The 57,671-nt window shown below is 55.8% G+C and carries 53 protein-coding genes (2 of these 53 running past the window's edge); 20 read left to right on the top strand and 33 right to left on the bottom strand.

The window, feature by feature from the left end:
- The 12 genes from SOM82_RS02415 to pmbA form a co-directional block, all read right to left on the bottom strand.
- Positions 1-377 carry the 5' portion of a BglG family transcription antiterminator gene (locus SOM82_RS02415; protein ID WP_320460789.1) on the bottom strand. It extends 1,534 nt beyond the left edge of the window, so only the first 377 of its 1,911 coding nucleotides appear in the window; its start codon is at positions 375-377; its stop codon lies off the left edge, out of view.
- Positions 378-396: 19 nt separating this feature from the next.
- Positions 397-1,542, bottom strand: a complete 1,146-nt coding sequence (locus tag SOM82_RS02410) for a lactonase family protein (RefSeq protein ID WP_320460788.1) — start codon at positions 1,540-1,542, stop codon at positions 397-399.
- A 504-nt stretch (positions 1,543-2,046) separates the two neighbouring features.
- Positions 2,047-2,787 carry a 2-dehydro-3-deoxy-phosphogluconate aldolase gene (dagF, locus tag SOM82_RS02405; protein ID WP_320460787.1) on the bottom strand — a complete coding sequence of 247 codons (741 nt, stop codon included), beginning with the start codon at positions 2,785-2,787 and terminating at the stop codon, positions 2,047-2,049.
- Positions 2,784-3,902: a DgaE family pyridoxal phosphate-dependent ammonia lyase gene (locus SOM82_RS02400; RefSeq protein ID WP_320460786.1), complete on the bottom strand. Its 1,119-nt coding sequence runs from the start codon at positions 3,900-3,902 to the stop codon at positions 2,784-2,786. The genes dagF and SOM82_RS02400 overlap by 4 nt, the downstream gene beginning before the upstream one ends.
- Positions 3,886-5,019 (bottom strand): amidohydrolase/deacetylase family metallohydrolase, encoded by a 1,134-nt coding sequence (locus SOM82_RS02395; RefSeq protein WP_320460785.1) that lies wholly within the window; start codon positions 5,017-5,019, stop codon positions 3,886-3,888. The genes SOM82_RS02400 and SOM82_RS02395 overlap by 17 nt, the downstream gene beginning before the upstream one ends.
- 42 nt (positions 5,020-5,061) lie before the next feature.
- Entirely contained in the window at positions 5,062-5,703 is a 642-nt protein-coding gene (locus SOM82_RS02390) for a DUF4310 family protein (protein ID WP_154127008.1), read from the bottom strand.
- A 13-nt stretch (positions 5,704-5,716) separates the two neighbouring features.
- The gene (locus SOM82_RS02385; RefSeq protein ID WP_154127007.1) at positions 5,717-6,493 is read right to left on the bottom strand and encodes a DUF4311 domain-containing protein; all 777 of its coding nucleotides are present in this window, start codon (positions 6,491-6,493) and stop codon (positions 5,717-5,719) included.
- A gap of 22 nt (positions 6,494-6,515) precedes the next feature.
- On the bottom strand, positions 6,516-6,815 hold the full coding sequence (locus tag SOM82_RS02380) for a DUF4312 family protein (protein ID WP_320460784.1): 300 nt from the start codon (positions 6,813-6,815) through the stop codon (positions 6,516-6,518).
- 2 nt (positions 6,816-6,817) lie between these two features.
- Positions 6,818-7,180 carry an SFCGS family glycine-rich protein gene (locus SOM82_RS02375; RefSeq protein WP_100777835.1) on the bottom strand — a complete coding sequence of 121 codons (363 nt, stop codon included), beginning with the start codon at positions 7,178-7,180 and terminating at the stop codon, positions 6,818-6,820.
- Between the two features lie 11 nt (positions 7,181-7,191).
- Entirely contained in the window at positions 7,192-7,530 is a 339-nt protein-coding gene (locus SOM82_RS02370) for a glycine dehydrogenase (protein WP_320460783.1), read from the bottom strand.
- A gap of 331 nt (positions 7,531-7,861) precedes the next feature.
- Complete coding sequence (cybC, locus tag SOM82_RS02365; RefSeq protein ID WP_154127004.1) at positions 7,862-8,248, bottom strand: cytochrome b562; 387 nt, start codon at positions 8,246-8,248, stop codon at positions 7,862-7,864.
- Positions 8,249-8,354: 106 nt separating this feature from the next.
- The gene (pmbA, locus tag SOM82_RS02360) at positions 8,355-9,707 is read right to left on the bottom strand and encodes a metalloprotease PmbA (protein ID WP_320460782.1); all 1,353 of its coding nucleotides are present in this window, start codon (positions 9,705-9,707) and stop codon (positions 8,355-8,357) included.
- A gap of 94 nt (positions 9,708-9,801) precedes the next feature.
- Here pmbA and yjgA point away from each other — a divergent pair, with 94 nt between their 5' ends.
- A complete protein-coding gene (gene yjgA, locus SOM82_RS02355; protein ID WP_154127002.1) occupies positions 9,802-10,353 on the top strand; it encodes a ribosome biogenesis factor YjgA in 552 nt (183 codons plus the stop codon).
- Between the two features lie 375 nt (positions 10,354-10,728).
- On the opposite strand, the gene mpl is transcribed toward yjgA, so the two are convergent.
- On the bottom strand, positions 10,729-12,102 hold the full coding sequence (gene mpl, locus SOM82_RS02350; protein ID WP_320460781.1) for a UDP-N-acetylmuramate:L-alanyl-gamma-D-glutamyl-meso-diaminopimelate ligase: 1,374 nt from the start codon (positions 12,100-12,102) through the stop codon (positions 10,729-10,731).
- Between the two features lie 199 nt (positions 12,103-12,301).
- Here mpl and fbp point away from each other — a divergent pair, with 199 nt between their 5' ends.
- Entirely contained in the window at positions 12,302-13,300 is a 999-nt protein-coding gene (gene fbp, locus SOM82_RS02345) for a class 1 fructose-bisphosphatase (protein WP_154127000.1), read from the top strand.
- Between the two features lie 145 nt (positions 13,301-13,445).
- The gene (locus SOM82_RS02340) at positions 13,446-13,739 is read left to right on the top strand and encodes a helix-turn-helix domain-containing protein (RefSeq protein WP_154126999.1); all 294 of its coding nucleotides are present in this window, start codon (positions 13,446-13,448) and stop codon (positions 13,737-13,739) included.
- 33 nt (positions 13,740-13,772) lie between these two features.
- On the opposite strand, the gene SOM82_RS02335 is transcribed toward SOM82_RS02340, so the two are convergent.
- From SOM82_RS02335 to ytfQ, 5 genes are all read right to left on the bottom strand, one after another.
- Positions 13,773-15,341, bottom strand: a complete 1,569-nt coding sequence (locus tag SOM82_RS02335; protein ID WP_154126998.1) for a methyl-accepting chemotaxis protein — start codon at positions 15,339-15,341, stop codon at positions 13,773-13,775.
- Positions 15,342-15,434: 93 nt separating this feature from the next.
- Positions 15,435-16,436: a galactofuranose ABC transporter, permease protein YjfF gene (yjfF, locus tag SOM82_RS02330; protein WP_320460780.1), complete on the bottom strand. Its 1,002-nt coding sequence runs from the start codon at positions 16,434-16,436 to the stop codon at positions 15,435-15,437.
- Positions 16,423-17,448, bottom strand: coding sequence for a galactofuranose ABC transporter, ATP-binding protein YtfT (ytfT, locus tag SOM82_RS02325; RefSeq protein ID WP_320460779.1), 1,026 nt, complete (start codon positions 17,446-17,448; stop codon positions 16,423-16,425). The genes yjfF and ytfT overlap by 14 nt, the downstream gene beginning before the upstream one ends.
- 10 nt (positions 17,449-17,458) lie before the next feature.
- The gene (ytfR, locus tag SOM82_RS02320) at positions 17,459-18,961 is read right to left on the bottom strand and encodes a galactofuranose ABC transporter, ATP-binding protein YtfR (RefSeq protein WP_320460778.1); all 1,503 of its coding nucleotides are present in this window, start codon (positions 18,959-18,961) and stop codon (positions 17,459-17,461) included.
- 726 nt (positions 18,962-19,687) lie between these two features.
- Complete coding sequence (gene ytfQ, locus SOM82_RS02315; protein ID WP_154127052.1) at positions 19,688-20,644, bottom strand: galactofuranose ABC transporter substrate-binding protein YtfQ; 957 nt, start codon at positions 20,642-20,644, stop codon at positions 19,688-19,690.
- A gap of 308 nt (positions 20,645-20,952) precedes the next feature.
- On the opposite strand from ytfQ, the gene ppa reads away from it, so the two are divergent.
- From ppa to SOM82_RS02300, 3 genes are all read left to right on the top strand, one after another.
- Positions 20,953-21,483, top strand: a complete 531-nt coding sequence (gene ppa / locus SOM82_RS02310; RefSeq protein ID WP_064324598.1) for an inorganic diphosphatase — start codon at positions 20,953-20,955, stop codon at positions 21,481-21,483.
- Between the two features lie 185 nt (positions 21,484-21,668).
- Positions 21,669-22,739 carry a 7-bladed beta-propeller protein YncE gene (yncE, locus tag SOM82_RS02305; protein ID WP_320460777.1) on the top strand — a complete coding sequence of 357 codons (1,071 nt, stop codon included), beginning with the start codon at positions 21,669-21,671 and terminating at the stop codon, positions 22,737-22,739.
- 73 nt (positions 22,740-22,812) lie between these two features.
- On the top strand, positions 22,813-24,795 hold the full coding sequence (locus SOM82_RS02300; RefSeq protein ID WP_414672119.1) for a TonB-dependent receptor domain-containing protein: 1,983 nt from the start codon (positions 22,813-22,815) through the stop codon (positions 24,793-24,795).
- 42 nt (positions 24,796-24,837) lie between these two features.
- Here the strand turns inward: SOM82_RS02300 and SOM82_RS02295 are convergent, their stop codons facing one another.
- Genes SOM82_RS02295 through tamA form a run of 3 tightly spaced genes read right to left on the bottom strand, consistent with a single transcriptional unit; the run spans position 24,838 to position 30,691 of the window.
- On the bottom strand, positions 24,838-25,182 hold the full coding sequence (locus SOM82_RS02295) for a gamma-glutamylcyclotransferase family protein (protein WP_154126993.1): 345 nt from the start codon (positions 25,180-25,182) through the stop codon (positions 24,838-24,840).
- A gap of 2 nt (positions 25,183-25,184) precedes the next feature.
- Positions 25,185-28,961, bottom strand: coding sequence for an autotransporter assembly complex protein TamB (gene tamB, locus SOM82_RS02290; RefSeq protein WP_320460775.1), 3,777 nt, complete (start codon positions 28,959-28,961; stop codon positions 25,185-25,187).
- Complete coding sequence (gene tamA / locus SOM82_RS02285) at positions 28,958-30,691, bottom strand: autotransporter assembly complex protein TamA (protein ID WP_320460774.1); 1,734 nt, start codon at positions 30,689-30,691, stop codon at positions 28,958-28,960. Before tamA ends, tamB begins: the two co-directional genes overlap by 4 nt.
- 223 nt (positions 30,692-30,914) lie before the next feature.
- On the opposite strand from tamA, the gene msrA reads away from it, so the two are divergent.
- Complete coding sequence (msrA, locus tag SOM82_RS02280; protein WP_320460773.1) at positions 30,915-31,556, top strand: peptide-methionine (S)-S-oxide reductase MsrA; 642 nt, start codon at positions 30,915-30,917, stop codon at positions 31,554-31,556.
- Here the strand turns inward: msrA and SOM82_RS02275 are convergent, their stop codons facing one another.
- Positions 31,557-32,615 carry a LacI family DNA-binding transcriptional regulator gene (locus tag SOM82_RS02275; protein WP_154127051.1) on the bottom strand — a complete coding sequence of 353 codons (1,059 nt, stop codon included), beginning with the start codon at positions 32,613-32,615 and terminating at the stop codon, positions 31,557-31,559.
- Between the two features lie 190 nt (positions 32,616-32,805).
- Between SOM82_RS02275 and SOM82_RS02270 the strand changes: the two genes are divergently transcribed.
- The 6 genes from SOM82_RS02270 to paeA all read left to right on the top strand — a co-directional run bounded on the left by SOM82_RS02270 (position 32,806) and on the right by paeA (position 40,426).
- The gene (locus SOM82_RS02270) at positions 32,806-33,960 is read left to right on the top strand and encodes a Gfo/Idh/MocA family protein (RefSeq protein WP_320460772.1); all 1,155 of its coding nucleotides are present in this window, start codon (positions 32,806-32,808) and stop codon (positions 33,958-33,960) included.
- Positions 33,961-33,976: 16 nt separating this feature from the next.
- Entirely contained in the window at positions 33,977-35,155 is a 1,179-nt protein-coding gene (locus SOM82_RS02265) for a Gfo/Idh/MocA family protein (RefSeq protein ID WP_320460771.1), read from the top strand.
- 1 nt (position 35,156) lies between these two features.
- A complete protein-coding gene (locus SOM82_RS02260; protein ID WP_320460770.1) occupies positions 35,157-36,224 on the top strand; it encodes a Gfo/Idh/MocA family protein in 1,068 nt (355 codons plus the stop codon).
- 12 nt (positions 36,225-36,236) lie between these two features.
- Positions 36,237-37,259 (top strand): Gfo/Idh/MocA family protein, encoded by a 1,023-nt coding sequence (locus tag SOM82_RS02255; protein WP_320460769.1) that lies wholly within the window; start codon positions 36,237-36,239, stop codon positions 37,257-37,259.
- 82 nt (positions 37,260-37,341) lie between these two features.
- The gene (locus tag SOM82_RS02250) at positions 37,342-38,880 is read left to right on the top strand and encodes an MFS transporter (RefSeq protein ID WP_320460768.1); all 1,539 of its coding nucleotides are present in this window, start codon (positions 37,342-37,344) and stop codon (positions 38,878-38,880) included.
- Positions 38,881-39,088: 208 nt separating this feature from the next.
- A complete protein-coding gene (gene paeA, locus SOM82_RS02245; protein ID WP_154126976.1) occupies positions 39,089-40,426 on the top strand; it encodes a polyamine export protein PaeA in 1,338 nt (445 codons plus the stop codon).
- A 73-nt stretch (positions 40,427-40,499) separates the two neighbouring features.
- Here paeA and SOM82_RS02240 read toward each other — a convergent pair whose 3' ends face one another.
- Positions 40,500-40,706 carry a DUF1107 domain-containing protein gene (locus tag SOM82_RS02240; protein ID WP_012015808.1) on the bottom strand — a complete coding sequence of 69 codons (207 nt, stop codon included), beginning with the start codon at positions 40,704-40,706 and terminating at the stop codon, positions 40,500-40,502.
- 323 nt (positions 40,707-41,029) lie between these two features.
- Between SOM82_RS02240 and SOM82_RS02235 the strand changes: the two genes are divergently transcribed.
- The gene (locus SOM82_RS02235; RefSeq protein ID WP_320460767.1) at positions 41,030-41,587 is read left to right on the top strand and encodes a YtfJ family protein; all 558 of its coding nucleotides are present in this window, start codon (positions 41,030-41,032) and stop codon (positions 41,585-41,587) included.
- Here the strand turns inward: SOM82_RS02235 and cysQ are convergent.
- On the bottom strand, positions 41,581-42,321 hold the full coding sequence (gene cysQ / locus SOM82_RS02230; protein ID WP_320460766.1) for a 3'(2'),5'-bisphosphate nucleotidase CysQ: 741 nt from the start codon (positions 42,319-42,321) through the stop codon (positions 41,581-41,583). The two genes, SOM82_RS02235 and cysQ, sit on opposite strands and share 7 nt — an antisense overlap.
- Positions 42,322-42,511: 190 nt before the next feature.
- Here cysQ and SOM82_RS02225 point away from each other — a divergent pair, with 190 nt between their 5' ends.
- Positions 42,512-44,455, top strand: coding sequence for a bifunctional 2',3'-cyclic-nucleotide 2'-phosphodiesterase/3'-nucleotidase (locus SOM82_RS02225; protein WP_320460765.1), 1,944 nt, complete (start codon positions 42,512-42,514; stop codon positions 44,453-44,455).
- Positions 44,456-44,465: 10 nt separating this feature from the next.
- Here the strand turns inward: SOM82_RS02225 and SOM82_RS02220 are convergent, their stop codons facing one another.
- The 5 genes from SOM82_RS02220 to SOM82_RS02200 form a co-directional block, all read right to left on the bottom strand.
- Complete coding sequence (locus SOM82_RS02220; protein WP_154126972.1) at positions 44,466-44,852, bottom strand: winged helix-turn-helix transcriptional regulator; 387 nt, start codon at positions 44,850-44,852, stop codon at positions 44,466-44,468.
- 115 nt (positions 44,853-44,967) lie between these two features.
- Positions 44,968-45,471: a protein disulfide oxidoreductase gene (locus tag SOM82_RS02215; RefSeq protein ID WP_320460764.1), complete on the bottom strand. Its 504-nt coding sequence runs from the start codon at positions 45,469-45,471 to the stop codon at positions 44,968-44,970.
- A complete protein-coding gene (locus SOM82_RS02210) occupies positions 45,461-46,045 on the bottom strand; it encodes a DsbA family protein (protein ID WP_320460763.1) in 585 nt (194 codons plus the stop codon). The genes SOM82_RS02215 and SOM82_RS02210 overlap by 11 nt, the downstream gene beginning before the upstream one ends.
- A 2-nt stretch (positions 46,046-46,047) precedes the next feature.
- The gene (locus tag SOM82_RS02205) at positions 46,048-48,060 is read right to left on the bottom strand and encodes a protein-disulfide reductase DsbD family protein (protein WP_320460762.1); all 2,013 of its coding nucleotides are present in this window, start codon (positions 48,058-48,060) and stop codon (positions 46,048-46,050) included.
- A 48-nt stretch (positions 48,061-48,108) separates the two neighbouring features.
- Positions 48,109-48,468: a copper resistance protein gene (locus tag SOM82_RS02200; RefSeq protein ID WP_320460761.1), complete on the bottom strand. Its 360-nt coding sequence runs from the start codon at positions 48,466-48,468 to the stop codon at positions 48,109-48,111.
- Between the two features lie 169 nt (positions 48,469-48,637).
- Here SOM82_RS02200 and SOM82_RS02195 point away from each other — a divergent pair, with 169 nt between their 5' ends.
- The 3 genes from SOM82_RS02195 to SOM82_RS02185 all read left to right on the top strand — a co-directional run bounded on the left by SOM82_RS02195 (position 48,638) and on the right by SOM82_RS02185 (position 51,432).
- A complete protein-coding gene (locus tag SOM82_RS02195) occupies positions 48,638-49,486 on the top strand; it encodes an SDR family oxidoreductase (RefSeq protein WP_320460760.1) in 849 nt (282 codons plus the stop codon).
- Between the two features lie 80 nt (positions 49,487-49,566).
- On the top strand, positions 49,567-50,391 hold the full coding sequence (locus tag SOM82_RS02190; protein ID WP_320460759.1) for an AraC family transcriptional regulator: 825 nt from the start codon (positions 49,567-49,569) through the stop codon (positions 50,389-50,391).
- 75 nt (positions 50,392-50,466) lie between these two features.
- On the top strand, positions 50,467-51,432 hold the full coding sequence (locus SOM82_RS02185; RefSeq protein WP_320460758.1) for a DMT family transporter: 966 nt from the start codon (positions 50,467-50,469) through the stop codon (positions 51,430-51,432).
- 78 nt (positions 51,433-51,510) lie between these two features.
- Here the strand turns inward: SOM82_RS02185 and SOM82_RS02180 are convergent, their stop codons facing one another.
- Positions 51,511-53,160 (bottom strand): methyl-accepting chemotaxis protein, encoded by a 1,650-nt coding sequence (locus SOM82_RS02180; protein WP_320460757.1) that lies wholly within the window; start codon positions 53,158-53,160, stop codon positions 51,511-51,513.
- Positions 53,161-53,407: 247 nt separating this feature from the next.
- Between SOM82_RS02180 and ytfE the strand changes: the two genes are divergently transcribed.
- Positions 53,408-54,070 carry an iron-sulfur cluster repair protein YtfE gene (ytfE, locus tag SOM82_RS02175; RefSeq protein WP_320460756.1) on the top strand — a complete coding sequence of 221 codons (663 nt, stop codon included), beginning with the start codon at positions 53,408-53,410 and terminating at the stop codon, positions 54,068-54,070.
- Positions 54,071-54,137: 67 nt separating this feature from the next.
- Here the strand turns inward: ytfE and cycA are convergent, their stop codons facing one another.
- Positions 54,138-55,547, bottom strand: a complete 1,410-nt coding sequence (gene cycA, locus SOM82_RS02170; RefSeq protein WP_154126963.1) for a D-serine/D-alanine/glycine transporter — start codon at positions 55,545-55,547, stop codon at positions 54,138-54,140.
- 307 nt (positions 55,548-55,854) lie between these two features.
- Positions 55,855-56,475: a BamJ family beta-barrel-assembly machinery protein gene (gene bamJ, locus SOM82_RS02165; RefSeq protein WP_320460755.1), complete on the bottom strand. Its 621-nt coding sequence runs from the start codon at positions 56,473-56,475 to the stop codon at positions 55,855-55,857.
- A 344-nt stretch (positions 56,476-56,819) separates the two neighbouring features.
- Here bamJ and SOM82_RS02160 point away from each other — a divergent pair, with 344 nt between their 5' ends.
- Entirely contained in the window at positions 56,820-57,461 is a 642-nt protein-coding gene (locus tag SOM82_RS02160) for an OapA family protein (protein ID WP_154126961.1), read from the top strand.
- A 24-nt stretch (positions 57,462-57,485) separates the two neighbouring features.
- On the opposite strand, the gene SOM82_RS02155 is transcribed toward SOM82_RS02160, so the two are convergent.
- On the bottom strand, positions 57,486-57,671 hold the 3' portion of the coding sequence (locus SOM82_RS02155; RefSeq protein ID WP_320460754.1) for a DMT family transporter. 753 nt of this gene lie beyond the right edge of the window; only the last 186 of its 939 coding nucleotides appear in the window; the start codon falls outside the window, past its right edge — the gene reads right to left on this strand; it ends in the stop codon at positions 57,486-57,488.

Below are 57,671 nucleotides of genomic sequence, written 5' to 3'. Positions count from 1 at the left end.
TCGTTTTGCAGCGTGGCCCGACTGACAAACCATTCATCAGCCAAATCTTCGAGCTTCAGGGAAAAGGCAGAAGTGAGAAAACGCACCACCAGATAATGCACGCGCTCCTGGCCGGTGCGGGGAATGCGCAGCGCGCGCGGACGGGAGTCCTGCAACGACTGGTAGCGTATGGCATCGTCAATTTTAAGCTGATAGCCGTTACCGCGGCTGAGAATAAACTGCGCGCCGTGGCCTGCCAGCAGCGCATTCAGGGCGCTGATGTCCGCCCGCACGGTACGCGTGGAGACCGACAGCCGCTGCGCCAGCTCATCCTGCGGCAGCGTCTCGTTTTGCAACAGATCGAACAGTTGCGCTAAACGTTGGTTCGGAAATCGCACGTTTGTATCCTCTTACGGCTTATGGGCCAGGTGAAATGACCATCTGGGATGGGCTGCCAACCGGCGTATACTCTGGCTCAAAGCTTAACTTGCCATCCGCCGCCACGCGAAAACGGGTGATGTTATCGCTGCGCTGATTCATAACGTACAGCCATCGCCCCTGCTCATCCAGCGTGAGCGTGCGCAGATAGTCGCCCCGGGTCCAGACATCGTCCTGATGGGTCAGCGTCCCTTCCGCCGTTACGGTAAAGTGCGCAATGCTGTTATGCAATCGGTTAGCGACGTACAGCTGCTTACCGTCGCGGCTCAGCACAAGGCCCGCGGCGAAGCTGGTACCTTTGTACTCTTTCGGCAGCGCGGAGATCGTTTTGCCCTCTTTCAGCCTTCCGGATACGGTATCCAGCGCGTAATGCGTCAGCGTCGAGGCCTCTTCGTTAATCAGCCACAGTCCGTCACCGCCAGGCGTAAAGACAAAATGTCGTGGCCCTGCGCCTTGAGAGGAGGCAGGAATGAACGGCGGATCGTTTGGCGTTAACGTGCCGCGTTGATCGTCGAAACGGTACTGATAAATACGATCGAGGCCAAGATCGGTAGAAAACACATATTTCCCGCTCGGATCGGCGGCGATCATATGCGCATGCGGGCCATTGTGATCGCTTATCGCGAAACTGCCTTCCGCCGCCGCCGCTGGCTTGCCCGCGCCGGGCTGGCCCTGATCCTGATGGGTATCCGTCGCCTCGCCCAGGCTTCCGTCCGCTTGCACCGACAGCACCGCAATCGAGCCGCTGACGTAGTTCGCCACCAGCAGGTGATGCCCGTCAGGCGTCAGCGAGACAAACACCGGACCCGCCCCGCCGGATGGCACCTGATTCAGCTCGCTCAGTTCACCATCGGCCCCTATGCGCAGCGCCTGAATCACCCCGTTCTCCACTTCGCTTGCCAGATACAACGTTTTGCCGTCGCGTGAAACGGTGAGCTGTGCGGCATTCGGCAGCTTGTTCACCAGCGTTTTATTCGCCAGCGCGCCGGTGTGCGGGTCGACGGTAAAGCGGTACAGCCCTTCACCGTTCGGGTTATAGGTTCCCACCCAGGCGAACTGCGGCTGGGCGATAGCGGCGGTGGCAAGCAGAGAGAGTGACGCGACGAGCAGGTGACGAGTTGGCATGGTGGCTCCTGGTGTTGTGCGGTTTGTGTCCCCTCACCCTGACCCTCTCCCCACAGGGGAGAGGGGAATGTCCGGTGCGGTTTTTCACTCTCACCCTAAAGAGAGCAAAGAGTGTCCGGTGCGGCCTTTCACTCTCTCGCCAAAGAGAGGAGCGAAGAGTGCCCGGTGCAGCCTTTCACACTCTCCCCAAAGAGAGGAGCGAAGAGTGTCCGGTACGGCCTTTCACTCTCTCGCCAAAGAGAGGAGCGAAGAGTGCCCGGTGCAGCCTTTCACTCTCTCCCCAAAGAGAGGAGCGAAGAGTGTCCGGTGCGGCCTTTCACTCTCTCGCCAAAGAGAGGAGCGAAGAGTGCCCGGTGCAGCCTTTCACTCTCTCCCCAAAGAGAGGAGCGAAGAGTGCCCGGTGCGGCCTTTTACCCTCTTTCCCAAAGAGGAGCGAGGGGGTAATCGTTCCCTCTCCCCTTTGGGGAGAGGGTTAGGGTGAGGGGTGAGAAGTAAAATTTAGTTTTACTTCACCCGTTTCTTCGTCATTTCCAGCAGCGTGCGCACATCTTGCGGGCGCGTATCACCGCTGGCTTTGTCGATAATCGAACTATAAATATGCGGAATGATTTTGCTCACACCTGCGTCGAGGGCGATCTGCAGGATCGCCTCGAAATTCTCCAGATCGATTCCGCCGGTTGGCTCCAGCCAGAAATCATGACGGGCGCAGGCCTCTGCCACCGCCTGATATTCGTCGCGGCATTTCAGGCCGCCCATCGGGAAATACTTGATGGAACTCCCGCCGAAATCTTTCAGCAGGGCAATCGCCGTCTCAACCGGAACGATGCCGTCCGGCGCCGCGCTGCTCAGCGGGCCGGTAGAGATTTTGACCATTCCGACGGTTCCCGTCGGCGAGACCAGACCGTTAACTACCGACGCATTCTGCCCCAGCAGTGCGCGGCTGGTGGCGACGCCGGTAAACACCTGGTTAACGTGCTGCGGCTGTACCTGGCGGGAAATCTCGCTGACCATCGCCGACTGGTTCGGATCGCCCGCCCCCAGTCCGACGGAGAGGGCGTTGTCGATCAGCGCTGCATACTCGCGCATATCCGCTACTGCGCTTGCCACATCAGGATAGTTTTTAGAGAGTACGCCCACCAGCACATGGCCTTCTGCCGCCTCATAAATCGCGCTGGCGTTGGCTTTAGAACCGGCCAGTACGTTCAGGCACACGCGGTCGCGGTAAAAATTGGGGGTCAGTTTCATGCTTGTTTCTCCTGGCCTAAGACTTCACGGATGCGGCGATAAACAATGTTCAGCTGATCGGCGCTGACGCTGCGCACATCCGCTTCGATAATCCCTTCGTTAGCCTTGTAGCCGCGGAAGTAAATCGCGTATTCGCCCTGCTTCAGTTCATTGACCAGATCGCCGGTCCCCACGCCGGTGGCGGCTTCGTCGAATTTGATTTCGGTGCGGGCGATATCGCGGCCAGCGCTGTCCCAGACCACACGGGCCGTGACGCCGTTGAGCGTATTCAGCGCATCAATAAACGGCGTCATCTTCGCCACCATTTCCGCCCCGCTCTCTTTCGTGGCCGTCAGGTAGTGTTCGATGGCGCAGGTCAGCCCCAGAATGCCCTCTTTGCCCACTTTCATCGCGCGGCCAATACCCGCCGTCTGGCGTTTAACCCACTCGACGTACTGCGTTTTGCCGATCACCAGACCGCTGGTTGGCCCTTCGATCGCCTTCGCGCCGCTGTAGATCACCAGATCCGCACCGGAACGATAGTAGGTATGGAGATCCTCTTCGGCCGCCGCATCGACGATCAGCGGCAGATCGTGTTTTCGCGCCACCACCGCGGCTTGCTCAACGCTGAGCATGCTTTTCTGCACGCAGTGGTGTGATTTGATGTACAGGATCGCCGCCGTGCGCGGGGTGATCGCCGCCGCCAGCTGATCGGCGGAGCATTCGTTGGCGTAACCGGCTTCCACCAGCTTGCCGCCGCCGAGCGCCACCATCGTGCCGACCGGGGCGCCAAAGTTGACGTTGTGGCCCTTCGGCAGCACGATTTCGTTATTCTCGATCGGGGTAACGTGCAGATTTTCCAGCAGCCAGTCGCTGTCTTTCACCAGCACCGCCGCCACGGATTGGGCGATCCCTGCTGACGCGCACGAGACCACCGTCGCCCCTTCCACGTCCAGCAGCTTCGCGATGTATTCCCCGGTTTTATTCACCAGATCTTTCATTTCGAAGTACTGGTTCATGCCGTCCATCGCTGCCTGCACCACTTCCGGGCGCGGCGTTGATACGCCCAGCGCGGTCATGCGGCCAGACGTGTTAATCACCTGTTTTAAATGGTATTTCTCATAAATCGAAGGCATTTTCCGTACTCCCTTGTTCGGTCATGTAGCCCTTGCCCGCGCGGATCGCGGCAAGCGGCACCAGAAGATGTTCAGCCTGCAGGCTGTCGTTTTCCGCATCCACCAGCAGCGTGGGCTGATGTTTGACGGTGAACAGCGTCAGGTCCGCATCCAGCCCCGGCTGAATACGGCCTTTATGGGCCAGACGCAGGCCATCGGCGGCGTTGGCGGTGACGCACTCGATCACCTGCGGCAGCGACATGCCGATGGCGAGGAATTTCGACATTACGCTGGCAAGGCTTCCTACCGGGCCGTTAATCCGGTTGCGACAGTAAATATCCGAGCTGATGGTGTGCGGCAAAATGCCCATCGCGATGGCGCGTTTCGCCACTTCAAAACTGAAACTCGCCGTACCGTGTCCCACGTCTAAACGCACGCCGCGCTTGAGCGCGCGGGTGACGGAGGCGCGCAATTCGCCCTCTGGCGTCAGAATGCGGTTCGGTTTGCCGTTGTAGCAGTGGGTGATGATGTCGCCGGAACTGAGCAGATCGGCAATCTCGTCGAGATTCGGCGGATTGTTACCGATGTGGACCATCAGCGGCAGATCGCCGTTCTCTTTCTGAATCGCTTTCGCACGCGCCAGCGGCGTAATACCGTTTTCCCCCACCACGCTGCTGCTCATGCGCGCTTTCAGGCCAACGATGAAATCCGGGTGGCGTGCGACGGCCTGTTGTACCGCGTCGGCGTCGATATTGGCCATGTTCGCCAGTTCGTTCTGGGCGATCAGCCCCACGCGGGAAATGTTCAGCAGGGCAAAAACCTCGGTTGAGGCTTTGCGGGTAATTTCGTAGAAATCGTCCACGTCATCCGCACCGGTGCTGCCCGCGTCGACCACCGTGGTGACGCCTGTGGCAATCCCCACGCTATCCGGCTCGTCGTGGTAGATCGGGGAGTGGGGGTAACAGTGAACGTGGGAATCAATCCAGCCTGCGCTGACAAACACCTCGCCGTTCAGCTCGACCGTCTTGTGTGCGGGAGCGTCAATCTCGCCAAGCGCCGCGATCTTTCCGTCCTGGATGGCGATATCGCTCAGGGTATCGTCGGTAAGGCGCGCACGGCGCAGGAGTAAATCAAACATACCTGTCTCCTGATAAATCGGGCGCATTCGCGCCCGTGGAGGTTAAAGAGACACCGGGAACAGTGAACCTAAAATCATGGCACCGAGGATCGCGCCACCGGTAATCGGCTTCTGCCACAGGTAAAACAGCAGTGCGCCCACCAGCGAGCCGATACCAATCGGAATAGAAGCGGTCATCGCGCTGAGGATAATCAACGGGCCGAGGAAGCGCCCGGACGCGTTACCCGCGCCCATCATCACGTCCGCGCCATAGGTGGAGTCGCTCTGATTGATGGTGAATTTACGCGCCAGAATGATCAGATAGCCAATCGCCAGACCAATCACTAGCCCGGTGATCAGGGAAGCAATAAAGTTCGCCACCGGGAAGACAAAGCCAGCGCCCAGCAGTAGCGCCGGAACGCCCAGCCCTACGCCGGTCTGGATCGCGCCGCCAATGTCCAGAATCCCCACCAGCGATCCTTCAATGATGCGGGCAAACAGGAAGCTCGCACCGAAGGCCGCCACCGCGCCATAAACGCCGGTATCCATTCCCGCTTTCAGCATGGCGACGAACGCCACTTCGTTAAATGCGCCGATGCCGTACAGGTAGTACATGTGCGTCCCGGCAAAAACGCCGGACGAGAGCAGGCCAACGAAGATCGGGAACGACCAGTCGGCATACCAAAAACCTTTATTCTGTTCCATTTAGAGGCTCCTGTTATTTGCCGCTGAGCGAGCTGTGGATGAGTTCGAGCCAGTTCGGCACGGTGAGGTGGAAGGATTCGATCATCTTCATGTCAAAGCCGCGGAAGAAGCCGCTCAACACGAACAGCAGCACGATAGCCACCATCATCACTTTGGTGACGTGGTTCCAGCCGCTCTCTTCTACGCCTTTACCGATCAGAATGCCGAGCACCAGACCCGGTACGGCGTTGCCCATGATCAGCTGCGCTGCGCCGCCAAACACGGTCGCCCAGAAGCCGGACTTTTTGCCCGCATCAATGGCTGCCAGCCAGAAAATCACTGGCATCACGGTATTGACCAGCAGGTTTGCCGCCGGAACCAGCACCTTAACGGCAGTCACCTGAAGAGCCGCCGGAACGGACGACGCGGTGAGATTCAGGAAGGTGACCACGAACATGCCGATGATGCCGCAGGCAATCGCCATGCGCTTAGGATTGTGCAGCGTTTCGCCGACGTTGCGGTTTTTTAACATCAGCGCTGCCGCGCCCCAGTTAGGAATGATGCGATGGTCAACGTCCTGGGTGAATGCCCCCGCCGCCACCGACGATGCCCAGGCGTTGAAGAAGAAGCCTAATCCAAAAGAGAAGTGGGAAGCAGGGTCCCCTTCGCAGGAGTTCAGTTCCCCTAACGTACGAAACGCGCCCATACCCTGTGTGGTAGGCGCATGAAACATGCGTGCAGCCCCGGCGCCTACGCCGACGCCAACCAGGCCGCCGATGATGAGCGATTTTATTAAAATTATCAGGAACATTAGTCTGCCCTATTAGTAAGAATCAGCGTTGCGTGACAAAGTCCACCTTGTCGAGATTGATGGCGGTCACGTTGACGGTCACATCCAGCTCCACGCTGTAGGTGCGTCTTTCCCGGCGCAAAAAGAAGTACAGAAAGGCTTCTTTACGCACCGCTTCTTGCGCCTGAACAACCTGCACATCCTGTGGCTCAATACGCAGTAAGATATGCGGCGATGCGTTCATCACCGCGGCCTGAACGTGGTTGAGTGCGTCAGCAAAGGCGCGGGGTTTCATCTCGCCTTTGCCTTTGACTCTCACCGTGGTGGTGAAGTGTTCTTTCATATTCAGGCGCCGTGCTTCTTCTGCCACGCCTGCACCAGACGCTCACCCAGCTCTTCTTTGTCCATAAAGCCAAAGCCCAGCACGTTGCAGCCTTCGTTAATGGCGGTGACGCCCTCTTCCACTGAACGCATGCCGTATTTGGCTTTGTAGCCATATTTGGTTTGCGCGGTGATAGCACCTGCGCCACCGCTGCCGCAGAAGGAGATCCCGAAGGTGGCGTTTTCCGCTTTCATTACGTCGCCCAGTTTCATGTCTGCTGCCACGCCCGGTACGACCACCGCACGTCCGCCTGCTTTTTCAACGCCGATAGCCACTTTCTGGCCTTTGCCCAGACGATCGCCAATCACGACTGTAATTTGTTCCATGGTGTTGCTCCTTAAAGGTTGTCTTTCGCGACTTCAAAGTGAACGGAGAGCAGCCAGGCCTCTTCATCAGGAAGATTGCCAAACTGAGCGACCACTTCGCGGGCAAGCCGCATCGAATCTGCAGAAATTTCGTCGAACAGGTCGGCTTCTACCTCCGGCAGCGGCTCGCCGGTCACCGACCGGTGCGCCATCGCGCGAACGTGCGAAGTCAGCATTTGTACCTGTACGTCATTGGGGAGAATGTTGTGATGGCTGAGCAGGGCAAACACCTGCTTTAACATGGTATCGGCAAGCTGTTCAGTTTTGGCTGCCTGTTCCCCAACGTCGTTCATTACCGCTCCGTTAATCACTCGTCTTACCCCGTTAATGGCTCTGGGATAAAACTAACGCTGGAGGTTAAATGTTTGTAGCGAGTTGTTTTCCACTTCGAAGTGGAAAGGAGAGCGGCGCCAGTGATCTGTGCCACATAAATGCGTTGAATATGAATTATCGACTGTCTTTGCGTGATGAATATCACGCTATTCGGCGGTCAACTATCAGAAACCCAAGCGGAAATGTTTATCAGCGGATGGGCAAAATTGTGATGTGGATAAGGTTTACTTATACCGATGACCAACTTCAGAGGATCGCGAGGAAGTGCATGACTCCCCCGCGGGGTACTGATAAGAAGCAGCGCGTCGGTTAGCGATACTTTTTGTGGTAGGCGTTGCGCGTCGTCACGAACTCATCGGCCGCTGCCTGCGCCTCTTTCACTTTACCTTCGTTGGCAAGCTTCAGCGCGCCGTCAATCTGGCCGACCAGCACGTCAAAACCGTGGCGATAGTCTTTCATCTCTGCGCTGTCCGCCGCGCTGTTTTCCAGCTTAGGCGGCGTGGCTTTTTGCGCATCCAGCGCGGCGGTGCGCATTTTGGTCAATGCGTCTTTCATCTCTGCCGCATTATCCGTTTTTTGCACCACCTTCAGATTGGTACTGAGGGTATCCATATCGTCTTCAAGATCGGCGGCAAACGCAGAAGAACCAAGAATCAGCGTTGAAGCTGCGACGATCGCTAACAGATGTTTACGCATTGCTCACTTCCTTTTTTATTATTAACAATAAGCGCAATACCCTCAGTCATTCGGGCGACGGGACAAGGCGCTGCGCCTGGCCCTGTCGCCTGAAGTATGACGGGTATTACTGACCGGCGATTTTCATCTCCGGCAACAGCACTGAACCACACTGTATATTGCTGCGCGTTTCAATATCGTTACCAACCGTCACGATATTGCGCCACATATCTTTTAGATTTCCGGCGATGGTGATCTCGCTCACCGGATACTGAATTTCGCCATTTTCGACCCAGAAGCCCGCCGCACCGCGAGAGTAATCGCCGGTGATACCGCTCACGCCCTGACCCATCAGCTCGGTCACGACCAGCCCGGTGCCCATTTGCTTCAGCATCTGCTCAAAGCTCAGGCCCTGACCTTCAATGCGCCAGTTGTGGATCCCGCCCGCGTGACCGGTGCTTTTCAGCCCCAGTTTGCGCGCGGAGTAGTTGGTCAGCAGCCACTGAGTCAGCACGCCGTCTTTAATAATATCGCGACGCTCCGTGCGTACCCCTTCGCTGTCGAACGGCGTGGAGGCCAGGCCTTTCAACAGGTGAGGATGCTCTTCGATGGTCAGCCACTCCGGCAGGATCTGCGTGCCGAGGGCATCGAGCAGGAACGTTGATTTACGGTACACCGCCCCACCGGCAATCGCTCCCACCAGATGGCCAAAAAGACCGGTTGCCACTTCATTGGCAAAAATCACCGGGGCTTTCATGGTGGAGAGTTTGCGCGGCGATAAACGGGAAAGCGTGCGCTTCGCACACTCTTCACCGACCCACTCAGGCGACTGCAAATCTTCCATCGCACGACCAATGGTATAGGCGTAATCGCGCTCCATGTCGCCGTTCTCTTCGGCAATCACACAGCTGGAAAGAGAGTGGCGCGTGGAGCAGTAGCCCTGCAGCATGCCGTGGCTGTTGCCGAAGACTTTGATGCCGTAGTGGCTGTTAAAGCTGCCACCTTCGGTGTTGGTGATGCGCTTATCCGCTTTCAAAGAGGCTTGTTCAGCGCGTGCCGCCAGCTCGATCGCCTGGTCTGGTGAAATATCGGCAGGATGGAACAGATCCAGATCGGGGGCGTCGAACGCCAGCAGTTCTTTCTCCGCCACACCTGCGTAAGGATCAGGCGAAGTGTAGCGCGCAATATCCAGCGCCGCCTGCACGGTACGGGCAATCGCGTCCGGGCTGAGATCGGTCGAGGAGGCGCTCCCCTTGCGATTCTGGTGATAAACCGTAATCCCCAGCGCGCCGTCACTGTTAAATTCAACGTTTTCCACTTCACCAAAACGGGTACTGACGCCAATGCCCGTGGTTTTACTCACGGCTACTTCCGCACCATCGGATTGACCTGAAGCCAGCATCAGTGCTGTGGATACCGCTTCTTCGAGAATCTTACGCTGCGCTTCAACTTGTGAGGTTACTTTCATCGCAAATGCCATACTGTAAGAGATAGTTATCTGAAGTCTAACAGAGAACCGTTTTTCAGTGCGCGTCTTAACTGGTAACATTAGCCTCTTTTTTAAGGAGCCTGACATGACTAAGCAGCCCGACGACTGGCTCGACGACGTTCCCGGTGATGACATCGAAGACGAAGATGATGAAATCATCTGGGTCAGTAAAAGTGAAATTAAACGTGACGCCGAAGAGTTAAAACAACTTGGTGCGGAAATGGTAGAGCTGGGTAAGAACGCGCTGGATAAACTCCCGCTCGACCCGGATCTGCGCGGTGCCATTGAACTGGCCCAACGAATCAAAAAAGAAGGCCGCCGCCGCCAGCTTCAGCTGATCGGTAAAATGCTGCGCCAGCGTGACGTAGAACCCATTCGCCAGGCGCTGGATAAGCTGAAAAACCGCCACAACCAGCAGGTTGCGCTGTTCCATAAGCTTGAGCAGATCCGCGATCGTCTGGTTGATCAAGGCGATGAAGCGGTCGCAGAAGTGTTGAATCTGTGGCCAGATGCCGACCGCCAGCAGTTGCGTTCGCTTATCCGTAACGCGAAGAAAGAGAAAGAAGGGAATAAGCCGCCGAAATCTGCGCGTCTGATTTTCCAGTATCTGCGCGAACTGGCTGAAAACGAAGGTTAAGATTCAGAGCGCTTGTCCCCTCACCCTAACCCTCTCCCCAGAGGGGAGAGGGGATTGGCCGGTGCAGTTTTCTCCTCATACCTCTGGGGAGAGGAGACTGGCCGATGCGGTTTTCCTCCTCATCCCTCTGGGGATAAGGGACTGGCCGGTGCGGTTTTCCCCTCATACCTCTGGGGATAAGGGGCTGGCCGGTGCGGTTTTCCTCCCTCGTCCCTTGGGGATAAAGGGACGGCCGGTGCGATTTTCCCCTCGCCCCTCTGGAGATAAGGGACTGGCCGGTGAAGTTTTCCCCCTCATCCCTTGGGGTGAGGAGGCTAGCCGGTGCGGTTTTCCCCCTCGCCCCTTTGGGGAGAGGGTCGGGGTGAGGGGCAATCGTTACTCAGCGGCTTCCGCTTTCTTCGCCAGACCATCCAGCAGTTTCTGATGAATCCCACCAAAACCACCGTTACTCATCACCAGAATGTGATCGCCCGGCTGTGCCGTTTTGACGATCATCTCCGCCAGCGTATCGACGTCAGCATGCCAGTGCGCGGGCTGAATACACGCCTCGGCAACTTCGGCCACCTGCCACGGAATATGCTGTGGTTGCAGCAAGAAGACTTCATCGGCGCGACCCAAAGAAGGGGCCAGATCGTCTTTACAGATCCCCATTTTCATGGTGTTCGAGCGAGGTTCCAGCACGGCCAGAATGCGCGCTGTTCCACCCACTTTACCGCGTAATGCCGCAAGCGTTGCCAGAATGGCCGTCGGATGATGGGCAAAATCGTCGTACACGGTGACGCCGTTGGCTTCGCCGCGCAGCTCAAGACGACGACGGGCGTTGATGAAGGAACACAGCGCGTTTGCCGCATCAGCTGGCAGTACACCGACATGACGCGCCGCAGCAATCGCCATCAGGCCATTGTGCATGTTATGTTCGCCGACCAGTTCCCACTTCACTTCGCCGACTTTCTCGCCGTCCAGCCACACTTCCCACTCGGACGCATCGGTGGTCAGCTTCTTCGCCTGCCAGTGACCCTGCTCACCCACCAGCTCCTGTTCGCTCCAGCAGCCCATCGCCATCGTCTGCTTCAGGTTGATGTCATTCTCAGGATAAATGATACGGCCCTGGCCCGGCACGATACGCACCAGATGGTGGAACTGTTTCTGAATGGCCTTCAGATCGTCAAAGATGTCCGCGTGATCGAACTCAAGGTTGTTGAGGATCAGCGTGCGCGGGCAGTAATGCACAAATTTAGAGCGCTTATCGAAGAACGCGCAGTCGTACTCATCGGCTTCAATCACAAAGAATGGGCTATCGCCCAGACGCGCGGAGACCTCGAAATTCCCCGGCACACCACCGATGACAAAGCCGGGCTTGTAGCCGCAGGCTTCAAGAATCCAGGTCGCCATTCCGGCGGTAGTGGTTTTACCGTGCGTACCGGCCACCGCAACGACCCAACGATCGCGGAGAATGAAATCATGCAGCCACTGCGGACCGGACATGAAAGGAATGTTGCGCTCCAGCACGGCTTCGACACACGGATTCCCCCGGGTCATGGCGTTGCCAATGATCACCAGATCCGGCTGTGAGTCGAGCTGGCTGACGTCATATCCCTGAATGAGATCAATACCTTGCTTCTCAAGCAAGGTGCTCATCGGCGGATAAACATTGGCGTCCGAACCTGTCACTTCATGGCCCAAAGAGCGCGCCAGCATCGCCAGTCCGCCCATGAAAGTGCCACAAATCCCCAATATATGAATGCGCATACGTCACTATCCCTCTTCTGTGTGGCGCACATTTTACTCACATGTCAGCCGCAGAGAAACGCATTTCAGGTAAATCCGTATTTTGCTGGCGCGATTCACCTCTGCGCTAATATTTGAATGTTTGTTAAGATTGTTGGGCTTTAGTCGTTTTAGTGAACATACGATCGCTTTACTCAACATACGATTCAGGGAAAGTGTTATGAAAACGTTAGGTGAATTTATTGTCGAAAAGCAGCATGAGTTCTCTCATGCTACCGGTGAGCTCACTGCTTTGCTGTCGGCAATAAAGCTCGGTGCGAAGATCATCCACCGCGATATCAATAAGGCCGGTCTGGTCGATATCCTGGGTGCCAGCGGTGCCGAAAACGTTCAGGGCGAGGTTCAGCAAAAACTCGATCTGTTCGCCAATGAAAAACTGAAAGCTGCACTGCGCGCACGCGACATCGTTGCGGGTATCGCCTCTGAAGAAGAAGATGAAATCGTCGTTTTCGAAGGGTGCGAACATGCCAAATATGTCGTGCTGATGGATCCCCTGGATGGCTCCTCTAACATCGACGTCAACGTTTCTGTCGGGACCATTTTCTCTATCTATCGCCGCGTCACGCCTGTTGGCACGCCGGTCACCGAAGAAGATTTCCTCCAGCCGGGCAACAAGCAGGTTGCTGCCGGGTATGTGGTTTATGGCTCCTCCACCATGCTGGTTTACACCACAGGCTGCGGCGTACACGCTTTTACCTACGATCCGTCACTGGGTGTGTTCTGCCTCAGCCAGGAACGTATGCGCTTCCCGGCAAGCGGCAGCACGTACTCTATTAACGAAGGCAACTACATCAAATTCCCGAATGGTGTGAAGAAATACATCAAATTCTGCCAGGAAGAAGATAAGCTGACGCAGCGCCCATATACCTCGCGGTATATCGGTTCTCTGGTGGCTGATTTCCACCGTAACCTGCTGAAAGGCGGCATTTATCTCTACCCAAGCACCGCCAGCCACCCGGAAGGAAAACTGCGTCTGCTGTACGAATGCAACCCAATGGCGTTCCTGGCCGAACAGGCCGGCGGCAAGGCGAGCGATGGTAAAGAGCGTATTCTGGATATCATTCCGCACAGCCTGCACCAGCGCCGCTCTTTCTTTGTGGGTAACGACCATATGGTTGAAGATGTTGAGCGTTTAATCCGCGAGTACCCGGACGCGTAACATTATTATAACGGGGAGCCAGACTCCCCGTTCTTATTTATATATTTTACCGTATAAATTAATATAAAAATCTCGCTTTAATATTCGCCACTACTCGCGCATTATTCTGAATAATTGATTATTTATTCAGAGGAGACGCTGTGCAATGCAAAATTTTTCACGTGCAAACACCGGTATCGATTTAAATCTCATCCCCGTATTTATTGAAATCGTTCGCTGCGGCAGCATGGCGAAAGCCTCTGTGCGCCTGGAGATGTCGCGCCCGGCGGTCAGTCTTGCGTTAAAACGATTTAACCAGCTCTTTGATGAACCGTTATTTATTCGTAAAGGTTTATATCTGGAGCCAACAAACAAAGCGCTACAATTAACCCACTCGCTGGAGAATTTAATGGCGGATATTCATCAGAATATTGGTGCGGTCAATACTGCGGAAGCGTAAACCCTGACGCATAACACGCCAGAGTTTATTTTATCAGGCCGTTTGTGCCGTCAGTTTAAAAGAGGACATGGCTTCAATTAACTCTCGTGACTGCTGTTCCAGAGATCGCGTTGCGGCGGAAGATTGCTGTACCAGCGCAGCGTTTTGCTGCGCGGTTTCGTCCATCTGATTGACCGCAATATTGACCTGCTCGATCCCGCGGCTTTGCTCCAGAGAAGCATTGGCGATCTCACGCATCAGTTTGGTCATCCGTAACACTTCGGTGGCGATCTCATCCATCGTCTCACCGGCTTGCTGCGCCAGTTCGCTACCTTCGTTAACGTGCGTTTGTGAATCGCTAATCAGCGTGCGGATCTCTTTCGCCGCGTCGGCGCTTCGGCTGGCGAGATTGCGGACTTCACCGGCGACCACTGCAAAACCGCGCCCCTGCTCACCCGCGCGCGCCGCTTCCACCGAGGCGTTCAGCGCCAGAATGTTGGTCTGGAATGCGATCCCGTCGATCACGCTAAGAATATCGGCAATACGCGCGGAGCTTCCCGAAATATCGCGCATTTTTTCAATGACATAGCACACCATTTCGCTGCCGTGGTCCGCGGTATCAGAGACTCGTTTCGCCATCTGGTGCGCCTGCTCGGCGTTGTCCGCGTTTTGTTTCACGGTGGCGGTGATCTCTTCCATGCTCGCCGCTGTCTGTTCGAGCGATGTTGCCGTCGATTCCGTACGCTGGGCCAGATCCATGTTTCCGGCGGTCAGCTCGCGGCTGCCCGTATCGATCTGCGAACTGGCATCACGCACGCGCAGCACCGAGCCCATGAGTGACTGACGCATCCCTTCAATCGCCGCATTCAGGCGATTAAATTCCTGGCTGGCCGGTTCGCTCAGACTGTGGGTTAAATCCCCCGCCGCCACATGTTCCAGTTGAGAAATCGAGGTTGAGAGCGGTTTGAGCAGCATATGACGCAGCAGCAGCCAGGCCAGGACGATCACGCCAGCGGTGATCAACGCAGCGATCACGATGAACATCATCACGCGATTTTTGCTTGACTGCACGGCTTTCACTTCAGCGTTTCCGCGAGATTCGCTCCACGCCTGAAACGCCTGCATATCGTTGTCGAACTGACGGGCGACCGGGATCAGCTTATTCTCCAGCAGATCATAATAGCCATCGGCGCTTTGTTGATTCAGCGCGGCCAGCATCGGGGTGATGCCGTCAGTGTTATATACGGCAAGGCTTGCCGCGACGTTGTCCAGAAGCTTTTGCCCCTCACTATCCTCAACGCCGCTATCAATTACCGTCTTCAGCGTTTTTTGGGCCTGGGTCACTTCACGATTAATGTTCTGCACGGATTTGGCGGCATCATCCAGCATGCCGATTTCCATCAAACGGACGGCCTGACTGGCTTCATTACGGGCGCGCAAAATCAGGGTATAACCCGCGTTCAGCTTGATCATCTGTTCACCCTGAAGGTGATTGATGCGCTGCAAAGAGGAGGAGCTCTGTGTGAGGGCATAAATGCCAATGCCGCTGACAATCAGCAGCAGAAGGGTCATAACGGCCAGTAACGAAAGCAAGCCGGTACGAATCGATAGCGTTTTCAGCATGATGTTATTTCCGGTAGCAAGATAATTCTGGACATAAAATAAGGTTATCGACCGCTACCGGAAAAAGTTTACACTTTAAGCAAATTCAGAGTGTTATCGGTTGATGGTGGTGGTGCTCACGCGCGTCACCGGCGAGCTTAAGCGGTTCTCCCACAGCACTGTCAGGCCACGCTGCAGCGCGATAAAGATGAACAGCAAAATCCCAATCGCAATTTTGGTCCACCAGGAACTCAGGGTGCCATCAAAGTTTATATAGGTCTGGATCAACCCCTGGATCGCCACGCCGAACAGCGTGCCCAACACGGTTCCGACGCCCCCACTGAGCAGCGTGCCGCCAATGACGACCGAGGCGATCGCGTCCAGCTCAACCCCAACCCCAGCCAGCGCGTAGCCCGCCTGGGTATAAACGGAAAAAACAATACCGGCCAGCGTCGCCAGACCGGTAGACAACATATAGATGCGAATAGTGGTGCTGCGGGTGGAGATTCCCATCAGGTTTGCCGACGTGGCGCTTCCCCCAATGGCATACACCTGATTACCGAAACGGGTGCGGTGGGCGAGGAAAATCCCGATGACCACCACGCCCAGCATCAGCAGCCCCATCGCGCTCAGGCGACCGCCGCCGGGGATTTTCCAGGCCAGATCGGAAAGAGTCTCGTAGATCGGGTGATTAATCGGGATCGACTCTTCGGACACCAGATAGCTAACGCCGCGCAGGAAAAACATCCCGGCTAGCGTGATGATAAATGCCGGGATTTTCAGCGCGTCAATTAACAGCCCCATAAACGCCCCGAACGCGCAACCCATCACCAGCACCAGCGGGAAGGCCAGCAGCGGTGAGATCCCCCAAAAGCCTATCGCTTTGGCGAGGAACACGCCGGTAAAGGCGATCACCGAGCCGACGGAGAGATCGATTCCGCCGGAGAGGATCACGAAGGTCATGCCAACGGCAATAATGCCCAAAAAAGCATTATCCGTGAGGATGTTACAAATCACCCGCGTGGAGGCAAACCCGGGGAATTGCGTCAGGCAGTAGAGATAACCCAGTACGAAAACGCCCAGCGTGATCATCAGCGGTAAATTACGTTTTATCATGGCCGCGAATCCCCTTAACGATGCTAATAAAGCGCGACGACTGAACAATCAGCACGCAGAGCACAACGACCGCCTTGACGACCTGGTTGAGCTCCGGCTGGAAGCCAGAAAGCAAAATACCGGTATTCATACCCTGAATAATCAGCGCGCCAATCACCGACAGCAGCAGATTAAAGCGCCCGCCCATCAGCGATCCGCCGCCAATCACCACCGCCAGAATCGCATCCAGCTCGAGCCACAGCCCGGCATTGTTGGCATCGGCGCCACGGATATCCGCAGCGACGATAATCCCCGCGATGGCGGCGCAGACACCGCTGAGAACATAGGTCAGCATCACCACCAGACGGGTGCTGACCCCGGCATTTTTTGCCGCCCGAATGTTAATTCCGACCGCCTCGATAAACATGCCGAGCGCGGTTTTGCGGGTAAACAGCCAGAACACGATCAGCGTCACCAGCGCAATCATCACCGGTGTGGGGAACAGCAACAGTTTGCCGCTGCCGATCCACGCTAAATCCGGGGAGTTGAAGGTGACAATCTGCCCTGAGGTAATAAGCTGCGCGACGCCGCGTCCGGCCACCATCAAAATCAGCGTGGCGACAAATGGCTGAATTTTGAGAATGGAAACCAGTATCCCGTTCCACAGCCCGGCCAGCACGCCCGTTCCCAGCGCCGCCAGCAACACCACCGGCAGGCTGTGTCCGGAGACGGTCATCGACGCCGCGGTGGCGCCCGAGATAGCCATGATCGCGCCCACGGAAAGATCGATCCCCCCGGTGGCAATGACCAGCGTCATCCCGATAGCCAGCAGCGCCACCGGCGCGGCGCGGTTTAAGATATCAATGGGGCTACCGAACAGGCGGCCATCCTGCAAAATGATCTGAAAAAAATGCGGTGCCACAAGGCTATCCACCACCAGCACTAACAACAACGCCACGATCTGCGGCGTGCCGGTTGGCCAGTTGAAGCGGCGCTTTGACGCTGTGGTATGAGGAAGTGAACGGGGCATCACGAGTAACTCCTTATGCCGCGATGGCATTCATGATCGCCGGAACGGAAAGTTCATCCAGCGGGATCTCTGCCACCTGCTTACGATCGCGCATAATGATGACGCGATCGGCATACCCCACCAGCTCTTCAAGCTCGGAGGAGATGACCAGCAGCGCCAGCCCGTCGGCACAGAGCGTTTCGATCAGGCGGATAATTTCCGCATGCGCGCCAACGTCGATGCCGCGTGTCGGTTCATCAAGGATCAGGAACTGGGGTTTGGTCAACAGCCAGCGGGAAAGCAGGACTTTTTGCTGGTTACCGCCGGAGAGAAACTCGATGGGCTGTTCCGCGCTGGGCGTACGAATACCGAGCTGACGGATGAATCGTTCCGCAATCGCGTTCTGTTCTTTGCGCGGAATCGGGCGCAGCCAGCCGCGCTGCGCCTGGAGTGCCAGAATAATATTTTCACGCACCGACGCGGCGGCGATAATACCGTCCGTTTTCCTGTCTTCCGGGCAAAAACCGATGCCGAGACAGGAGGCCTGGTGCGGCGAGCGTAGTGTGTGAGGTTTGCCCTTGATCATCGCGCTACCGCTGTCGGCAGGTTTAATGCCAAAAATCACTTCGGCGGTTTCGGTACGGCCTGATCCCAACAGCCCCGCCAGACCGACGATCTCGCCGGGGCGCACTTCGAGGTTGAACGGCGTAATCGTGCCTTTCTTCCCAAAATCTTTAAATGCCGCGACCGGTTTATCGCTTAGCAACGTACGCCCGGCGCGTTGCAGCGCGTGCGTGTCCAGCTCACGGCCCAACATCATTTTCACCAGCTCGATCTGCGGCAGCTCGCAGGTTTCACGGCAGCCGACAAAACTGCCGTTACGCAGAACCGTAATGCGATCGCTGACCTGGTAAACCTGATCGAGAAAATGGGTGACGAAAATCAGGCTGACTCCCTGATCGCGCAACTGACGCATCAGGGTAAAGAGCATCTCCACTTCCTGGGTATCGAGGCTGGCGGTGGGTTCATCGAGGATCAACACTTTGGCGGAGAGATCGATCGCCCGGCAAATCGCGACGATCTGCTGCATCGCCACTGAAAAACGGTTTAGCGGCTCGCGGACGTCGAGGGAAAAGCCATAGGACTCCATCAGGGTCGTGGCCCGTTTTTCCATCTCTTTCCTGCGCAGCAAGCCAAACCGACGCGGCTCGCGACCAATAAACAGGTTATCCGCCACCGACATATTCGGCAGCAGATTGACTTCCTGGTATACCGTCCCGATGCCAAGCTGCTGGGCGTGAGCGGTGTTTTTGGGCGAAATCGCCTGGCCTTCAAGCCAGATGGTTCCGCGATCGGCGTGATATACCCCGGTCAGCGCTTTGATGAGCGTCGATTTTCCGGCTCCGTTTTCTCCCAGCAGCGCCATGATTTCGCCACGCCGCAGGCTGAAGTCAACGTTATCCAGCGCCTTCACCCCGGGGAAATTTTTGCTAAGACCTTCCGTGCGGAGGATTTCCTGGTGTTGTTCGGTGGTCATCGTTCTTCCCCTCACCCTAACCCTCTCCCCATAGGGGAGAGGGGATTGATCGTGCCAGTGATAATTCTCTGCTCCGCCCTGCCTTTCCCCCTCTCCCCTTGGGGGAGAGGATTGATCGTGCCTGTTATAAATTCTCTGCTCCGCCCTGCCTTTCCCCCTCTCCCTTGTGGGAGAGGATTGATCGTGCCAGTGATTATTCTCTGCTCCGACTTATCTTTCCCCCTCTCCCTTGTGGGAGAGGATTGATCGTACCTGTTATAAATTCTCTGCTCCGCTTTGCCTTTCCCCCTCTCCCTTGTGGGAGAGGATTGATCGTGCCAGTGATTATTCTCTGCTCCGCCCTGCCTTTCCCCCTCTCCCTTGTGGGAGAGGATTGATCGTGCCAGTGATTATTCTCTGCTCCGACTTATCTTTCCCCCTCTCCCTTGGGGGAGAGGATTGATCGTGCCTGTTAAATTCTCTGCTCCGACTTATCTTTCCCCCTCTCCCCTTGGGGGAGAGGATTGATCGTGCCTGTTATAAATTCTCTGCTCCGCCCTGCCTTTCCCCCTCTCCCTTGTGGGAGAGGATTGATCGTGCCAGTGATAATTCTTAGCTCCGACTTATCTTTCCCCCTCTCCCTTGGGGGAGAGGATTGATCGTGCCTGTTAAATTCTCTGCTCCGACTTATCTTTCCCCCTCTCCCCTTGGGGGAGAGGGCGGGGTGAGGGGTGAGCGGCAAGGGCATCAATAGCCCATTGATTTTTTCTTCTCTAACTCTTCTTTCGCTGTATCAGGCAGGTAGAGGGTCGATTTGGTGATGGTCAGCTGTTCTGGTTTGGTACCGTCTTTCTTGAATTTTTCGAGTGCGTCAAACGCCGGTCCGGCCATGTTTGGCGTCAGCTCGACGCTGGCATTCGCTTCGCCGTCGATCATCGCTTTGTAGATGTCCGGTACGCCGTCGATTGAACCGGTGAGAATGTCTTTGCCCGGTTTCAGGCCCGCTTCTTTAATGGCCTGGATGGCTCCGATCACCATGTCATCGTTGTGCGCGTATACCATGCAGATGTTCTTGCCGTTGTTTTCAGCCTTGATAAAGCTTTCCATGACCTCTTTGCCCTTACTGCGGGTGAAGTCGCCGGACTGAGAACGAATAATTTTGATGTTTGGCGCTTTTGCGATGGCCTCAGCAAAGCCTTTCTTACGGTCAATGGCGACGCTCGCACCCACCGTTCCTTGCAGCTCAACGACGTTACACGGCTTGCCATCCACCTGCTTAATCAGCCAGTCACCAATCAGTTGCCCTTCCAGCACGTTATTCGCGGTGACGGTGGTCATATAGAGAGATTTGTCTTTGACATCAATGGAACGGTCCAGCAAGAAGACCGGAATTTCAGCGTCTTTGGCCTCTTTCAGCACCGGTTCCCAGCCGGTTGCCACCACTGGCGCGATGAAGATAGCGTCAACGCCCTGGGCGATGAATGAACGCACCGCTTTAATCTGGTTTTCCTGTTTTTGCTGGCCATCAGCGATTTTCAGCGTAATACCGCGTTTTTCAGCCTCGCTTTTCGCAACGCTGGTTTCTGCTGCTCGCCAGCCGGATTCAGACCCGACCTGAGAAAAACCGACCGTTAAGGGTGCGGCCATTGCCATAGACGACATGGCTGCCGAAACTGCTGTGACAAGAAGTAAGCGCTTCCACATAATGATGTCCTCGTAGCCCAGGTTATTGTTGGTCAAAAGATGTTCTGCGAAAAAACTATAGCCAATAGAAGATGTAACGAATTGCGTTACATCACACTTCAGAAAAGTGAACAAAACGTTAATCACAAGTTTGTAATCGCTTTCATTCGCGCATTAATTATGCGGCTGTGTTTATGGATTTTCCTGTCATGGAAACGCTCTGAAAATGGCGTTCAGATGAGGTTGGGAGTGAAAACAGGCGAAGACTTTCAGCGCGAGTTGGCTATAATACTCGCCACTTGTTTACCATTATTTTGAAGGACACCAACATGAGCTTACTCAACGTCCCTGCGGGTAAAGAACTGCCGGAAGACATCTACGTTGTTATCGAAATCCCGGCCAACGCAGATCCTATCAAATACGAAATCGACAAAGACACCGGTGCGCTGTTCGTTGACCGTTTCATGTCCACTGCGATGTTCTACCCGTGCAACTACGGCTACATCAACCACACCCTGTCCCTGGATGGCGACCCGGTAGACGTTCTGGTCCCAACGCCATACCCACTGGCCCCAGGTTCTGTGGTTCGCTGCCGTCCGGTTGGCGTTCTGAAAATGACCGACGAAGCCGGTGAAGATGCGAAACTGGTTGCGGTTCCGCACACCAAACTGAGCAAAGAGTACGATCACATTAAAGATGTGAACGACCTGCCAGAACTGCTGAAAGCACAGATCACCCACTTCTTCGAGCACTACAAAGATCTCGAAAAAGGCAAATGGGTTAAAGTTGACGGCTGGGACAACGCAGAAGCGGCAAAAGCTGAAATCGTTGCCTCTTTCGAACGCGCTGCTAAGAAGTAATTCTTACCCTCCGTTCTAAGCCCCGCGAGTCGGGGCTTTTTTATGCCTGCCTGCCCCTATCTCCTTAAGATTTAACCGGTTATTGACCTACCAGAAAAGGTAGCACTCACCTCAAAGTTGCAATTGCTAATGATAGTAGATCTCATTATCATTTTCAGTTCGTAAACAAATGTGAATAAACGTCAATGACCCTACACAATGTGAAGACCTTTAAAGCGTCTGTCGCCTCAGCCATCGCTGCGGCATTAATGTTGACCAGCGTCACGAGTTTCGCCGCCCCGCTGCCAGAAAAAGATTTTGTCACTCAGCCCGTGGGCCACGGCGTGTACGAACTCGCTTACGATGGCCAGGCAAAGGTGTTATTTGCCGCCAGCGCGCCCTCATTCGATAAAGACAAAACCCAGGGCAAAATATACAAACTGGACCTCGAAGATCTGACCGGAACAGGCGTCATCGAGACCAGCCGCAGGGCATTTGCCACCGCGCTGGACGAAGAAAATCATCTCCTCTACGTGGGCAATACGCTGGAAGGTTCAGTCACTCTGATTGATACCCGGACCGGCAAAGAGCTGGCCGTGATACAGCTCGCCGACACCAGCAACCCGAAAGAGATCGCCCACACCCGCGAAATGGTGCTCGATAAACAACGCCACCGCTTATACGTCTCGGGCGTAGTGGAAAAGGGGATCGTCTGGGTTGTCGATACCGAAAAGCGTCAGCTGATCACGACCCTGACCAATATGGGTGAATATCCGACCGGGCTGGCGCTGGATGCGCAGAAAAATCGCCTGTATGTGGTTAACGGCAGAAATGAACTGATCGCCGTAGACACAACGACCGACAAAATTGTCAGCCGATTCACCGTCGAACCGGAGAAAAAACATTTCTTCCTGAATATCGCCCTCGACAGCAAAAATAATCGTGCCTTCCTGACCGATCCCGATTTACCCCAGGTGCTGGTCGTCGATATTAATACTGGCCGGGTGCTGGACCATATCGACGTCACCAACTCGCTGGCGGTGCTTTATAACGAAAAGCGCAGCGAAGTGTACGTCACCCACCGCAACGCCAAACTCATCAGCATTATCGACAGCAAAACGTACCAGCTGAAAAACAGCATTGCGACCAACGCCATGCCTAATAGTCTCGCCCTCTCTTCTGACAGTAATGTGCTGTACGCCAGCATTAAACAAGATGAGAAAGTGGCAAAAGACCGCCCCGATTACGTGCTGAAAATTACGCTCGATAAGCTCTGACACAATAACAAACCACGCCTTGCGGCATCAGATCGTAAGGCGTTTTCTTTATTTTCCTTTTGGGTTTATGGCTATGAAAACGCGTCAACTTATTACGTTCACAGGAATAGTGGCATTCACTGGCAGTATGGCTTTATCCGCCCAGGCGGATGATGAAATGGTGGTCACCGCGACCGGCTTTTCACAACAGAAAAAAGAAGCGCCCGCGACGATTTCAAGTATCGATCGTAAAACGCTGGATATTCAGCCCGACCAGACCATCGGCGACGCGCTTAAAAATATCCCCGGCGTGTCGGTATCGAACGGCGGCAGCGATATGGCCAACGGCAGCATTATGATGCGCGGCATGGACTCCAGCTATACGGCGTTTATGGTCAACAGCGTCAAGCAGAACACCAGCGAATCGCGGCCTTATGGCCAGGATATCGGTGCAGAAGCGGGCTTTTTACCGCCGATGGAAGCCATCGAACGTATCGAAGTGATTCGCGGGCCGATGTCCTCTTTGTATGGCTCTGACGCCATCGGCGGCGTGGTTAACGTTATCACCAAAAAACCGTACGGCGTGGAAGACTGGACGGGGGCGATCGCAGCGAACACCTGGCTGCAGGAGCACAAGGATTTGGGTAATACCAGCCAGCTGAACCTGTTCGCGATGGGACCGTTGATTCAGGATAAACTGGGCTTAAGCATTGCCGCAGACGGACTGGATCGCCGCGATGATGAGCGCCAGAACTACTTCGGCAAACATAACCGTAAGTCCGTCGATGCCACTTTGGGCCTCAAGGCCAGCGACAATAACCTGTTCGATCTGAATGTGGTCGTCGGCGAGCAAGAGAAAAACCGCACTAAAAAACGCGGTACGCCGTGGATGTGGAAATTCGATCGCGATGCAGTCACCCTGACCCACACCGGCTGGTATGCCGATGACACTATCGCCACAACCAACTATATCAACTACGAAAAAGGGCGTTCGAAGTATCTGCTGGACAACACGTCGCCAGAGTATGTGCAGACCGAAAACTACGTCGCCAACTCGCAAACGACCTTTACCTTCGATGATCATAAGCTCACCGTCGGCGCCAACTTTACCCGTGAAGAGCTCAATGACCACTTCTATGAGTCTGGCAAAACGTTGCCGGGCGTAGAACCAGTCACCGAAGTGACCCGAAACGGCTGGGCGCTGTTTGCAGAAGACAGCTGGACGATCAACGACTTCATCCTGACCACCTCTGCGCGCGGCGATTACGACAGCTATTTCGGCGCTCACGTCACGCCAAAACTGTACGGCAACTGGGCGATTAACGACGCCTGGACGCTGAAAGGCGGCCTCTCCGCGGGCTATAAAAAGCCCGAACTGCGCGCCACGTCAGATCAGTTTATTACTCCGCACGGCTCAACGCCGCCTTACCCGTTCCTGACGGTAGGTAATGACGATCTGAAGCCGGAAAAAAGCATTAACGCCGAAACGGGCCTGTACTGGACCGGGAAATCGCTTTCGCTGGATGGAACCGTGTTCTACACCCAGTTTAAGGACAAAATCTCCGAGCAGACGATCTGTGAAACAACGGCCACTCACCAGTGTGTGGTTAATGGTTATAAAGCAGACTCGGTGGATAAATACTTCAACGTCAGTGAAGCCGACGTTTACGGTATCGAGCTGAATGCCGACTGGCAGGTCACCGAAGCGCTGAAAGCGAACGTCAACTACACCTGGAACCATAGCGAACAGAAATCCGGTGCGAATAAAGGCTACGCGCTGAATGATTATCCACGCCACATGGCGAATCTGTCACTGAACTGGGCCGCCACGCAAGCGCTGGATCTGTGGAGCACGGCGAATTATCGCAGCAGCAACCGTGACAGCAACAGCGGTACGCATTATGAGTCTTACACGCTGGTGGATATCGGCGCACGTTATAAGCTGAACAAAAATACGCAGCTGCTGGCAGGTGTTTACAACCTGTTCGATACCGATCCGCAACGCACTACCTCCTGGGGAGACTACGGTCAGCTGGAAGGCCGTCGCTATAATCTCGGCGCACGTATCGAGTTTTAATCCCACAAAAAACAACGCCACCCGAAGGTGGCGTTGTTCATATCAGTACTGGTCTCTGTCCAGCCAGTTACCGTTTTCAATCAGTTTCAATCCATCGACCGGACGCTGGTACACATACATCCATGCACTCCCATACGGGGTCTGGATCAACTGACGTGCATATTCACCGCCCCTGGTGCGCAAGGCATCAAGTTCGGCTAGCGTGGCATTATCAATACGATAAACCTCTCCCTGTACTGTTCCGTTCCCCGGAACCGCGCCTGGATAGTGGCCCAGACTGTACAACTGGTAGTTTTCAATATTGTAATTACCCAGCAACTGGGCGTTCGTCATCCAGTGACTGTTGCCTTGCTTGGTTCGTAAACTGCCGTATACAAATATTCGCATTGCTAAAACTCAAACTGATAGAGCAAATCGAGCGCCTGGTCTACGCCAGACACCGCTTCCAGATATAGCTTAGGCATCAGGCGATAGCGTAACGTGAGAGTTGCCAGTGAGTCAAAGATCCCTACACCGTATTTCACCTGCAGACCTGGCAGGACATAGCCACTGACCACCACTTGCGAAGAGTCACCGACCCCCTGGGTGTCCAGCGCCAGATTACTTACGCCAAACGTCTCGCCGATTTTACCCACAACCTGCCCACTTTGTGCAACCCCCAGGCCCACTAACATGGATGTCATCGCCGCACTGTCGCTCTGCTGGCTATCCAGCCCCTGTCCGCGCAGCAGATAGGAGAGGGCTTCCTGCTGCGACATCGCCGGGTCGGAGAAGATTTCCGCCTTCGGCTCGTCGGCGGTCCCGGTCACACGCACCCCGGCAATCACGTCGTTTTCCGTTGCTTCCGGATTACGAATCGCTTCGATATTCAGCAGCGGCTGGTCCGGCGGGCCGGAGAACAGCAGTTCACCTTTACGGACAATCAGGTCCTGACCGTAGGCGTGGAAGCGTCCTTCAGGAATAGTGATCTGCCCGTTAAGGCCAAGTCCCTGTTGATCTTGCGCCACTTTCAGGTCGCCCGTGAGTCGGGCCTTCAGACCAAACGCATCGAGACGCACGTTGTTTCCGACGTGAACGATCAGATTACTGTTGATCGGAATACCGGCACTTTTCGGTTCAGCCGGCTTCAGATTATTATTAAGCATCACTTCGTCGCTGGAGACGCCGACCGCGCTCTCCGGTACGTCATGCACCACGATACGCGCCCACGGCACATCGACACGCCCGTCAAGGGTAAACAGGCTTGGCGTGGCTTCAAACACCACATCCGGCGAGACATCCAGGCGCACCATCGGCGGCACGGTGATCCGCACTCTGCTGCCCTTCGCCGCTACGCGCGCGCGCCAGTTATCAATCTGACTCCAGTCGGCATCACCGCTGAGGTTAATCTGCCCCTGCTGGGTACGCACCACGCCAGCAAGCGTCGAGCTCATCCCGTTGAAGTTCATCGCAATCTGGCTTGGCTGCATATCAAACGGCATAAAGTTACCGTCGATATCCACGCCGTTGAGCTGCATCTGCCCAAACAGCTGCGGGCTTTGCACATTCCCCGCCAGTCTCAGATTGGCATTCAGCATGCCGGCGGCCTTTTCACCGCGCGAGAAAATAGCGTTCGCCATCGCGAGATTGAAATTGCGGATATTGACGTTGCCGCCCAGGTTACGCCGTCCTTGCGGATCGGTGATTTGCACCTGACCGTCGAACTGGCCGTTATTGGTCAGGCGTATCAGCCAGCCCAGTTCTGCGCGATTATTATGCAAGTCTGCCGTCAGATTCAGCGTGTCGAAGGCAACCGGCAGTGGCGCGTCATTCACCGTCTGCGTGACCTTCACGTTACGTCCGGAGAGCGTGACGTTCCCCTGCGGCAGCCCTTCTTTAGTGGTGTCCCACGAGACATCCGCTTTACCACTAAATACCCCGCTCGCCTGGGTGGTATCCGGCATAAACGGTTTTAGCATCGCCAGGTCAAAGCGGTTGAGATTGACCACCGCGCGCCCTTCTGCGCCCGCGTCAATGGTCTGCGGCACACACAGTTCGGCATTCGGGTTCGTCCAGCAGTGTGGCCCAATGCTGATTTTCTGCTCTGCGTTGCGATAATCGAGCGCGATGGAACGAGACAACGCCAGCGGTCCAACCGGGGTCGTAAAGCGGGTGTTATCCAGCAGGCCTTTCCAGCGTTCTTCTTTGCGATCGAAACTGCCGGTCAAATGCAGCTGGCCAGAAACCGGCTCGCCCTGCACGCGCAGCTGGAGATCGTGCTGTTTCTCGCTGCCTTTCGCGTCCAGCGTCACCAGGCTGATATTCACATCCGGCTGGGAAATCCGCTCCACGCGCAGATTCAGGTTGCCCGCGATCTGGTCGGTGGATTTGACATCCCCTTTCAGCAGAACGCGAGCGATGGACAGCTCCTGCCAGCGCAAACTGTTGGCAGTGATGTCGGCCAGAATCTGCGGCGCATCAACCGTACCGCGTACTTTGAGCAGACCTTTCGCCGTTCCGCCAAGCCCAGGCAGCGCATTGTCGAGATTAGGCGCATCAATAGTGGCATCCAGATCGAGATCTTTAACGCCCAGCTCACCTTTGATATCCGCGGTGTTCCGCCCCAGCGCGACGTGCAGTTTCGGGATAATCCATTGCAGATAGCTGTTGCCTCTCAGCGCACCTTCAACGTTCACATTGTTCTGCTTCACGTTGCCGCTGATTTTGATCTCCGGCACATCCACCTGCCAGCTGCCGCCGTACAAGCTTCCGCTCGTTTTGATCAGACCATTCAGCTTCGACGGCCAGTCCGGCACCTCTTTGGCGGTATTGATACCGTTAAGCTTAAGCTCGCCGCGCCAGCTGATCGCCTTCTGCCAGTCGAGCAGCGCCGTCAGTTCCGTTGTACCCTCCAGCGCCGCCACGGAGAGTTTATCGAGGTTAATCTGCTGCTCGTTGCCCTTCGCATCGAGAGTAATATTCGCCGGCGGCACGCTCTGCCCTTTCACCGCCGTACGGAACGACAGCGTGTAATCGGTCATTTTACCGCTCAGTTTGAGCTTCAGATCGTCGGCCTGGAACTGCTTCTCCCCCGTGAAGGGCCAGTAAAGCTGTTCACTGACCAGTTCCAGATTGAGCGGCAATCCGGCCTCGGCTAACTGCGTTTGCCCGCGCAGGACCATATCGACCGGGCCGGACAAATTAACGCCAAACTCCAGTTTCTCCCGCAGCGCGCCGCCCACTTTCAGCTTCACCTTTTCGCCCTTGAGCGGGTCAATATTCAGCGTGCTGTTCAGGGTGAAATCCACAGGCCAGTTATCACGCAGCTGCGCGTTACCGGTGGCGTTAACGCTGCCCTGGTTGGTATCAATATCCAGCGCGTCGAGCTTCATCTCGCCGTCGATGCTGCTGACTTTCAGCAGCATATTGAACACCGTCAGATCGGTGTCGCCGGTCAGTCTCAGCTGTTCACCTTTAAACTCTTCGATATTCAGATTGAGCGGCAGATGGACATCGGTCATCTGCGGCAGAACCGGTTGCGAGAAGAGATCTTTAAGCGTCTCACCCAGCGGTTTTTCTTCTGGCTGCGGGTTCTGGATTTTCGGTTCGACAATCTCTTCCTGCGCCACTTTTGCTACTTTCGGCAGGGCAATCAGCAGCCCCTGTAGCGCGGTGGGCGTCAGCGTGAGATTCTTCTCCTGCCAGCGCAGGCCGGAGGTGAAGTCTATTACCGAGACGGTTGTGTCGTCGATCTTAATATTGACGTTATTAAGGGCAACCCGATACAGCGCAATCGGGTAGGGAGTCGAGAGATTCAGCGGACCACTCTCCTCCTCTTCGACCGGCGCAGACTTTGGCATTTTTTTCGAATCTATCGCCACATTAACGTCTTTTAGCGACAAATCGTTCACACACAGGCTGCTGTCGCGTAGACAACCCAGCTTAACCGCCAGATGGAATTCACCCGCGTTGACCGCCACGCCGGGCTGCTGGTAACGAATATTCTTGAGGCTAAGATCGCGCCAGCCGCCCGTGACCTGGCCGATCTCCAGCCCAGGAACCCAGCGGTTTGCCGCGTTAAACAGCAGATGCAGGCCGGTGGTGGTCCCCACCAGGAATGCCACCGTACCGAGCAGCAGCAGGATAAAAATCAGAACGCCGAGGCTTATCTTCTTCCATAAACTCATAATTCAGGCCCCAGACCGATGTAAAACTGTAAACCGTGCTCGTCTTTATCCCCCACCGGAACGGCGAAATCGAGCTTGATTGGCCCAACGGGGGATTGCCAGCGCACGCCAACACCCGCGCCGGTTTTGAAATCGCTTCTGCGGATATCGTTCACCGCCTCGCCGCCATCAACAAACATCGCCCCCCACCATTTGCCGGAGACGTTGTGCTGATACTCCAGCGATCCGGTCGCCAGTTTTGACGCTCCCGTCAGCTGGCCTTTATCGTTTTCGGGCGAGATGGATTTGTATTTGTAGCCGCGAATACTGCGGTCGCCGCCCGCAAAGAAGCGCAGGTCCGGCGGCACGCGTTCGAAATCGCCGGTTTCAATCCAGCCCAGGTTGCCGCGGGTGACAAAACGGTGCTTATCATAGAAAGTACGGATCCAGACGTTTTGCGCCTGCACCACGGAGAAATCGACGTCCGATCCCCACGCCGTATTGGAATAATCAATCGAATACCGCTGCGAATCGCCCCAGACAGGCATCAGGCCGCCGCGCGAGCGCGTACGGCTAATCATCACGCCCGGATAAAGCAGCATGGTGGTATTGGTTACATTCGCCTGGGTAAAGTGGTCGAGACTCCAGCGCAGGTTAATTGCGCGCTGCCAGCCGCTGGAGAGGTCCCAAAAGCGCGACACGGCAAGCGTGGTGGAGTCCTGCTCGGTGTCGTTCAGATCGGTGCGTTTAAAGCCGCCCTGTAACAGGTAATACTGTTCAAGCGGGTTTTTCAGCAGCGGCATTTTATAGCTGAAGTCGAGCTGCTGTTCCGGCGCAGAGATACTCGCGCTGGTCGTCAGGCTGTGGCCATACGAGTTCATCCACGGTTTTTTCCACGTGGCCTTCACGCGCGGCCCCACGTCGGTGGAATAGCCGACACCGGTCTCAATCGTATTTTCGGTGCGCGGTGAAACCACGCCATGCAGCGGTAGTACTTTCGTCTTACGGGCTTTATCAAATTCGGGCGCCACCACCACCGAGTTAAACCAGCCGGTGGCAGAGAGGCGGCGGTTCAGCTCCGCCAGATCTTTCGACTGGTAGTACTCGCCCTCTTTGAACGGGACCAGATTTTGCAGATACTCGTCGCGGATTTGCGAACCTTCGAAGGTGACATCGCCAAAACGGTAGCGCTCGCCGCTGTCGTAATCGATATCCCAGAACGCCTGACGTCTGTCGAGGGCTACGCCTAACTGGCTTTTATTAAACTGACTGTCGAAGTAGCCTTTACGCAGCGCTACGCTGGTTAACTCTTTTTTGAAGTGGTCATAATCGCCGTGATTCAGCACGGTGCCGACTTTCGGACGGGTACTCAGCAGATCCAGATAATCGCGGTCTGTACGCGCACCGCCGCGCAGTACGACGTTCGTACCGCCAATCAGCACCGGTTCACCCGCCGACACGCGGGCAATCAGCACCTGTCTCCCCTTTGCCGGAGGCGGGCGTAAGTCGAAATCAATGGTGGGTTCATAGTAACCCAGCGCTTTTAGCCCTTCGCGGATCGCATCATCCACGCGCGCGCGAAAGCGCCGGTCCGGCGTCACTTCGTCACTCTGAATGGTTGACAGCTGCGCACGCACGTTTTTTTCCAGCGTCCCGGATAACCCCTCAACCTGCAAACGGACATTAGCCGCGCTGGCGACTCCGCTTGTCAGCAATAAACTGACCAAACATAACTGGCGGATCTTTGGCACGTTTTCTCCTGAATATCCTTGTTTCCACCCTGGAAGCAATTGAAGTGCCGCTCCGCGGCGTATCACGGCATAAAGCCCAAAACCCAATCAGTGGGTTGAAAAATGGCCGAGAGACCTAATATTTCTTATGTTTAAATCTAGACTCATTCAGCGTATTTATTGTGTTCAATTACACGCTTCATGACAACCTTAACTGAAACATCGCTGCCCGGGAGGCCCCACCGTGAGTTTATTCGACAAAAAGCATCTTGTATCTCAAGCAGATGCGTTACCGGGACGCAATACCCCTATGCCGGTAGCCACACTGCATGCCGTGAACGATCGCTCGATGACCAACGTGCCGGAAGGGATGGAAATCGCCCTCTTTGCCATGGGCTGCTTCTGGGGCGTCGAGCGCCTTTTCTGGCAACTGCCGGGCGTGTATAGCACCGCCGCGGGTTACACCGGTGGATATACGCCCAATCCCACCTACCGCGAAGTGTGCTCCGGCGAGACCGGCCATGCTGAGGCCGTGCGCGTGGTCTACGATCCTGCGATTATTCGCTACGACCAATTATTACAGGTTTTCTGGGAAAACCACGATCCGGCACAAGGGATGCAGCAGGGCAACGACCATGGTACGCAGTACCGTTCCGCCATTTATCCGCTCACGCCTGAGCAGGATGCCGCTGCGCGCGCCAGCCTGACGCGCTTCCAGGAAGCGATGCACGCCGCGGGCGATCGTCGCCAGGTCACCACTGAAATTGCCACCGCCACACCGTTTTACTATGCAGAGGACGACCACCAGCAGTATCTGCATAAAAACCCGTACGGCTACTGCGGTATCGGTGGGATCGGCGTCTGCCTGCCGCCACAGCTGGCCTGATCACTCATCCAGCGCCACGCGGGCGGCGTGGCGCGTGGCTGAACTCACGGAGCCATAATCCATCACCTTGCCCTGCAACATCAGGTTAAATACCGACGCCTGCGGCCTGTTCATACGCATTTGCAGCAGGTGAACCGCCTCAATTCCCAGCTCACGGCACGGCACGGTAATCCCGGTAACGGGCGTATCCAGCCGGTTTTGCAGATTCCAGCTTAGGTCGGTGGTCATGATCGACATCTCTTCCGGCACGCGGACGCCATGACGATGCAGCGCTTTCAGCACCCCTTCCGTCATGCTGATGCTGTTGGGGAAGATCACCTCCGGCCACAGCGCTTTATCATGCGTTGAAAGCCAATCGTCCAGCGCACGCTCCGCCTCCTCCGCCGCAAAATTTTCCATCACCAGCAAATCGTGCTGCGAATCAAAAGAGACATGAAAATGGCGATACGCCTCTTTGATACCGTCCAGGCGCGCGTAGAGCGTTTCCCGCCGCAGGCAGGTCATGATCAGCACGCGGCGGTGTCCCTGGTCAAAAAGATGGCGCATCGCCATAAAACCAATGGCGCGGTGGTCAGGTGAAACGGAGTCCAGGGTCATTTCCCGATCGATGGAATTAATCAGGACGCAGGGTTTATTCAGCGTGGTTGCCAGTTTCAATATCGTGGCATCGTCGGTGCCAATAATAATTATCGCGTTAATATTTTTATGGCCGGCTTTTTCGAGGAATAATTTCACATCCGCTCGTTTTTCCTCTAATCCGCAATACGTCACCCAGACGTCATGTGGGGCACTGGCTTCGGCAATACCTTTTGTGACCTCAAGATAAAAAATATCGCCACGCCCGTGGAAGGTTCTTTCCGGCGCAAACACGGCAATCCCGTTGATTAACAGCCGGCCACTGGCCAGCGACGCCATCACGCCCAGCTCACGCGCGCACTTTACGATGGCCTCACGCGCCTTGTCGCTGGTATACGATTTGCCGCTTAACACCCTCGAAACGGTGCTGATGGAATAGCCCGTCAGCGCCGCAATTTCGTCCATTTTTAGCTTGCCCGGCATAGTGTGACCTCGCTCGCATTCAGTTTCTGCAAATATTTGCAGAAACAGCGCATTGATTTTAAAACCAAATTTCAAATCCATGCGTTTTTACTTATACGCCCTGCGAGTATTCTCACAAAAACACATTGTCGCTGCGGTTCCCCTTTCCTATTTTCCATTCATCACTCTTTCACTGAAATTCTGGTGTGACATGGAAAAGCTACGTTTTGGCATTATTGGAACAGGTAATATCGGCACGCTACATGCGCGCTATTTATTAGCGGGCACGGTTAAAGACGCCTGCCTGACGGCGGTCTGCGATAACGATCCTGTGAAGCATGCGGGCATCCGCAAGTTAGTGGGCGATTCGATTCCGCTGTTTAACGATGCCGAAGAGATGATCGTCAGCGGGCTGGTGGATGCGGTGATTGTCTCCACGCCCCACTATGACCATCCCCGACTCGCCATGATGGCGATGCGCCACGGCATCCATACCCTGTGCGAAAAGCCTGCGGGGGTTTACACCGCGCAGGTGCAGGAGATGAACGCCTGCGCGCGCGCGTGCGATGTGGTGTTTGGCATCATGTATAACCAGCGCCCTAACCCGCTCTATCAGAAAGTGAAAGATCTGATCGACAGCGGCGAGCTGGGCAAAATCCGCCGCTCGAACTGGATTATCACCAACTGGTATCGCTCGCAAAGCTATTACAACTCCGGCGGCTGGCGCGCCACCTGGAAGGGCGAAGGCGGCGGCGTGTTGCTGAATCAGGATCCGCATCAACTGGATCTCTGGCAGTGGCTGGTCGGCATGCCGGTACGCCTGCGCGCGTTTTGTCAGTTCGGTAAACATCGTCAGATTGAAGTGGAAGACGACGTCACCGCCTACGCCGAATACGCTAACGGCGCAACCGGGGTGTTTATCACCACCGTCGCCGAAACGCCGGGAACCAATCGCCTGGAGATTACCGGCGATCGCGGCAAAGTGGTGGTTGAGGAGGGCAAGCTGCGTTACTGGCGACTACGCGAATCAGAAACCGCTTTCAACGCCCGCTGGCAAAACGGCTTTGGCGAGCCGGAATGCTGGGAAGTCTCCCTCCCCGTCGCGCCTGAGTGCAGCGAACATCACGTGATTACCGCCAACTTTTGCGCTGCGGTTCTGCGCGGCGAGCCGCTGATTGCGCCAGGGCAGGAAGGCATCAACGGCCTGACGCTCTCCAACGCCATGCACCTTTCGACCTGGACCGATGACTGGGTGACGCTGCCGCTGGACGAAAAACAGTACCTGCGCCTTTTGCAGCAGCGCATCTCCACTTCTGTGGAGAAAGAGACCACCAGCCGCACCCTGGATGCCTCGGGCACCTGGTAACACCGGAGAATCAACGATGTTAAATATCGCCATCGTGGGGACAGGGAACATCTCTCACAACCATATTCAGAGCTATTTAGAGCATGGGCAGCGCTGCAGGATCGTGGCACTGGTCGATATCTACCCGGAAAAAGCGCACGAGAAAAAAGCGCGTTACCACCTCGACCACGCGCGGGTCTACGACAGCCACCAGCAGATGCTGGCCGCCGAACCTGACATTGATATCGTCGACGTCTGCACGCCGCCCTACGTCCACGCCGAAATCAGCATCGACGCCCTGAACGCCGGCTGTCACGTACTGTGCGAGAAACCGATGGCCGCGTCGCTGGAGGAGTGCGACGCGATGATCGCCGCGCAAAAAGCCAGCGGAAAGACGCTATCGATCGTTGCGCAAAACCGCTTTACTGACGCTTTCTGGCGCTTAAAAGCGGCGCTGGATTCCGGGCTGGCGGGCAAGATTTGCCATGCGCAGGTGGACTCTTTCTGGTGGCGCGGCCACTGCTATTACGATCTGTGGTGGCGCGGCACCTGGGAAAAAGAGGGCGGCGGCTGCACGCTTAACCATGCGGTGCATCACATCGACGCCATCCAGTGGATGCTGGGATTTCCTTGCGAAGTGGTGGCGATGATGAGCAACGTGGCGCATGACAACGCCGAAGTCGAAGACCTGAGCGCCGCTATTTTCAAATATCCCGGCGGCGCGCTAACCCAGCTCACGGCCTCGGTGGTGCATCACGGAGAAGATCAAAAGATCATTATTCAGGGCGATAAAGCGCGGATCTCCGCCCCCTGGGAGGCATTCGCCAGCGTCAGCGCCGACAACGGTTTTCCGCAGGAAACAAACGATACGACGCGCGAAACGCAGCTAAATGCGGTGTTTCACGAGACGCCAAAACTCGACTGGACGCTGCACACCGGGCAAATCCACGACATGCTTCGCGCCATTGAGCAGCGTACCGCTCCGCTGGTGGATGGCGTACAGGGCAAGCGCTCGCTGGAGTTGATCACCGCTATCTATAAATCGGCGATAACCAAAAGCGTGGTCTCCCTGCCCATTTCGCATGACGACCCGTTTTATCGCACCGGTGGCACCAACGCCCTCGCCCCGCGCTTTTATCAAAAATCGGCCAGCGTGGCGAATTTCAGCGAAGCGGGCGCCATTCCATTAGGCAAAAATCTGGACCAGGGGATCTGACATGAAGAAAAACGACGGTATGAATTACGCCCCCGTTGGCAAACCGCAGCCGGTGGTACAGCCGGGCGAATTTATCTTTGCCGCCGCCGCGCTCGACCATGGCCATATCTACGGCATGTGCAACGGGCTGACAGAAGCCGGGGCGACGCTGAAATGGGTGTACGATCCCGATCCGGCGAAGGTGGATAAATTCGTGCAGCAGTTTCCACAGGTGAAGATCGCCGAGTCGCTGGCGGTGATCCTCGCCGATCCCGATGTACAGCTGGTTGCCGGAGCCGCGGTTCCGTCCGAGCGCTGCGCGCTGGGGCTGAAAGCCATGGCCGCCGGCAAAGACTATTTCACCGACAAAGCGCCGCTGACCACGCTGGAACAGCTTGCCAATGCCAAAGCGATGGTGGCGCAAACCGGGCGTAAATACGCGGTCTATTACAGCGAGCGGTTGCACGTCGAAAGTGCCGTTTTCGCCGGACAGCTGGTAAAACAAGGCGCGATTGGCCGCGTCGTGCAAACCCTGGGAACCGGTCCGCATCGCGAAGGGCAAGGCCGCCCGGACTGGTTCTACGATCGCCGCTATTTTGGCGGCATTCTGTGCGACATCGGCAGCCATCAGATTGAGCAGTTTCTCTTTTATACCGGCAACAGCCACGCCACTGTCATTGCCAGCCAGGCGCGCAATGTTAATCATCCGCAGCACCCGCACTTTGAAGATTTCGGCGATGCCATGCTCAGCGGCGAAAACGGCGCGAGCGGCTATTTCCGCTGCGACTGGTTTACACCCGACGGGCTTTCCACATGGGGAGACGGGCGGCTGACCCTACTGGGGACCGACGGGTACATCGAAATCCGCAAATACGTTGATTTGACCCGTGGCGAACAAGACGTGGTCTATCTCGTCAATAAAGAGGGGGAGTTCCGCTATCCGGTTGCCGGACAGGTGGGATTCCCGTTCTTCGGCGAGCTAATCCTCGACTGCCTGAATCGCACCGAAAAGGCGATGACCCAGGCGCACGCCTTTAAAGCGGCGGAGCTGTGCGTAAAAGCGCAAATGCTGGCGAATGCGGCGAAGTAACGGGAGGCGCAGATGAAAATGCTGAATGCGGCCATTATCGGCGGCGGTGCGATCCACCGCTGTCACGTGAATGCCCTTCGCCAGATGCCCGGCGTGACGCTGCGTGCGCTGGTGGATATCGACAGCGAAGCCGGTTTGAAGCTGGCGATGACCTACCACTGTCGCTTTTATCAGGATTACCGGGAAATGCTGCTGGATGAAGAGATCGACGTGGTCCACATCTGTACGCCGCACTTCGAGCATAAAAAGATGATCCTGGCGGCACTCGCAGCGGGTAAGCATGTTTTCTGCGAAAAACCGGTCGGTATGAGCGGAAGCGACGTCGCAGAGATTAACGAAGCCGTGGAAAACGCGTCGGGAAAACTCGGCGTGTGCTATCAGAACCGACTCAACCCCACCAGCCAGCGCATCCGACATGAGCTGGCTGACGGTTCATCCGGCACGATGCTGAGCATCAAAGCGGTACTGACCTGGTCGCGCGCCGGGAGCTATTACACCCAAAGCCCGTGGCGCGGACGTTTTGCAACCGAGGGCGGGAGTTTGTTGATCAATCAGGCCATTCACACCCTCGATCTGATGCAGTGGTTTGCCGGCGGCGTAACGCGGCTGAAAGGCGTTGTCGATTGCGGCGAGCTGGCAGAGTTGACCGAAGCCGAAGACAGCGCGATGGCCACGCTGCATTTCACCAACGGCGCGCGTGGGCTGTTTTACGCCAGCAACTGCCACACAACCGATTCCCCTTTATTGCTGGAGATCCATTGTGAAAATTCCACGCTCCAGCTGTGCGATAACGCGCTGTGGCGAATTCGCAACGGTGAGCGGACCAAACTGGTGAGCGACGCCTCCCCCGACGGTATAGCGAAAAGCTACTGGGGACAGGGTCATCAGCATGCCATCAGCAGCTTTTACACCGCCCTACACCATCCCGGAAAAGCGAATTACATCGATATTCACGAAGCCGGAAAATCACTCAAGATTGTGGAGGCTATTTATCGTTCATCTCAGATAAGACAGTGGATCGATATTAATCGTTAGTACGTTCTTTGTATTCCAGCAGTAAATAAAAAACGACCAGCACCGTCTGGTTAATAGTGACTCTACACCTGGAAAAAACATTATGGTCAAACCAACTGAACGTAGGGTTGGCTATGGCGTGGCGCTCGGCTACGGTATAACCGATCTGTTTGGCGGAGGTGCTTTCGCCATTATTGGCACCTGGCTTTTATTTTTTTACACCACTTATTGCGGACTCAGCGTTCTGGAAGCGGGCTCGATTTTTGCCATTGCGCGGGTTATTGACGCCGTATTGAGCCCGATCATGGGTTATATCACTGATAATTTTGGTAACACCTGGCTGGGGCGTAAATTTGGCCGCCGCCGCTTCTTTTTATTATTAAGTTCACCGCTGATGTTTTTATATGCCCTGCTGTGGGTGACTGACATGGGCTACTGGTATTATTTAGGGACCTATCTTTCCATTGAATTATTGTCGGCAATGGTACTGGTGCCATGGGAGACGCTGGCGGCAGAAATGACCAACCGCTATGAAGAGCGCAGCCGCTTATCCGGAGTAAGAATGATCTGCTCCCAGCTGGGGGGATTTCTTGCGGTCTTCGTGCCGGGCGTCATTATGCAATTTACCGGTAAAGACAATTCGTTTACCTACACCCTCACGGGAATGATTTTCTCGTTGGTCTTTTGTCTCGCCGTCTTTGTCACCTGGCGCACCACCTGGGAGGCAAAAGATGTGCATCAGGAGTCCGATTTCAAAATTGATAACCACCGCAGTAGCGGTTTACTCAATCACCTGAAATATCTGGTTGTGGATCTTTTTTCAGCCTTTCATATTCGCGCCTTCCGCCTGCACATTATCATCTATATTTTCTCGTTCACCGCCATGGACGTGTTCGGTTCAGTCTTTACTTATTACGTGGTGTATTGTCTGAATCAGGATGCTGCGGCGGTATCCGGCTGGTTAAGTATTGCTGCTTTTGCCTCGGTGCCGGGGACCTACGGATTTATGCTGCTGTTAAACCGGCTTAATATCTCCCCGTCGGCTGCGCTGCGATTGTCCTACGGATGTATATTTTTCGTACTGATGTTTCTGTTCGCGATGTATTACACCCACACTCAGGTTCCCGCTCTGCTGTTTTCGGCGGTCTTTATTCTGCTGGGCGCGGCACGTTCCGGTCTGTATTACATCCCGTGGAATATCTACAGCTTTATTCCCGATATCGACGAAATGGTCACTCAGCAACGGCGGGAGGGGATTTTTGCCGGCGTCATGGTGCTGACGCGCAAGAGCACCGTGGCGATTGCGATCATGCTGATAGGCGTAGTGTTGCAGGAGTCCGGATTCGTGAAAGGCAGCGGCGCGCAGCCTGAAATGGCGCTGTACGCCATTATCGGGCTGATGCTCTTCGCCACCTCGGCCCTGCTGGCGGTGAGCTTTATCGCCACGTATAAATTCAAGCTGACGCGCGACACGCATAAACTGTTGCTGAAAGAGATCGCCCGCCGCAAGCTGGGCGGCGATTATCGCGACTGCGATGACAAAACGCGGGTCGTGATCAAACAGCTCACCGGCTATGAGTATGACCAGGTCTGGGGAGGAAATGCCAACCGGGGGCCGGTTGCCAGCGTGACGCTTTCTTAAGCTGCGGGCGGGCGGCTGATCGCAGCTGCCCGTATGCTCATTTTCACCCCTTTCCGACAAAAATGTGACCTCTGGCGGATTTACACACGTTTACGCTATACTACCCGCTGAAATAATCAGCTCAACGCTACGAGCCGATGTTCTATGTGTCTTCACACAAACGAAATCAACTTCCCTTCCGAGGATCTGGCGAGAAGCCGGATAAACTATGTTAAACAGTATTTTAGTAATACTTTGCCTTATTGCCGTCAGTGCATTTTTCTCGATATCAGAGATTTCGCTGGCCGCCTCCCGAAAGATCAAACTTAAACTGCTTGCCGATGATGGCAACCTCAATGCACAACGCATCCTGAAGATGCAGGAAAACCCCGGTATGTTCTTTACCGTGGTGCAAATTGGTCTGAACGCGGTCGCCATTCTGGGCGGTATCGTGGGTGATGCGGCCTTCTCTCCTGCATTTTATAGCCTGTTCTCACGCTACTTCTCGCCTGAACTGTCCGAGCAGCTGAGTTTTATCCTCTCCTTCTCGCTGGTCACAGGTATGTTCATTCTGTTTGCGGATTTAACTCCGAAACGCATCGGTATGATTGCGCCAGAAGCTGTCGCTTTGCGTATCATCAACCCGATGCGCTTCTGCCTGTACGTGTTCCGTCCGCTGGTCTGGTTCTTCAACGGTCTGGCAAACACCATTTTCCGTCTCTTCAAACTGCCGATGGTACGCAAGGACGACATTACTTCCGACGATATCTACGCGGTGTTTGAAGCGGGTGCGCTGGCGGGCGTGCTGCGTAAACAGGAACATGAGCTGATCGAGAACGTGTTTGAACTCGAATCCCGTACCGTGCCGTCATCCATGACCGGACGCGAAAACGTGATTTGGTTCGATCTGCACGAAGATGAACAGAGCCTGAAAAACAAAGTGGCCGAGCATCCCCACTCCAAGTTCCTGGTGTGTAACGAAGATATCGACCACATCATTGGTTACGTTGACTCCAAAGACCTGCTGAACCGCGTTCTGGCCAATCAAAGCCTGGCGCTGAACAGCGGCGTCATGATCCGCAATACCCTGATTGTGCCGGACACCCTGACGCTCTCCGAAGCGCTGGAAAGTTTCAAAACGGCGGGCGAAGATTTCGCGGTGATCATGAACGAATACGCGCTGGTTGTGGGCATCATCACCCTTAACGACGTAATGACTACTCTGATGGGCGATCTGGTTGGTCAGGGCCTGGAAGAACAGATTGTGGCGCGCGATGAGAACTCATGGCTGGTTGACGGCGGTACGCCAATCGAAGATGTGATGCGCGTGCTGGATATTGATGAATTCCCGCAGTCCGGCAACTACGAGACCATTGGCGGCTTTATGATGTTTATGCTGCGTAAAATCCCGAAACGTACCGACTCGGTGAAGTTCTCTGGCTATAAGTTTGAGGTCGTGGATATCGACAACTATCGTATCGACCAGCTGCTGGTCACGCGAATTGATAACAAACCGACGGTGCTGGTGCCTAAGCTGCCTGACGCGGAAGAGAGTCCATCGACGTAAGCGCCACAAACATCAACGGCTCCCAGTGGGAGCCGTTTTTTTATACTTCGTTAACTACTGCATAGCACGTTGGTTAAGCCATCTCAGTTTGCAGACGCATAACCTGGCGGTTGACTTCGGACATCACAGAATAGTGCTGTTTGTCCTTCACTTTCGGGATAAGAATTTTACCCTTATCAAATTCGAAAGCGCCAACATCCTTGATGTACAACCGTCCTCGGAACAGGATCTTCACGTACTTCGCCACCTGAAGCGGGTTGTAGCGTTGGAAAATTTTCATTCTTGTATCTCCTGCGAATCACACGCCCTTGCGGCGCCACAATCGGGCCGACTGTCCAGAGCGCAAATTTTATTGCTCAATGACTATAGACCAGAAAAACATTGATACCCAGTGTGCATAAGTTTATTTACCGTTTGATTACAATTATTCAGAACATTCTTTGCAGAGCGTTACCGAATGCAGGATAAGCCCTCGTTTTTTGCAGGATATGTGCGGTCACCCGCAAACTGGCATTCGGATTGCGGGAAAAGCGAATTGATCGCACTTATGATTAAAGCGTAAGACCAAGTGGTCGGATCACCTGCAAACAATAAGGAAACACCATGACCCTTCGTACCATCCTCGCCGCAGCCTGCCTGATTCTGCCGCTGACGGCCTTTGCACATAACATTGAAACAGGACAACGTCTGCCGCCAGTCGGTGTCGCCGATCGGGGAGAATTGATTCTCGACAATGATAAGTTTAGCTACAAACCCTGGAATAGCGCGCAGCTCGCAGGGAAAGTGCGAGTGGTGCAACATATTGCCGGTCGAACGTCTGCAAAAGAGAAAAATGCCTCGCTGGTAGAAGCGATTAAGTCCGCAAAATTGCCTCATGACCGCTACCAGACCACCACGATTGTTAACACCGATGATGCGATCCCGGGCTCAGGCATGTTTGTGCGCAGCAGCCTGGAGAGCAATAAAAAGCTCTACCCTTGGTCACAAATTATTGTCGACAGCGATGGCGTGACGCGTAAAGCCTGGCAGCTGGAGGAAGAGAGTTCCGCGGTGGTGGTCCTGGATAAAGATGGCCGCGTTCTGTGGGCAAAAGACGGGGCGCTGACCCAGGAAGAGGTGCAGCAGGTTATCGCCCTGCTGCATAAATCGCTCGGTCAATAAAGCGAGACTCTGAAGCCCGGATTCAGGAACGACTCGCGCGGGGTGTAGTCCAGCGGCTTGCCCTGCCAGTCGTGAACGTGTGCGCCGGCTGCAGCCGCCACGGCGTGGCCGGCAGCCGTGTCCCAGACGTTGGTCGGCCCAAAGCGCGGATAAAGCTGCGCTTGCCCTTCCGCCACCAGGCAGAATTTCAGCGATGAGCCTACCGACGTGGTTTGGTGTTCACCGATCTGATGCAGATATTCCTGCAATTCCGTATCGCTGTGCGAGCGGCTGATCACCACCAGCGGCGGGCGGGCATCACGCACCTGGATCGACTTACGCACGCCATTTTCTTCTTTCCACGCCTTGCCCTCTGCGGCGCTGTACATGACATTCAGCACCGGGGCGTAAACCACGCCCAGCACCGGCTTGCCTTTCTCAATCAAGGCAATATTGACGGTAAACTCGCCGTTACGCTTAATAAACTCCTTGGTGCCATCCAGCGGATCGACCAGCCAGTAGCGCTGCCAGTGCTGACGCACATCCCAGCTCTGCGGAGCTTCTTCTGAGAGCATGGGGATATCCGGCGTCAACGCCAGTAATCCTTTGAGGATCACATCATGCGCCGCAATATCCGCGGCGGTGACCGGGGAGTCATCCGCTTTGCTGACGACGTCCATCGGCTTTGCGCCCTCGTACACTTGCATAATGGCATCACCCGCATCCCGTGCAAGCTGACAAATTTTATCTAACATTCTCCACCTCTTTGTTATCGCAGTGGTCATAACTTATTGTTTTAGTTATATCGTATTGTAAACAATTCCGCTATCTGTGAAGCAATTCTGGTTTCACGGCGCTTTTTTCTGGCAGGATTCACATTTCTGTAAGCAACAAAATATACATACATATTCTTTTGTGGCTTGGATCGTAAAAAGGACTCCTCTGATGATTAAGTTTAGCGCAACGCTCCTGGCAACGCTGATTGCCGCGAGCGTGCAGGCAGCGACGGTCGATCTTCGCATTCTGGAAACAACCGACCTGCACAGCAACATGATGGATTTCGATTACTACAAAGATACCCCGACAGAAAAGTTCGGACTGGTCCGCACGGCCAGTCTGATCAATGCCGCGCGCGGTGAGGTGAAAAACAGCGTACTGGTCGATAACGGCGACCTGATTCAGGGTAGCCCGCTGGGCGATTACATGGCGGCAAAAGGGCTGAAAAAAGGTGACATTCACCCGGTGTATAAAGCGCTGAATACCCTGGACTACGCCGTCGGTAACCTCGGCAACCACGAGTTTAACTACGGTCTGGACTACCTTCACATGGCCCTCGCCGGGGCGAAGTTCCCGTACGTTAACGCCAATATCATCGACGTTAAGACCAAAAAACCGCTATTTACACCGTATCTGATCAAAGAGACAGAGGTCGTGGATCAGGACGGTAAAAAGCAGACGCTCAAAATTGGCTATATCGGTTTTGTGCCGCCGCAGATCATGACCTGGGATAAAGCGAATCTCTCGGGCAAAGTGACCGTCAACGACATCACCGAAACCGCACGCAAGCATGTGCCGGAGATGCGTGAGAAAGGGGCGGATCTGGTCGTGGTGGTCGCGCACTCCGGGCTGTCGGCCGATCCGTACCAGGCGATGGCCGAAAACTCTGTCTACTATCTCAGCGAAGTGCCGGGCGTTGACGCCATTCTGTTTGGCCACGCGCACGCGGTCTTCCCGGGCAAAGATTTCGCCAGCATTAAAGGCGCAGACATCGAAAAAGGGACGCTGAACGGCGTGCCGTCGGTGATGCCTGGCATGTGGGGCGACCATCTTGGCGTCGTGGACCTGGTGCTAAGCAATGATGGCGGAAAGTGGCAGGTCACGCAGTCGAAAGCCGAAGCCCGTCCGATTTACGATGCGGCAGCAAAAAAATCGCTGGCAGCGGAGGATAAAAACATTCTGAACGTGCTCAAGCACGATCACGATGCAACCCGCGAATTTGTCAGTAAGCCGGTCGGGAAATCCTCCGACAATATGTACAGCTACCTGGCGCTGGTGCAGGACGATCCCACTGTTCAGGTGGTGAATATGGCGCAAAAAGCCTACGTTGAGCGCTTTATTCAGGGCGATCCGGACCTGGCAAAACTGCCGGTGCTCTCTGCGGCGGCGCCGTTCAAAGTCGGCGGGCGTAAAAACGATCCGGCCAGCTACGTTGAAGTGGAAAAAGGTCAGCTCACCTTCCGCAACGCGGCGGATCTTTACCTTTATCCAAATACTCTGGTCGTGGTGAAAGCGACGGGCAAAGAGGTGAAAGAGTGGCTGGAGTGCTCCGCCGGTCAGTTTAACCAGATCGACGTTCATAGCAGCAAACCGCAGTCGCTGATCAACTGGGACGGTTTCCGCACCTACAACTTTGACGTCATTGACGGCGTGAATTATCAGATTGACGTCTCGCAGCCGGCGAAATATGACGGTGAATGCCAGACCATTAACCCGACGGCAGAACGCATCAAGGATCTGACCTTTAACGGTAAGCCGATCGACCCGAATGCGGTGTTCCTGGTTGCCACCAATAACTACCGCGCGTATGGCGGCAAATTCGCTGGAACCGGCGATAGCCATATCGCGTTCGCATCACCGGACGAGAACCGCTCGGTGCTGGCGGCGTGGATTGGCGAACAGTCGAAAAAGGATGGCGCGATCCATCCGGCGGCGGACAATAACTGGCGTCTGGCCCCGATTCACAGCGACAACAAACGGGATATCCGTTTTGAGACGTCACCGTCTGACAAAGCGGCGGCGTTTATTAAAGACAAAGCACAGTATCCGATGAGCAAAGCCGGAACCGATGACATCGGCTTCGCCATTTACCAGCTAGATTTGAGCAAGTAAGTTCAGACCACTACGCCGCACGTTCTTCCCGATGGGTGAGAACCTGCGGCGTATTCACTTCGATCCAGTCCGCCAGCGCGGCGACTTTCTCACTCACCTCCACGCCAAGCGGCGTCAGGCTGTACTCAACGTGCGGTGGCACCACCGGATAAGAGAGACGATTCACAAACCCGTCCATCTCCAGCGCCTGCAGCGACTGGGCCAGCATCTTTTCGCTGACGCCGCCCATTTTACGCCGCAGATCGCTGAAACGGTGCGTTCCCTGACGCAGCGCGACCAGAATCAACACGCCCCAGCGGCTGGTCACATGCTTGAGTACCTCGCGGGAGGGACATTGCTCGGCAAAAAGATTGCCGTCGCGCATTTGCTCGCTGAGCGTTGGGATAGTCGTTTTCATACTTACCTTTTTTTACGTACTTACTTTAAGTTAGTAATGCTGATAGTGTGCCACAAAAATCGACAAACACGGAAGCGATAAGAGGAGAGACCTGCCGTTCGGCAGGCCGTTTTCCTTACAAACCCGCCCACCATAACCGCAGCTTTATGCCCCAGCCGCTGGTGTAACCCGTGGTGATGGATTTGACTTCTCCTCGGGAGACGATCATCACCGTGGGGGTAACCTGCACCTGCCAGCGTCGCGCGAGCTGGCCCTGAGGATCGTTAACCGTCGGCATCGCGTAGTGCTTTTTCGCCAGCCATCGGTTCAGCGCGGCGTCATCACCTGAACGCAAGGCAACGGTGATCACGTTTTGCCCATCCTCAGCCATCTTCGCCACCGACGGCGTGGTGTATCGACACACGCCGCACCAGGTGGCCCAGACATACACCACCAGCGGTCGATCGTCGCTCCGCTGCGCCAGATCAACCGATTCGCCGTCCAGCGTTTGCAACGCTGTGCTGATGAATGTCGGCGGCAGCGCGGGTTTGCGGAACTGATCCATGACCAGAACGGCAGCCAGCGCTATCAGCAGCCATACGAGGCCTTCACGCAGCCAGCGTGCGTATTTACTGCGCATCCGGATTCGCCAGCTCTTGCTTCACCAGCGCCTCCAGCTCGTCGTAAGGAATCGCACCCGCCACCATGGTCTTCCCGACCAGCGTCGCGGGAGTGCCTTGCACGCCCAGCACCTGAGCCAGAATCAAATTCATCTGCAACGTTTCGCCGCTTTTCTCATCTGCCTTAATGGCGCCTGTGCCCGTTTTCTGCTGTGCGGCCAGGACAGACGCGTCGTCATGATAGCCTTTCTTCGACATCAGCCGCTGGTGCAGCGCCCAATACTGCTGAGGCTGCTGTCGCCACGCCGTCAGGGCGATCCGCGCAGAATGGGCCGAGCTTTCGCTGCGAAACGGCAGCAGTTTCACCACCAGTTTGACCTCCGGAAATTTATGCACAATCTTCTCAAGCTCCGGGTCAAACTGTTTGCAGTACGGGCAGTTGTAATCGGTAAACGACACCAGCGTCAGGCGCGGTTTTTCGGCCCCCATCGACGGTGTACTGGCATCGTTCCAGAGCAAATTTTCCAGCTCGGGTTCAGCGGCAAAGCTGAGGGCCGAAACGCATAGCAGCATGATCATAGTTAAGATACGCATCGTTATTTTCCTTTGGCGTTATTCAGGGTCTGAAGGAGATCGTCACGATCCAGCAGCGGCGGCAATATGCGGCCTTGCTCCAGTCCGGGGCCATAAATTTGGTTGAAGGGGACGGCGGCACTCTGACGCGCGTGGAGGAACTGGCTAATCGTCGCGGACGGACGGCTCCAGTCGCCGCGCAGGGCCACAACATCCGGCTCGCTGAGGGCTTTTTGCACATCGTCGCGTAGCAGCACGTTGTATTTATTCGCTTTGCAGGTCACGCACCAGTCAGCGGTGACATCGACGAAGACGCGTTTGTTGTTCGCCAGCGCGTCGGCGATGGCCTGTTCGCTGAGCGACTGCCAGACGATGCGATCCTTCGCCAGCCCTGCACCGCCGGAACGTAACAGCGCAAAGGCGATTGCCAGCACCACTATCACTGCCGCCGTACTGACCCACGCAGTCCGCCATCCCCAGCGCCACAGCATGGCGAGCCACAATCCAGTGACGAGAAACGCGCTCAACATCCGCGTCGGGATTTGCCCGATGTGGACGGACAGCAGGCTGGCAAGCCACAGCGCGGAACCGAGCATCATCAGCCCCAGAATAATCCGCACGATATTCATCCAGCGCCCCGGGCGCGGCAGGCGCAGCGCCAGACCCGGCCAGGCGGCAATCAGCAGCCACGGCAGACTCATGCCGATCCCCATCACCAGCAATATCCCCCACAGCAGCGACAACGGGGCAACCAGCGCTACCGAAACCGCCGTGCCGAGGAACGGCGCGGTGCACGGGGTTGCCAGTAGCGTCGCAAACGCCCCCTGGCAAAAATGACCAACCAGACCCTTGCCACCGCGCGTGGCGAGAAAAGTAGAGACGCCGGAGGAGAGCCTGATTTCAAACAGGCCCAGCAGACTGGCGCTAAAGCCCACCATCACCAGCAGCATCACGCCAATAAACCACGGGTTCTGGAACTGGATACCCCAGCCGAGCGCCTGATTGCTGAGGCGCAGCACGGTCATCATCAGCGCCAGGGCGAGGAATGAGGTCACAATCCCGGCGGCCGAAGCCACAAACTGCTGGCGAACGCTACGCCGGTGAGTCGGTGAGGTCTGCACAATACTGCCCAGTTTCATCGCCAGCACCGGCAGCACGCACGGCATGACGTTGAGGATCAGCCCACCCGCCAGCGCCATCAGCAAAATCCAGCCCAGGGAAAACGTCGCATCGCTGGCGCGGGCTTCGCCCACCGTCACCCGGCTTTCCTGCGCCTGACCGCTGTCGGCGAGCACCAGCGACAGCGTTTTACCCCGCAGATCCGGTGCGGCGTCGCCCCAGCCGTCGCTGACCGGCAGCGTCGCGGTCAGGGTCTGGCCGTCAATCCGGTAAACCGGCTTGCCAAAATCCGTGTCGGCCAGGGTGTCGATAAACAGCTCGGGCTTTTGCCAGCCCGCCTCGCGGGTCGCTGTGACGGTCAATTTTTCTGCCGCGAAACCGGCACTCAACTGCGAAGTTAGCCCTTTCTTGAGCGGCAACGTGCCCATTGCGCGGCTGAAATCGTAGCTGAAATGCGGATCGGCTGGCTCGCGGAGATCCAGCGTAAAGGGATAGTCGGTCAGGATGCAGACGTTGCTGCAGGTGGAGAGCGTCAGAATACCCGCCAGTTTCTCTGGCAATGGGCCGCTTAAGGTTATCGGAAACGACACGCTGCCGTCGTAGCCCTGAGTGGTGATGCCCGCCACCTCAAAGCGCTGCGGCACTGGCCAGCGCCAGTTCATTTCCAGCGGAGTTTTCCAGTTGATCTCCGGCGCGATCCCGCCTTCTCCCGGTGAACGCCAGTAGGTTTTCCAGCCTTTTTCCAGTGTCACGTCCAGCAGCAGGCGCGTGTCGCGTCCTTGCTGTGCGTCTGCCCGCAGGCGAACGCTGGCATGATCGTTATCCGCGGCGCGTAGCCAGCCGCTGTCGGCGGCCTGACTGACGGGCAGCCATAGCCAGAACAGGCAGAGCAGAAGCTGCCTTAAAAGTGCATACATTTATTTTCTCCATAAATAATTGATTAACCTGAATTAGCAGGCAATCACTCATTCACGGAATACGCAGAGTCGCAGATGCACCCGCAATCGGGGCGGAGAAATGACGCGAGGCGGCCAGCGGCGCACCGGGCGAGGCGGTACGGCGGCCAGCACCGCCAGCACCAGCATGATGGCAAACAGCGCGCCTTCGAACATGATAGGCGGTGTCGCCAGCAGCGATTTAGCGCTCAACTCACAGGGCGTGATCGGGGCATCGCTGTCACCCGTTTGCTCTACCGTCTGCTGAGCCACGGAAGAGGCGTTCATGACCAGCGCGTGCAGCCCCGCCATGCGCTGCGTGGTGCACACAAGCACCACCAGACATGCCAGAGCGACAAGAAGAAAAGCTTTACGCTGACGGGAGATCATAAATGCCTCAACAAAATTCAGGGGCTTATCTTAGCGGCAAAAAACGCACCGTGCTGTAAAGAAACGTCGTTGACGCTGATTTCACACTTACCTTTTTGTACGTACTTACTAAAAGTTAGCTATGGTGCTAGTGTGCTTCAACACCAGACAAAGACGAAGGAGATTTCCCATGATTGCACTCACCGGCGCTACCGGCCAACTGGGCCAGCTTGTTATCGAACAGCTTTTGCAAACCGTTCCCGTCAGCCAGATTGTGGCCATCGTGCGTAACCCGGCCAAAGCCGAAGCGCTGAGCAAACAAGGAATTAGCGTTCGCCAGGCGGATTACACCGATCGGGCGGCATTCACCGCTGCACTGAGCGGCGTGGAGAGGCTGCTGTTGATTTCATCCAGCGAAGTTGGCCAGCGTGCCACGCAGCATCAGAACGTGATCGACGCCGCGAAAGCCGCAGGTGTGAAATTTATCGCCTACACCAGTCTGCTCCATGCGGATAAGTCTCCGCTCGGCCTGCACGTGGAACATGTCGCCACCGAGCAAGCGCTGGCAGAATCCGGCATTCCCTATGCCCTGCTGCGTAACGGCTGGTATACCGAAAACTATCTGGCGAGTGCGCCTCCGGCGCTGGAGCACGGCGTGTTTATCGGCGCAGCAGGCGAAGGGAAAATTGCGTCCGCCACTCGCGCCGATTACGCCGCCGCGGCAGCAAAAGTGATTGCCGAAGAGGGCCATGCCGGGAATGTGTATGAACTGGCTGGCGACAGCGCCTGGACCCTGAGCGAGCTGGCCGCCGGGCTGAGCAAACAGAGCGGAAAACCGGTGACATATCAGAACCTCAGCGAAGACGATTTTGCCGCCGCGCTGAAAGGCGTGGGCTTACCGGCAGGACTGGCCGATATGCTGGCGGACTCCGATACCGGGGCCTCGAAGGGCGGTCTGTTCGACGATAGCCGTACCTTAAGCAAACTGATTGGTCGCCCGACCACGCCGCTGGCCGAGAGCATCAAAGCCATTCTGTAACTGTTAACAATCGGTTAATTTTTGTGGCATCCCCCCGGGTCATCTCTGATAATGAAGAATGACCCATGAGGAGGCTCACCGTGCAAGGCGTACCAGAACAGTTCATTGATGAGAGAGACAGCGCGCGCTTTCGCCATCTGGCGCAAGTGCCCGGTGTCGAACTGTATCACGCGCATATCTCCCGCTACGCCTTTGAGCCTCACACCCACGAAGCCTTCGGGATCGGCGCGATAGAAGCCGGAGCCGAACGCTTTCGCTATCGCGGCACGCAGTACGTCGCGCCCGTGCATTCCGTGGTGACCATGAACCCGGACGAGCTGCACACCGGCGAGGCCGCGACGGATGACGGCTGGCGCTACCGGATGGTTTATCTCGACCCCGATCTGTTGGAAGAGGTCACCGGCATACGCCACTGGTGGTTTAGCGACGTCACGCGCCACGATCCGCAGCGCTCGCAGCAGATCTGTCAGCTGATTTATGGCCTGTGGCACACCGACGATCCGCTGGCACAAAAAGGGTTGCTGTTGGATCTGATTGACACTTTCCAGCCGCTGGCCCGCCATGCGCCGGTTGTTCAGGAAGGGGCGCATCGCTTCGAGCGGGCGCGCGATTATCTGCATGATAACTACATGCGCCCGGTCACGCTGGATGAGCTGGCCCGTGTGGTATCGCTGAGTCCGTATCATTTTCAGCGCCAGTTCAAAGCCCATTTTCACGTGACCCCGCATCAGATGCTGATGGCGATCCGCCTGTGGCGCGCCAAAGCCTTTCTCACTCACGGCATGCCCGCCGCTGAAGTCGCGGCCGCAACCGGCCTGACCGATCAATCGCATCTGACCCGCGCGTTCACCCATCGCTACGGTATTACCCCGGTTCGCTACCAGAAACAGGTCGCCAGGCGCTGATGCGCAATCTCATACAATATTCCCGGCGGCGGTCGCTCTACACTGCGCGCAAGTTTCTCTGACGTGGATGGCAAAATGATTAGCGGCGTGTTGTATGCCCTGCTGGCGGGTTTGATGTGGGGGCTGATTTTTGTCGGCCCGTTGATTGTGCCGGAATATCCGGCGGTATTGCAGTCGATGGGACGTTATCTGGCTCTGGGGCTGATCGCCCTGCCGCTGGCGTGGATGGGGCGCGCTCGCCTGCGTCAGCTTAGCCGCCAGGACTGGATAACGGCGCTGGCACTGACCATGATGGGCAATCTGATTTATTACGTCTGTCTGGCAAGCGCCATTCAGCGCACCGGCGCGCCCGTCTCCACCATGATTATCGGGACGTTACCGGTGGTGATCCCGGTGTTCGCCAATCTGCTCTATAGCCATCGTGACGGCAAGCTGGCGTGGGCCAGAATGGTGCCTGCGCTGGTCTGTATCGCGCTGGGACTGGCCTGTGTGAACATTGCCGAGTTACGTCACGGGATGGGCGATTTGAGCGGCTGGCGTTATGGCTCGGGTATTGTGCTGGCATTTATTTCGGTGATTTGCTGGGCGTGGTATGCCCTGCGTAACGCCCGCTGGCTGCGGGAAAATCCGGATAAACATCCGATGATGTGGGCCACCGCGCAGGCGCTGGTGACGCTACCGGTGTCATTGATGGGCTATGTGGCGGCCTGCGGCTGGCTGGGAACACAGCAGCCGGACTTTGCCCTGCCGTTTGGCCCGCGCCCGTGGCTGTTCGTCGGCCTGATGATTGCAATTGCCGTTTTGTGTTCATGGGTGGGGGCGCTGTGCTGGAATATTGCCAGCCAAAAATTGCCGACGGTGATTTTAGGCCCGCTGATCGTGTTCGAAACGCTGGCCGGACTGCTCTACACCTTCCTGATGCGCCAGAGCGTGCCACCATTATTAACCCTTAGCGGTATTGCACTGCTGGTGGTGGGAGTGGTGGTCGCCGTAAAAGCGAAACCGGAAAAACCCACGGTGATTCCGGTTTCTGAATCATAAGCCTACGCCCGGTGGCGCTGCGCAAGCCGGGTGCTGCAAATCGCAGGCTACACGGTCTTCAGCGCCATCCGGTATGATTTAAAACGTTTCCCAGTTGGCTTCTGTCACTGCCGCCGCCGGTTTGGCTTTCGGCGTATAGGTTTTGATGGGCGCGGCTTTTACCGCCTGACCACGGGTGATTTTAAACACCGCGACCGCTTCGTTCAGACGAGCGGCCTGATCTTCCAGCGCTGCCGCTGCGGCGGCTGACTCTTCCACCAGCGAGGCGTTCTGCTGCGTGACGCGGTCCATCTCCGCCACTGCCTGGCCGACCTGATCAATCCCGCGGCTCTGCTCATCAGAGGCAGAAGCGATTTCGCCCATAATGTCGGTCACGCGTGTGACAGCACTTACAATTTCAGCCATGGTGCTACCCGCCTGATTCACCAGCTGTGAACCCGCGTTAACGCGTTCGCCGGAATCATCGATCAGCGCTTTGATCTCTTTCGCCGCCTGAGCACTGCGCTGTGCCAGCGTGCGGACTTCACCCGCGACGACGGCAAAACCACGCCCCTGCTCGCCCGCACGCGCCGCTTCTACCGCCGCGTTAAGCGCAAGGATATTGGTCTGGAAGGCAATACCGTCGATCACATTGGTGATCTGCGCGATTTTGCTGGAGCTGGTAGCAATGTCGTCCATGGTGCGTACAACACCTTCAACCACGCTGCCGCCTTTCTTCGCCGTGGTGGAGGCATCCAGAGCCAGACGGGAAGCCTGGCGGGCATTGTCCGCGTTTTGCTTCACGGTCGCCGTCAACTGCTCCATGCTTGCCGCGGTCTCTTCCAGGGAAGCGGCCTGCTGCTCGGTACGAGAAGAGAGGTCGTTACTGCCTGCGGAGATTTCACCGGCACCGGTATAAATGGTGTCAGCCCCTTCACGAACCACACCCACCGTGTTTGCCAGCGCCGTTTGCATCTCCTGCACGTTACGCGTCAGCACGGCCATTTCGTTTTTGCCGTGGGCCTCGATGGGCTGAGTCAGATCGCCTGCCGCAATCGCGCGGATATGGCTAATGACCTCATGCAACGGCTGCAGCAGTACGCGACGCATCGCAATCCAGCTGGCGATAATCACACCGACCACCACCACCATAATGGTGGAGAGGATCCACAGAATACGTTTGTAGTCGCTTTCGTTATCCTGGATACCCCGGTTGGTCAGCTTCGCCTGCGCTTCACGCCATTCACGATACACTTTCTGCATCCTAGTCTGCTTTTGCTCGGCATTCTGTTTGAACATATCTTCCAGATTGCCCTGCGCCAGCAAGGCGTTCATTTGCGTCAGCGTCGACGCGTAAATGCGATACTGTTCCTCAAGCTGTTTCGACAGGTTTTCGTCCATTCCCGGGGTTTCCGGCAACGCGTAATATTTATCGTAATGGCCCTGCGCGTCAGCCAGCAGATTTTTGGCGGTTGCGACCAGTTCATTTAACTGGCCGCCGTTAATCTGGCTCGCGACGCTGCTTTGCAGACGAAGCATGCCGCGGTTCAGCGTGACACGCGCCTGGTTGAGGCTTATCCAGGCATCCGTAAATTCCGCGACGTTCTGGCTGGAGAGTTGAGAGACGGTGAAGTTATCTTTGTCGTTATTAAGAGCGTTAATGAACACACCCGCCGAGATCAGTTGCATCGCGCCGAGCACCAGCAGCACCGAAATCAAGAGAGTGATGACTTTTATACGTTTAAACATGCGTAACCTTTGTTATATGCAGGATATTGTCTGACGTGTATCTATCGGCAGACGCGCGGGGTTGTTTAACGCGAAACCGCGCGTAAAGCCCTCATTTTCTGAATTTTTTAAAGCCATTCAGCACGTTAAACGCGCAAAATAATTGTGACACACCTCTCATTTTCACCGCTGCCACTAAAGGGTTATAGCGCCACCTTAAAGATGCATTTAAAATACATCTTATATTATTAATGATGAGGTAACTGTTATGGCCTATCGCGACCAACCCCTTGGCGAGCTCGCGCTCTCCATTCCGCGCGCATCCGCGCTGTTTCGTAAATACGATATGGATTACTGCTGCGGTGGTAAGCAGACGCTGGCGCGTGCGGCTCTGCGTAAGGAGCTGGACGTTGACGCGATTGAAGCAGAGCTGGCGCAGCTGGCCGAGCAGCCGATAGAGAAAGACTGGCGCAGCGTGGCGCTGGCTGAAATCATTGACCACATCATTGTGCGTTACCACGACCGCCACCGCGAACAGCTGCCAGAGCTGATTTTGCAGGCCACCAAAGTCGAGCGTGTGCATGCCGATAAAGCTTCCGTCCCGCGCGGTCTGGCCAAGTATCTGACCATGCTGCATCAGGAACTCTCCAGCCACATGATGAAAGAAGAGCAGATCCTGTTCCCGATGATCAAACAGGGTATGGGCAGTCAGGCCATGGGGCCAATAAGCGTGATGGAAAGTGAACACGATGATGCGGGAGAACTGCTGGAAGTGATCAAACACACGACTGACAACGTCACCCCGCCGCCAGACGCTTGCACCACCTGGAAAGCGATGTATAACGGCATTAACGAGCTAATCGACGATCTGATGGAACACATCAGCCTGGAAAACAATGTGTTGTTCCCGCGTGCCCTCGCAGGTGAATAAAAAAAGGCGCCCGAGAGCGCCTTCCTGAAGTCCGAATTTCGGCCACACACGCTGTGGCCTTTTTTTATTAACGCATGCCAGCCATGCGTTTCTTACCAATGAACAACCAGCCCAACCCCAGAGCGATAAACCACAGCGGCGTGACCATCAGCGCCTGACGGGTGTCGTCTTCCAGCGTCAGCAGCACCAGGACGAACACAAAGAACGCCATGCAGACCCAGCACATCAATTTGCCCAGCGGCATCTTGTAGATGGATTTCTCATGCAGCTGTGGACGCTGTTTGCGGTACACCAGGTACGAGCAGAGGATAATGGTCCAGACAAACATAAACAGAATGGCGGACACCGTGGTGATCATCGTGAACGCGCCAATGACGCTCGGGTTGACGTAAAGCATCACCACCCCGCCCAGCAGGCAGATACAGGAGAAGGTCAGCCCTTTCGCCGGTACGGCACGTTTAGAGAGCTTAGCGAAGGCGCTCGGGGCCACCCCTTCCTGCGCCAGACCAAACAGCATACGGCTGGTAGAGAAGACGCCGCTGTTCGCCGAAGAGGCCGCAGAGGTCAGCACCACGAAGTTAATCAGGCTCGCCGCAGCGGGCAGCCCCACCAGTACAAACAGCTCAACAAACGGGCTTTTGGTAGCAACGACCGAGCTCCACGGCGTCACGGACATAATGACGATCAGCGCGAAGACGTAAAACATAATGATGCGGATGGGAATCGAGTTAATGGCGCGCGGCAGGGATTTCTCCGGATCTTTGGTCTCCGCAGCCGTCGTCCCCACCAGCTCAATACCCACGAACGCGAAGACCGCAATCTGGAAGCCAGCAAAGAAGCCGCTCAGCCCTTTCGGGAACCAGCCTCCGTCATTCCACAGGTGGGTGAATGACGCTTCGACGCCCGTCGGCGACTGGAAGTGGGTCAACACCATGACCAGACCGACCACGATAAGCCCTACTATCGCGACGATTTTGATCATCGCGAACCAGAACTCCATCTCACCGAACATTTTCACCGTGGCGAGGTTGAGGCTCAGCAGCAGGACGATCACCGCAAGGGACGCCACCCAGTCTGACAGCCCGGGGAACCAGAATTGAGCGTATGCGGTAATCGCGACGACGTCCGCCATACCGGTCACCACCCAGCAGAACCAGTAGGTCCAGCCGGTAAAATAGCCCGCCCACGGCCCGAGCAGGTCGGAGGCAAAATCGCTAAAGGATTTGTATTCGAGATTCGAGAGCAGCAACTCCCCCATTGCACGCATCACGAAAAAGAGCATAAAACCGATGATCATATAGACAAAAATGATCGACGGCCCGGCAAGACTGATGGTTTTGCCTGACCCCATAAACAGCCCGGTACCAATGGCACCGCCGATGGCGATTAGCTGAATATGACGGTTTGTGAGATTGCGCCGTAGCGACTGTTCAGACGAAGCCTCAGCTTCGGCTTCGACTTTTACCTGATCTACCATGTGATATTTTCCTGTTGTACCTGTCTGTGTTGTTTAGGCTCTTCTGGCCCTTATTAACGTCAAAAAACGACGATGCCTGTAAAAGACTCATCGATAGTAGGTAAGAATCGGCGGGATGAATACTATGAAATAGATATTATGTTAATAATATGTTTAAAGTGAGTGTCATATCACTCATACAACGCGAAACAGCTCACAAAAATACACGCAACTCGTTCGTTTGCAAGATAAAATGTTGATATCGGCGTAACTATAGGTTTTATCACTCTTTTCCCCTCCCGCGAGGGAGAGGAAAAAAGCGCGTCGATTACAGGATTTCCAGCAGCTCGACTTCAAACACCAGGGTGCTGAATGGCGGGATGGACGCGCCAGCGCCACGCTCGCCATAGGCCAGATTTTGCGGGATAGTCAGTTCCCATTTAGAGCCAACCGGCATCAGCGTCAGCGCTTCGATCCAGCCTGGGATCACACCGTTTACCGGGAATTCTGCAGGTTCGCCACGAGCAACGGAGCTGTCGAACACGGTACCGTCGATCAGTTTACCGGTGTAGTGCACGCGAACGTGGTTGGTACGGGCCGGGATTGCGCCTTCGCCCTGGGTGATCACGCGGAACTGCAGGCCAGATTCGGTGCTGTTCACACCCTCTTTCTCGCGGTTTTCTTCGAGATATTTCACGCCTTCGGCAGCCATCTCTTCAAAACGCTCGCGACGAACGGCATCTGCACGCTCGTGGATTTCACGCAGTGCGCGGTGCACGACGTCAACCGGAACGGCCGGCTGCTTGCCTTCCAGCGCATCAGCGATACCCGCCACCAGTGCCTCCGGTAACAGTCCTTCCAGGCCGGATTCGCTCAGCTGCTGTCCTACCTGCAAACCGATACCGTAGCTTGCCTGCGCTTCGATAGTGTCAAAAGTCGGGGTGGTCATGGGTTTTCCTTCCATCACATTTAAAGTAGCGGGCAGCATATCAGCCACGCCCTTATGGGTAAAACTTTGTCGTAAGTAAAGATGACAAACTGCGGCGAAAAAGAAACAATAGGGACAATCAGGATTATTCCCAAACGTCTGTCATGGAAGCCTGCTTTGCTACACCATTCAGGCAGTTAGCGAACTATACTTATCAGGACAGGATATGATTACCCCAGACCATACCGGTTTCAGGCAGGCGACCACACCGAGGCTCCTCAGGTACGTGACTGAATTGAGCGCGGAAAGCCCCTGTACCGGCCGGAATGATAGCGGGAAAAATGACGCGGAGCAGGAGGAGAGCCATGCCCGGGCGATTTGAACTGAAACCTACCCTGGCGAAAATCTGGCACGCGCCAGACCATTTTCGCATCATGGATCCGCTGCCGCCCCTGCATCGCAGAGGCATCATTATTGCAGCCCTGCTGGTCGTGGTCGGCTTTCTGCTTCCTTCTGGCGATGACACAGATACCCAGCCTGTCAGCCGTAATGCGCAGCTGGATATGCAGTCGCAGTCGCGGCCTCAGCCCGATCAGCAGTCCATGCCAACGCAGCTGGTCACGCCGTCAAACGATCCCGGCCAGGTGGCCCCCGTTTCTCCTGAGCCTGTTCAGGAAGAACAGCCGCAGGAGCAAGCCGCCGCGCCTGTCCAGTCGCAAGCCCAACAGCCAACCGGTATTGAGCAGCAGTGGCGCTCTTATCGCGTAGAGCCTGGCAAAACGCTGGCGCAGCTGTTCCGTGACCATAATCTGCCAGCGACCGATGTCTATGCGATGGCACAGGTAGAAGGCGCAGGAAAACCCCTGAGTAATCTGCAAAATGGCCAGGTCGTGCAGATTCGCCAGAACGCCAACGGCGTGGTGACCGGCCTGACGATTGATACCGGAAATAATCAGCAGGTGCTGTTTATGCGCCAGCCTGACGGCAGTTTTCTGCGTGTGAGATAACCCATTGCCCGGTGGCGATAGCGCTTACCGGGCTTTTTTGCCGACTTTGTTCACCCACCAAATCCCCGAACATACCAGCACCAGCGCAATGGCGTATTTGATATCCATAATATTTTCGCCAAGGAAAATTGCAGACAGCACTGTACCGGCGACGGGAACCACAAAGTTGAACGGGGCAATCATACTGACGCGGTTAACTTTCAGCAGCAC

The organism is Lelliottia sp. CFBP8978 (assembly GCF_034046055.2).
In the GTDB taxonomy this organism is placed as follows: domain Bacteria; phylum Pseudomonadota; class Gammaproteobacteria; order Enterobacterales; family Enterobacteriaceae; genus Enterobacter.
This window is presented reverse-complemented; position numbering and strand designations above follow the sequence as displayed.

Excerpts from the sequence above, each read along its gene's own strand:
- SOM82_RS02215 (WP_320460764.1), bottom strand. The coding sequence starts at position 45,471 with ATGCGCAGTAAATACGCACGCTGGCTGCGTGAAGGCCTCGTATGGCTG.
- SOM82_RS02210 (WP_320460763.1), bottom strand. The coding sequence starts at position 46,045 with ATGCGTATCTTAACTATGATCATGCTGCTATGCGTTTCGGCCCTCAGC.
- SOM82_RS02185 (WP_320460758.1), top strand. The coding sequence starts at position 50,467 with ATGATTAGCGGCGTGTTGTATGCCCTGCTGGCGGGTTTGATGTGGGGG.
- SOM82_RS02205 (WP_320460762.1), bottom strand. The coding sequence starts at position 48,060 with ATGTATGCACTTTTAAGGCAGCTTCTGCTCTGCCTGTTCTGGCTATGG.
- SOM82_RS02270 (WP_320460772.1), top strand. The coding sequence starts at position 32,806 with ATGGAAAAGCTACGTTTTGGCATTATTGGAACAGGTAATATCGGCACG.
- yjfF (WP_320460780.1), bottom strand. The coding sequence starts at position 16,436 with ATGATAAAACGTAATTTACCGCTGATGATCACGCTGGGCGTTTTCGTA.
- ytfQ (WP_154127052.1), bottom strand. The coding sequence starts at position 20,644 with ATGTGGAAGCGCTTACTTCTTGTCACAGCAGTTTCGGCAGCCATGTCG.
- cysQ (WP_320460766.1), bottom strand. The coding sequence starts at position 42,321 with ATGTTAGATAAAATTTGTCAGCTTGCACGGGATGCGGGTGATGCCATT.
- SOM82_RS02160 (WP_154126961.1), top strand. The coding sequence starts at position 56,820 with ATGCCCGGGCGATTTGAACTGAAACCTACCCTGGCGAAAATCTGGCAC.
- pmbA (WP_320460782.1), bottom strand. The coding sequence starts at position 9,707 with ATGGCATTTGCGATGAAAGTAACCTCACAAGTTGAAGCGCAGCGTAAG.
- bamJ (WP_320460755.1), bottom strand. The coding sequence starts at position 56,475 with ATGACCACCCCGACTTTTGACACTATCGAAGCGCAGGCAAGCTACGGT.
- SOM82_RS02195 (WP_320460760.1), top strand. The coding sequence starts at position 48,638 with ATGATTGCACTCACCGGCGCTACCGGCCAACTGGGCCAGCTTGTTATC.
- SOM82_RS02200 (WP_320460761.1), bottom strand. The coding sequence starts at position 48,468 with ATGATCTCCCGTCAGCGTAAAGCTTTTCTTCTTGTCGCTCTGGCATGT.
- tamB (WP_320460775.1), bottom strand. The coding sequence starts at position 28,961 with ATGAGTTTATGGAAGAAGATAAGCCTCGGCGTTCTGATTTTTATCCTG.
- SOM82_RS02295 (WP_154126993.1), bottom strand. The coding sequence starts at position 25,182 with ATGCGAATATTTGTATACGGCAGTTTACGAACCAAGCAAGGCAACAGT.
- SOM82_RS02265 (WP_320460771.1), top strand. The coding sequence starts at position 33,977 with ATGTTAAATATCGCCATCGTGGGGACAGGGAACATCTCTCACAACCAT.
- SOM82_RS02395 (WP_320460785.1), bottom strand. The coding sequence starts at position 5,019 with ATGTTTGATTTACTCCTGCGCCGTGCGCGCCTTACCGACGATACCCTG.
- dagF (WP_320460787.1), bottom strand. The coding sequence starts at position 2,787 with ATGAAACTGACCCCCAATTTTTACCGCGACCGCGTGTGCCTGAACGTA.
- yjgA (WP_154127002.1), top strand. The coding sequence starts at position 9,802 with ATGACTAAGCAGCCCGACGACTGGCTCGACGACGTTCCCGGTGATGAC.
- SOM82_RS02410 (WP_320460788.1), bottom strand. The coding sequence starts at position 1,542 with ATGCCAACTCGTCACCTGCTCGTCGCGTCACTCTCTCTGCTTGCCACC.
- SOM82_RS02400 (WP_320460786.1), bottom strand. The coding sequence starts at position 3,902 with ATGCCTTCGATTTATGAGAAATACCATTTAAAACAGGTGATTAACACG.
- yncE (WP_320460777.1), top strand. The coding sequence starts at position 21,669 with ATGACCCTACACAATGTGAAGACCTTTAAAGCGTCTGTCGCCTCAGCC.
- SOM82_RS02235 (WP_320460767.1), top strand. The coding sequence starts at position 41,030 with ATGACCCTTCGTACCATCCTCGCCGCAGCCTGCCTGATTCTGCCGCTG.
- SOM82_RS02275 (WP_154127051.1), bottom strand. The coding sequence starts at position 32,615 with ATGCCGGGCAAGCTAAAAATGGACGAAATTGCGGCGCTGACGGGCTAT.
- SOM82_RS02180 (WP_320460757.1), bottom strand. The coding sequence starts at position 53,160 with ATGTTTAAACGTATAAAAGTCATCACTCTCTTGATTTCGGTGCTGCTG.
- SOM82_RS02240 (WP_012015808.1), bottom strand. The coding sequence starts at position 40,706 with ATGAAAATTTTCCAACGCTACAACCCGCTTCAGGTGGCGAAGTACGTG.
- SOM82_RS02340 (WP_154126999.1), top strand. The coding sequence starts at position 13,446 with ATGCAAAATTTTTCACGTGCAAACACCGGTATCGATTTAAATCTCATC.
- SOM82_RS02385 (WP_154127007.1), bottom strand. The coding sequence starts at position 6,493 with ATGTTCCTGATAATTTTAATAAAATCGCTCATCATCGGCGGCCTGGTT.
- ytfR (WP_320460778.1), bottom strand. The coding sequence starts at position 18,961 with ATGACCACCGAACAACACCAGGAAATCCTCCGCACGGAAGGTCTTAGC.
- fbp (WP_154127000.1), top strand. The coding sequence starts at position 12,302 with ATGAAAACGTTAGGTGAATTTATTGTCGAAAAGCAGCATGAGTTCTCT.
- SOM82_RS02220 (WP_154126972.1), bottom strand. The coding sequence starts at position 44,852 with ATGAAAACGACTATCCCAACGCTCAGCGAGCAAATGCGCGACGGCAAT.
- mpl (WP_320460781.1), bottom strand. The coding sequence starts at position 12,102 with ATGCGCATTCATATATTGGGGATTTGTGGCACTTTCATGGGCGGACTG.
- paeA (WP_154126976.1), top strand. The coding sequence starts at position 39,089 with ATGTTAAACAGTATTTTAGTAATACTTTGCCTTATTGCCGTCAGTGCA.
- SOM82_RS02380 (WP_320460784.1), bottom strand. The coding sequence starts at position 6,815 with ATGAAAGAACACTTCACCACCACGGTGAGAGTCAAAGGCAAAGGCGAG.
- SOM82_RS02300 (WP_414672119.1), top strand. The coding sequence starts at position 22,813 with ATGAAAACGCGTCAACTTATTACGTTCACAGGAATAGTGGCATTCACT.
- SOM82_RS02255 (WP_320460769.1), top strand. The coding sequence starts at position 36,237 with ATGAAAATGCTGAATGCGGCCATTATCGGCGGCGGTGCGATCCACCGC.
- SOM82_RS02225 (WP_320460765.1), top strand. The coding sequence starts at position 42,512 with ATGATTAAGTTTAGCGCAACGCTCCTGGCAACGCTGATTGCCGCGAGC.
- cybC (WP_154127004.1), bottom strand. The coding sequence starts at position 8,248 with ATGCGTAAACATCTGTTAGCGATCGTCGCAGCTTCAACGCTGATTCTT.
- SOM82_RS02250 (WP_320460768.1), top strand. The coding sequence starts at position 37,342 with ATGGTCAAACCAACTGAACGTAGGGTTGGCTATGGCGTGGCGCTCGGC.
- SOM82_RS02335 (WP_154126998.1), bottom strand. The coding sequence starts at position 15,341 with ATGCTGAAAACGCTATCGATTCGTACCGGCTTGCTTTCGTTACTGGCC.
- ytfE (WP_320460756.1), top strand. The coding sequence starts at position 53,408 with ATGGCCTATCGCGACCAACCCCTTGGCGAGCTCGCGCTCTCCATTCCG.
- SOM82_RS02390 (WP_154127008.1), bottom strand. The coding sequence starts at position 5,703 with ATGGAACAGAATAAAGGTTTTTGGTATGCCGACTGGTCGTTCCCGATC.
- cycA (WP_154126963.1), bottom strand. The coding sequence starts at position 55,547 with ATGGTAGATCAGGTAAAAGTCGAAGCCGAAGCTGAGGCTTCGTCTGAA.
- SOM82_RS02375 (WP_100777835.1), bottom strand. The coding sequence starts at position 7,180 with ATGGAACAAATTACAGTCGTGATTGGCGATCGTCTGGGCAAAGGCCAG.
- ppa (WP_064324598.1), top strand. The coding sequence starts at position 20,953 with ATGAGCTTACTCAACGTCCCTGCGGGTAAAGAACTGCCGGAAGACATC.
- SOM82_RS02260 (WP_320460770.1), top strand. The coding sequence starts at position 35,157 with ATGAAGAAAAACGACGGTATGAATTACGCCCCCGTTGGCAAACCGCAG.